The organism is Parasedimentitalea nitratireducens (assembly GCF_057444295.1).
Genome location: NZ_JBYAXC010000002.1, coordinates 461,373 through 516,065, shown reverse-complemented (window position 1 = coordinate 516,065; position 54,693 = coordinate 461,373). Strand labels below are relative to the sequence as shown.

Genomic DNA, 54,693 nt, shown 5'->3' with positions numbered 1-54,693 from the left:
GCAGTGACCGATCAGGAACCGGCGTTATTGCTGGTGTAGCGGTTGCTGACTCGGCTGGTGGCTATTCCTTCCGAACTTCGACCGGTGCGCTGAGTTCAGTTGAAATTGGTGATGTGTTCACCGACTACGACGGCAGCCGCCTGGGTCGTGTTCGCTATGACACTGTCAACATGAACGGTTTCACTTTGTCTGCGTCCTACGGTACAGATATTCTGAAAGACAATAACGACCGTGAAACTTATGACGTAGCGGTTCGTTACGGCAACGAAAACTTGGGCGCCTTTGCACTAGATGCAGCTCTGGGTGCGGCCTGGACCGAAGAAACCGGCAAAGCAGATCATCGCGATATCGCTGGGTCGGTTGCACTTGAGCACAAAGCGACCGGCATTTCGTTGGCCCTTGCTGCGGGTGAACGTGATATCTCCGGCAGTTATGGTTATGCCAAGCTGGGGTATACCGCAGATTTGACATCACTGGGTTCGACTTCGTTCTCGGTTGATTACTATGATGGATCCGACATGTCGTCGACTGGCGACTCTGCAAAATCTTGGGGCATCGCCGCGGTTCAGAAAATCGACAGTCACAATGTCGAAGTCTATGCCGCATACCGCGACTATTCCTACGATGACACAAGCTCCACACGCTATAACGATGCAAGCGTCATCATGGCCGGCGCCCGCTGGAAATTCTAATCGCTACTGCTTAGCGCCAAAACGAAATCAAACACGCCCTTCGCGGGGCGTGTTTTTTATTTCTTGGGGGAATTAGGGCCTTTCCCGCTCAACAATGCTTGTCAAAGGCCAATGCCTCTTGCGCGACGGGCCTAGTAGAAATACAAGGCGTCAAATTTATCTGGGGGGATGCCTATGTGCATGCCTCGAATCTCTATGGGGAATGACATGCAGGTCACCGAGACTCTGAACGAAGGTCTGAAACGCGGCTATGCGATTACCGTTACCGCTGCCGAACTGGACGCCAAGGTAAACGAAAAGCTGGTTGAAGCTCAGCCAACCATCGAAATGAAGGGCTTCCGCAAAGGTAAAGTCCCGATGGCGCTGCTGAAAAAGCAGTATGGCGAGCGTCTCATGGGCGAAGCGATGCAGGAAACCATCGATGGTGCCATGAACAAGCACTTCGAAGACAGCGGCGATCGTCCTGCGATGCAGCCAAAAGTCGAAATGAAAGACGGCGATAACTGGAAGCCAGGCAGCGACGTTGAAGTCGACATGTCCTACGAAGCACTTCCAGAAATTCCTGAAGTCGACCTGAAGTCGATCTCGCTGGAGAAGCTGGTTGTCAAAGCTGGCGAAGCCGACGTTGACGAAGCACTGGCAAACCTGGCCGAAACCGCTCAGGACTTTGCAGCACGTGAAGAAGGCGCTGCCTCAGAAGATGGTGATCAGGTTGTCATCGACTTCTTGGGTAAAGTCGACGATGTTGCCTTTGATGGCGGCGCAGGCGAAGACTACCCTCTGACTTTGGGTTCCAACTCTTTCATCCCTGGCTTCGAAGAGCAGCTGGTGGGTCTGAAAGCTGGCGAAGAAAAAGACGTCAAAGTCACTTTCCCTGCTGAGTACGGCGCTGAAAACCTGGCTGGTAAAGACGCTGTCTTTGCTTGCACAGTAAAAGAAGTCAAATCTCCAGTTGCAGCCGAGCTGAACGACGAGTTGGCCAAGAAATTCGGCGCCGAAGACCTGGCAGGTCTGAAGTCTCAGATTTCCGAGCGTCTGGAAGCTGAATACGCTGGTGCATCACGCGCTGTCATGAAGCGTGCAACTTTGGACGCTCTGGACAAACTGGTCTCATTTGACCTGCCTCCATCGCTGCTTGAAGCTGAAGCTGGTCAGATTGCTCATCAGCTGTGGCACGAAGAAAACCCAGAAGTTGAAGGCCACGATCACCCCGAGATCGAAACCACCGACGAGCACAATGCACTGGCAACACGCCGCGTGCGTTTGGGCCTGCTGCTGGCAGAGCTGGGACAAAAAGCAGAAGTTGAAGTAACCGACTCTGAAATGACTCAGGCGATCATGGCTCAGGCCCGTCAGTATCCTGGTCAAGAGCGTGAGTTCTTTGAATTCATTCAGAAAAATGCTCAGATGCAGCAGCAGCTGCGCGCGCCAATTTTTGAAGACAAAGTCATCGACTATGTGTTCGAGCTGGCCGAAGTTTCTGAAAAAGAAGTTTCCAAAGACGACCTGCAAAAGGCCGTTGAGGCACTGGAAGAAGAGTAAGTCCTCTTCCATTGAATTTGAAAAGGCCGCCCAGTGGGCGGCCTTTTTATTTGTCGCGCTGCCTCGGTCATTGAAACCGGTGACCAAACGGCAAAAAAGCCAGATCTGACGAGCAGACCTGGCTGTCTTATACTGTAAACCCAAGGCGCCTAAACGCCCTGAATTATACTGTTCTTAGCGGAACAACTGCATCATCGAAGATGGCGCGCTGTTGGCGATCGACAGCGACTGAACAGCCAGCTGCTGCTGTGTCTGCAGAGCTTTCAGGCGAGCCGATGCTTCTTCCATGTTGGTGTCAGTCATAGCGCTGATACCAGTTTTCATGGCGTCGGTCAGTTTCGAAACAAATTCACCCTGATCCGAAAGACGGGCCGAGTCAGCACCCAGCTGAGTAGCACCATCGATGGCTGTGGTCAGGAAGGCTTCGATTTCACCCAAAGCAGTCGCGGCAGTTGCACTGTCTGTGATGGCTGTCAGGTTGGACGCCAGGTCAACGTTGGCCTCAAAATCAACGGTTGCAACGCTGATTTCAGTCGCTGTTGGAGTACCTGTTGGGCCAACACGGTCAAGCGAGGCCAGAACACCTACGCTGGTTGCACCAGCACCATCAACGTCGGTTGCCAGCAGGTTCGCACCGTTGAACTGAGCAGCGCCGATGATGGCAGCAACCTGTTCACTTTTCTTAGTGATGTCGTCCTGGATCTTGGCGTGGTCAACGTTCTCGGACTGAGCGGAAACGATCAGTTCTTTGATTTCAGTCAGTTTTTCAACGATCTGCTCGGCACCGGCTGAGGCAACAGAAACAGTCGCTTCACCTACGGCCAGGCTTTCAGAGATGGCTTCAAAGCCTGCAACATCAGATTCCATAGTCTTGGAAATTGCCCATACGGCGGCGTTGTCGCTGGCCGAGCCAACTTTTTTACCGGTTGCGATCTGGTTTTGTGTATCACCCAGGTCGTTGTTTACCGACTGAAGAGTCTGCAGTGCAACCATTGCGCCGTTGTTTGTCAGAATGCTGGTCATGTCATAACTTCCTTGTTTGCGTAGGCTCCCCCACGCAGTTTCGGCCTTTAGTGGCCTTAAAAATGCCGTTCTGACTTATGCGAATAGTTGTTTTGCACTTACCCAACCTATTATCGGTTGGTTGCATTTCCACTCAACTTATTTGCGCCACCCCACCCAGAGTGCACATTCATATTTGGGCGTTAAGTGTTAACAGGACCCTAATTGCGGCTGTTCAGCTTCTTAAAGAACTGTGAAAAATTGATCTTCATCTTCTGGGAACCCGTATTTTCCCGGAAAAGCTGTTGAAATGTGGCGGATTAGTATCCCCAGACTTGTCAAATAGATTTTTAATTTCAATGGCTTGATATGATTTGGTGTGAGTTTGCCTGTGTCGGCATTGTGTCCGAAATAGGGCACTTGGGGTTTTCTGCATTGGTTTGAAACCCTAACAAAAGCTCCACTTTCAATTCGAAAACCTGGAGATGGCCTTGCAAATGGGGGTTTTTCGTAAGGAATCAGCAATTTTGACAAACGCATTGTTACTTCATGACGTGTTGCCGGGCGTTTCATCACACTCTCTAGTTGAAGTGTGGATCGAACTTTTAGGGAAAAGCAACGCCGTCGTCGCCCTCTACCCATTGAGGGTACTTTGACATGATCGCGGCAAAGCGGTCCGAAATTAGGAAGTTCTCGAGCCAAGCCTGCAGGTTCGGCCAGTGCTGCGCATCGAACCAAGCTTTGTCGATGAATGCAAACTGTCGAACAAAGGGCAGAATGGCATAATCGGCAATAGCCGGAGCCTCAAAAATCCAGGTATCAATCTGCTGATCCAGTTCGCTCAGAAACGCACTAGCCAGATTGCGCTGCTCCGATGCATCGATCTCTGGATACCGGCTAGCATACTTAGTGCGGTCTAATGCGCTTTTGAATGGGCCGTCTGCGCGTTCGATCCAATTCCAGCCTTCAGCGGGCATATCCAGCCAACCCTCGGGGTCGGATTGGCGCAGGGCCCATGTCATGACGTCCAGGCTTTCGTCGATTACACCATCCGTTGAAACCAAACATGGCACCGTCGCACTGGGTGAGACATCAAGAAACGCCGCAGGTTTGTCGCGCAGCACCACCTCGCGCAGTTCAACCTGATGACCAGACGAGGCCAGCGCCAGTCGTGCCCGCATGGCATAGGGACATCGGCGAAAGGAATAGAGTGTGGAGGTCATTGTCAGTGCCTTGTCGTACAGTCACCGGACAATATAACCCGCCACTGGATCCCGCAAGACTATGTAGAGCTGATCATCTCGGCCGGGGCAGAGAAGGGCGCCTTACGAGCAACAGACTGCACCATATAGTTGCCGACATCACTTCTGCTGATTTTTGAGGACAGTCGGTAGCGGTCAACAGTTTTGGTCTCGCCGGTCGGTTCACCGTCGACCAGAGTGACTGGGCGAAGGGCTAGGCTATCCAGCCCACTGTCTTTATATACCTGCTCCATCTTGGCCAGATCACGATAGGCAACGGAAATATTGCTGGATCGGATCATAAACCGCATCACCGGGCTAATATGGGGCCAACTGTCCGCAACGCCAGCCGCGCTGATTGACACTACCCGTTTGACGCCGTGCGCCTTCATCGCGGCGACGATGTTCTTGGCGCTTTGTTCGGCTAGATCGATAGGCGAAACCACAGGTGACCAGGGATTTGTGGCGGACTTTCGTTTTATACCCAAACAGGACAATACAGCGTCCTGCCCCTGCATCGCGCGTTCTACCGTGTCTGCATCCATCACCTCTCCGTGCATGATCTCTACGCCGTCAGGTAATTCTGCCTTGGAACCGGGCCGTATAAGGGCGCGTACATTATATCCCTGCGCAAGGGCAGATTTGGCAGCCCATTGGCCGCAGTTTCCAGAGGCTCCGAAAATAACCAGATTTTGTGTAGTCATTGTATTGGTCCTTGGTCAGTATCCATAAGACGCAAAGCTGCGTCTGTTTCATGACCCAAATAGGTTCGCTGTGTGCGTATGGGAATTGCCAAGGATTGCACTTCTGGCATACAAAAATGCATGGAATGGAAATCTGTCTCTTTCGACTGGAATCAAATACGTGCTTTCTTGGCTACCGTGGATGAAGGCTCATTCTCGGCCGCGGCCCGCGTACTTGGGCTGACGCAGCCAACTCTGGGCCGACAAATTGCGGCGCTTGAGACGGATTTGGGTGTGTTGCTGTTTGAGCGTGGCGCGCGACGGATGGATCTGACCCAAGCGGGGTTGGAGCTGGTAGACCAAGCCCGTGCTATGCTGCAGGCTGCGGGGCAGATCTCGCTGACCGCGTCTGGTCAATCGCAAGTGGTCGAAGGTGAAGTGTGCATCACCGCAACCGAAGTCATGATGGCCTATCTTCTTCCGCCCGTTATCGAGAAGCTAAGACAGCAGGTGCCAGACGTTGAAATAAGACTGGTGGCGGAAAATGATGTCAGCGATTTGATTGGACGCGAGGCGGATATTGCTATTCGTCACGTGCAGCCTGAACAGCCTGACCTGATTGCAAAGAAACTTGGGCAAACGCAGGCGCGGCTTTATGCGGCCTCTACCTATCTGGATCGGATCGGGCGACCCGATGTCGATCAGGATCTAACCGGCGTGGATTTCATCGGGCAGGATCATTACCTGCGATCTGTACGAGTCCTGACAGGGCGTGGCCTACATTTGACACGGGCGAACTACAAAATGATTTGCAGCAGCAGTGTTACATTATGGGAAATGGTCAAAGCTGGCTTGGGCCTTGCGGTCATGACCGACGATGTGGGGCAAAGCACTGAAGGTGTCGAACCGGTGTTCCCCGATATGGAGCCGTTTGATGTGCCGGTTTGGTTGGTGACCCATCGCGAGCTACACAGCAGTCGACGTATCAGAATGGTCTTTGACTTGCTGGTCGAGCATTTCTCAGAAAACAGGACTTACCGTTAAAAAGGCCGCGCTGATGCACGGCCTTTCTTGTCTCTGTCTGTTTAGATCACAGATCGATCTTGAACCGCGCAAAGCCCTCGGGGCCTTCGCCAGCAGGCGCGATCTTCATGCCCTCAACGCTGTCGACATAATCATTTGCCTTGGGCCCAGTATCAAACAACACCGAGGTGCCGGGCAGGGGGGCAAAGGACCAGTTGGAATCGGCGCGTGGGCTGATGGTACCGTTTTCAACAATATAGCGCACAATCACGTCGCGGTTGGTGTCGGGGCCTTCGAACACGATGGTATCACCCATGGCACCCGGGAACTTGCCACCGCCGCTGGCGCGATAGTTGTTGGTGGCGATGATGAACTGAGCGTCCAGATCCAGTGGTTCCCCATTATACATCAGGTTCACAATCCGGTTGGCGCTGTCATCACCAGGTTCACCCTTGGGGCCAAACTTCGACGGCTGCGATAGGTCGATCTGGTAGGTCACCCCGTCGATCACATCAAAGTTGTAGCTTGGGAAGGATGGGTTCAGCAGCACCTGATCGCCTTTGCCAACTTCAACCTGATTAAAGATCCCAGCCGAACGCTCCAGCCAGTCTTTGACCTGTTGGCCCGACACTAGAACCGCACGCGCTGTATTTGGGTAGAGGTACAGATCTGCGACGTTCTTGATCGCCACATCGCCCTTGGGCACGTCGGTGTAATACTCGGGTCCGCCTCGGCCACCTGCCTTGAACGGAGCCGCGGCCGATAGAATGGGCAGGCCTTCGTATTCGGTGCCCTTCAGCATCTCGCCTATGTACCATTGCTGGGCCTTGGACACGATCTGCACCGAAGGATCATCCGCCACCAGCGCAAAATAGCTGTGCAGCGGCGCGTCTGTTTTACCCACCGCGCGGCGCACATAAGCCAGCGTCTCTTCATGCTCGGTTGCCACAGCTGCAAGAACCGCAGCATCATCTTCAACCAAAGCTGTGTAGCTGCGGTCTTCGTTGCGCTTGGAAATCGGACGAGCCTCAGAGCCATGCCCAACCACACGCCAGCCATTGCCATCACGCTCTAGCATCAGGTCAATCAGGCCCAGATGACTGCCCCAGAACCCGCCCATGGTGGCAGGTTTGCCGTGGATAGTGCCCTTGTCGGCGTCCACACCGGCAAAGTCAGCATATTTGGAGGAGGGGAACACAAGGTGGCTGTGTCCGGTCATGATGGCATCAATGCCCTCAACAGCTGCCAATGGAACCGAGGCATTCTCCATACCTTCTGTTTCATCCGCCGAACCAATACCCGAGTGGGACAGAGCGATGATGATATCAGCACCTTTCTCCTTCATCTCGGGGACATAGGCGCGGGCACATTCCAGAATGTCACGCGCCTGTACCTTGCCTTCCAGATGGCGGCGGTCCCAGTTCATTACCTGTGGTGGCACAAAACCAATCAGCCCGATCTTGATCGGATGAGCATTGCCAGCCCCATCTGTCAGCTCACGCTCGATCATCACGTAGGGTGGCAACAAGGTCTTGTCGTCACGCGGACCAGCACCGGTCTCGGTTGAGATATTGGCGCAGACCACCGGGTAGTTTGCCCCGGCCAGCGACTTCATCAGGAAATCGAGCCCGTAATTGAACTCGTGATTGCCCAGGGTCGAGGCCTCAAAGCCCAGCGTGTTCATCGCGGCGATTACCGGGTGCATGTCACCCTCTTTCATGCCGCGCTCATAGGCGATGTAGTCTCCCATCGGGTTACCCTGCAGAAAGTCACCATTGTCCAGCAGCAGCGAGTTGGTGGCCTCGGCGCGGATTTCTTTCACAATCGACGCGGTGCGGGCCAGACCAACAGTGTCCCGCGGTTTGTCGGCATAATAATCATACGGGAACACATGCACGTGCAGATCGGTGGTTTCCATCAGTCGCAGATGAACTTGGTTGGCGGCAGCCTGAACTGAAAACGGATGTAGCGCGATCAAGCCGGCAGATCCGGCCAAAAAGGACCGGCGGTCAAGGGTGATAGGCATGGTAAACTCCCAAAAAACGTTATCGTTATCGGATCACGATATCAGAAGATTAGCTGTTGCCTATGACATTCTTATTGCAGTGGATTGGAGCATCGCTGCGTAAGCACAAATTGGTCGTTCTGATGTGTTCAAGCGAATCTGACACAGCCGTGGAAAGTACGGGAAACAGTTCTCTCTGGGTTTCCTAAAAAGTGTGCTATGTCCGTGTCACAGTTTTTTCAGGAGACACGTTATGTCAAAGAAGTTGTTGGCAGAATTTATTGGTACTTTCTGGCTTGTACTGGGCGGCTGTGGCAGCGCAGTGCTGGCGGCAGGTGTTGCGGATGTTGGTATCGGTTGGCTGGGTGTCAGCCTGGCGTTTGGCCTGACGGTGCTGACCATGGCCTATACCGTTGGTCATATATCCGGTGGCCACTTCAATCCTGCGGTTTCGCTTGGCCTGATGGTTGGGGGGCGTTTCGAGGCAAAGAATCTGTTGCCCTATTGGGGGGCACAGCTTGGTGGCGCCATCGCCGCCTCGGTTATACTCTACCTTATCGTCTCAGACGGAGCCGGATTTAGCGGCGTCGGGGGATTTGCGTCAAATGGCTATGGTGAAGCTTCACCGCAGGGCTATGGCATGACAGCCGCACTGGTGACCGAGGTTGTCATGACTGCGGCATTCCTGATCATTATCTTAGGCGCCACATCTGCCGGGGCACCGGCGGGGTTTGCCCCTATTGCCATAGGCTTGGGCCTGACACTGATCCATCTGATTTCGATCCCTGTCACCAATACCTCGGTGAACCCAGCACGCTCAACCGGTGTGGCCTTGTTTGCAGACGGGCCTGCCTTGGCGCAGCTTTGGTTGTTCTGGCTGGCGCCATTGGCAGGCGCAGTGCTGGGGGCGGTAATCTGGAAACTTCTCAGCCCGGAAGACTAAGAAAATTGGCGCAGCGAACAGGCTGCGCCAACTATCAATTTACCAATCCGGTTTCTTTCAGCATGCCGCGTTTTTTGGCCTCGTGCCAGTAGCCGCGCGAATAGTGTTTGACCGCCATGTCCTGGCTGCCATCAGAGATTAGCCAGGCTCCACGCAGGTATTTTACGGCAAATTCCAGGTTGGTATTGGCATCCAACAGGTCCTTGGGCTGACCTTTGAACCCCATGGAGCGGGCTGTTGCTGGCAGGATTTGCAACAATCCATAATAGGGCCGATTAATCGCCCATGGCCTGTGCGTGCTTTCGCGAATGGCCAAGCGATGGACCAGTGCACGTGGCACCTCGTAGTGGTCTGCCCAATGGTTGATCTGCGCACGCAGTTCCGGCGTTTCATTGGGGTGGAGCGGCGGATTGAACTCTTCTTCTGTCGGGCCAGCATGTCCACCACTGCAGGCGGCAATAAGAATGGGCAGGGCGGTTAGGCCCAATACTGTTCGGCGTCTCATCTCTGTCCCCCTAGGTCCAAATTTGATGCTAAATTAGCGGACCATTTGACGGGGGTAAAATGCATAGGACAAAAGCCGCCGACGAGGCCGTTGAGTCATCGTTGGCACCTGTGGCGTCAGCCAACCACCGGATGACCGGCATTTTGCATGCATTGCACCAGATACTCGCGCTGTGCCTGCTTGACCTGAGCATCCCCCACGGCCGCACCTGCAATTGTGCCCAGCACCGCGCCAATAGCGGCATCATCCCGGCTTTCGGTGGCGCCAATCACTGCACCGCCAACACCACCAACAACCGCGCTGGTCTGGACATGCCCCTGGCCAACCTGGGCCGCCCGCGCACGGCATTGGTTTTCGTCAGAGTCGTAGTTTGCACCGGGTGGACCGCTCAGCTGAAGCGGCGCCTCTACCGGAACCGTGTCACAGCCGACCAAGATAAACATCGCTGCGGTGAGTGTCAGAAACTTGCCTGCCATTGTCCGTATCCTTTGCCAAACTGTTCAATCAATAGCGCAAAGGTAGGGTGCAAGGTGCTGTTAGACCAGTAATTACACAGAAAAAGGCCGCCCAAACTGGACGGCCTTTCCCTAATTTGTAGCTCGAAAGAGAAGCGTTTAGACTTCTTCTTCGTCCGCAGCAGGGGCTGCTGGAGCGTCGTCGTCATCGTCCGAAGCAGCCGAACCGATGTCGTCAAACAGTTCGGAAATTTCGAACTCAGCAGCAGCTTCTTCTTCTGCAGCCAGTTCCTGGATCGACTTGCCCGATGCCTGCAGTTCGGCTTCTTCAACCGAACGCGCAACGTTCATTTCGATAGTAACCGAAACTTCTGGGTGCAGGTTCACAGCAACAGCATGCAGACCAAGGTCTTTGATCGGATGGATCAAAGCAATCTGCTTTTTGTCGACCGAGAAACCTTCGGCGGTGGCAGCGTCAGCGGCGTCACGTGGGGTGACAGAACCGTACAGAGCGCCGGCATCGGATGCCGAACGAATCACAACGAACTGCTGGCCAGCCAGCTTTTCGCCCAGTGCTTCTGCTTCTGCTTTGGTTTCCAGGTTGCGCGCTTCAAGCTGCGCTTTCTGGTTTTCAAAGCTGGCAATGTTGGCTGCCGAAGCAGTCAAGCCTTTGCCCTGAGGCAGCAGGAAGTTACGTGCGTAGCCTGGTTTGACGTCAACAACGTCGCCCATCTGGCCCAGTTTCGCAACGCGCTCAAGAAGGATAACTTTCATGTCAGTGTCTCCTTACTTAACAGCGTATGGCAGCAGGGCGAGAAAACGCGCGCGCTTGATAGCACGAGACAGTTCACGCTGCTTTTTTGCCGACACTGCGGTGATCCGCGAAGGAACAATTTTGCCGCGCTCAGAGATGTAGCGCTGCAGCAGACGGGTGTCTTTGTAGTCGATCGCCGGTGCATTGTCGCCCGAGAATGGGCAAACTTTACGACGACGGAAAAATGGTTTTGCGGCCATGGTTTAGCGTCCTTTTCCTAAGCAGCGATCAACGGCGCTCGCGACGAGTGTCGCGTTCGTCACGTTTCTGCATCTGGACCGAAGGGCCCTCTTTGTGCTCGTCCATCTTGATGGTCAGAACACGCATAACGTCGTCATGCAGACGCATCAGGCGCTCCATTTCCTGAACAGCTGGTGCAGGTGCATCAGTGCGCAGGAAGGCATAGTGGCCCTTGCGGTTTTTGTTGATCTTGTAGGCCATCGTTTTGACGCCCCAGTACTCACTGTCGACCAGCGTTCCGCCGTTGTCGGACAGTACAGCACCGAAATGTTCGATGAGACCTTCTGCTTGCGTGTTGGACAGGTCCTGACGCGCAATCATTACATGCTCATATAGTGGCATGTGAGCTCCTGTTATATTCAAGGCGCATTTCAAAGGTAGGGCGGTTGGCCTTCCGCTGCCCCACCACGAGAGTCTGCGCGGATCGAAATCGTTGCGGAAGGAAGCCCCCATATACAGCCTTTGACCAAAAGGGCAAGCCGCCTGATGGACCGGTAAGCACCTGTGTTTCCAGGATGGCAACATTACGCGCCTTTGCCCGGCATTTTCCACGGCGCTGCCCAATTGCGGTCGTATTGTTCCGGTTAACAGGGGTTAACAACACGTTAACACCGCCGACAAGGCGATGTCAGAGGAAGGGCAGATCCAATGACCATGACAGAGACTATTCCGACACAGGGCAAGCGCCTGGCACCAACACGCGGGCTTTATGCAATGGCAGAGGCGCTTCCGCTGGTTCTGAGCTTTCGGCCGAACTGGCAGCTGCGTTCAATAGTATTGCGAGTGATCGGGGCGGCGATGGTTCTCAGCTCCACCGGGATCTGGGTCTTGCCCGGCGCGACCTATGACCCTGAAATGGGTCTCATCAAAATCGGGATCTCGGTGTTCTTCCTGTTTGCCGGTATCGCATTGATGATGGTCAATGACCCCGACAGCCACCCAGACGCCTACTTTGACCCAATCCGCCGCGAACTTCGTGTTCTCCAGCGGTCGGGCAACGGGCGCCCACGTACGGTTCTGCGCCGTGGATATGACAGCCTTGGCAGTGTGCGGTTCAAAGACCGCGCGGTAGAACTGTTCGAAATTGACGGCTCGCTACTGATCCGCTTGCCACTCAGCAAGGGATCAACCCGCCAACTCTTGCGTGAACAACTCAGCGGCGTTGTACCAATCCTGAGCTAAGCCTCACAAAATTGCACATCAAAGACACCCAGTCCCCCCGTGACTGGGTGTTTTCGTTCGCAGACTCACAGAATATGTTAGAAATTGCTGACTTTCTTTTTTGACACACATAACCACATCTTTGGCACATAAAATGTTTATCGGAGCCCGCCTTATGAAAAAGACCCTGATCGCCGCCGCCCTGGCCACCACTGCCGCCACCGCTGCCTTTGCGACCCCTGAGAAATACGTGCTGGATGCCAGCCACAGCCAAATCCTGTTCAGCTACAACCACCTTGGGTTCTCGACCACTTGGGGTCTGTTTTCAGGGTTCGAAGGCGACGTGATGTTTGACCAGGCAAACCCAGCGGGGTCCAGCGTGTCGGTTTCGATGCCAGTGAAGTCCATGTTCACCGGTTGGGAAGAGCGCTTTGGACACTTCATGTCACAGGACTTTTTTGGTGCAACTGACAGTGACATGGTCAGCTTCACCTCCACCGGTATCGAAGTCACTGGCGAGGCAACGGCCAACATCACTGGTGATCTGACCATCAACGGCACCACCAAGCCTGTGATTCTTGCAGCTGTGCTTAATCAGACAGGTGACCACCCAATGGCGGGCAAGCCTTGGGCTGGTTTTGATGCCACCGCTACTGTTCTGCGGTCCGATTACAATCTGGGCAAATTCGCGCCCTTCGTCAGCGACGAGGTCGAAATCCAAATCTCAATCGAGGCGATGAAGGCCGACTAAGGCTTTTCTCTCAATCACATAACTGAGAGCGAGCACCTCCGGCCATATGTTGGTCGGAGGTTTTGCTTTATATGGTGCTCTACCTTGGCGCCTCGGCTTTCCTTTGGGCGAATTGGTGCCAGCTTGTACCTTGTAAATTGTTTAAACCGGAGCCTTTATCTCATGAAAACAACTTTGATTGCTGCCACGCTGGGTGCCCTTGCTGTAACCTCGGCCAATGCCGAACCGGTGAAATACGTGTTGGATTCTGGGCACAGCCAGATCCTCTTTAGCTACAATCACCTCGGATACTCGACTTCACATGGCATGTTTGCTGGGTTCGAAGGCGAGGTGATGTTTGACCAAGAGAACCCGGCCGGATCCAGTGTTTCGGTATCCATGCCTGCTCAATCCATGTTCACCGGCTGGCAAGAGCGGTTCGATCACTTCATGTCGCAGGACTTCTTTGGTGCTGATGAGAACGAGATGATCACTTTTACATCCACAGGTATCGAAATCACCGGCGAGACAACGGCATTGATTACGGGTGACCTGACACTGAATGGTGTGACCAGGCCGGTTGTGTTGGACGCCAAGCTTAATCAGGCCGGTGACCACCCTATGGCGGGTAAACCCTGGGCTGGTTTTGATGCTACGGCCTCGATCCTGCGCTCGCAGTTTGAATTGGGGAAATTCGCACCGTTTGTTGGCGATGAAGTCGCAATCCAGATTTCCATCGAGGCAATGAAGGCGGAGTGAACCAATTCGCAAGTGAAAGTGCGGCAGTTAGCAGTCAAGCGTAGCTGCCGCCCAGCGCTACATTGAGCTGAACAAAGTCCACCGCAAAATTGCGCCGGTCCAGCGCCAGCGCGTTTTCGTTAGAGAGCTGTGAACGTTCCGCGTCTGACACTTGCAAGAAACCGATATCTCCGGCGACATAACCTTGTCGCGCCAGCTGCAAAACTTCTCGTTTCGCCTCAAGCGATTCCAGGGTCGCCGCAACAGCTTCGCGGTGAAACTTCAAGCTCACCAAAGCGTTTTGTACTTCCTCTACGGCCTCAACGACTTTTTCTTTCCATTCTAACAGCAACTCAGACGCACGGGCCTGCTGGGCGGCGAGCTTGGCTTGACGCTCGGGTATATCAAACAGTGGAACATCTAGACCAACCCGGAAGAACCCTGCTGTGGGAAGCCATTCGCTGCCGGAATAATTGATGTTCAAATTGCCGGTCAACTGCAGGCGGGGGTACAGTTCTGCCTCGGCCACACCGGCCAATGCCACTGCCTCGGCCAACCGGTTTTCGGCAAACAGGATGTCCGGCCGATTGCGCAGCAGGTCAGCAGGAATACCAACCTTCAGCGCAGAGGTATTAGGCTCAGGTTGCGGTGCCTTTCTGTCGAGCCCGCTGCGCGGGCGCTCCCAGGCTTGCCCTAGCAATGCTCCAATCCGTGAAACGGATTTGAAAAACAGGATTGTGGATTCGGGTAGCTCAGCCTTGGCAGTGGCCACCAGTGATCGCGCCTGAGCGACATCCAGATCGGTGACAGCTTCCTGCGCCGAGCTGTCTTGGTTGTTTCTCGCTGTTAGTGTGGCGTTCAGCGTTTCTTCGCGCGACGTGACAACCCGTTGATTGACCCGGATCAATTCCTGGTAAAACCGAAGATCGATATAGGCCGTGACAAGCTCTCCCAGCAATGTTGTGCGGGCAACATTGGCATCGGCGTAAGAAGAGGCCAGTCGGTACGACGCCGCTTCTCGCTCTCGTTTCAATTGCCCGTACAAGTCTGCATGCCAGCTTGCCTCGGCGCGCACGAAACCACTGTCGCTGCGCCCGTCTGTTCCGCCCCCCGTGGCTTTGCCCTCACCAATACGAGACACACCAGACACTGGATAGCCGGCTCCACCAAGAATGGCGCGGGATTGTTCAATACGCGCGACGGCTTTTCTAATGTCCAGATTCTGCGCCAACCCCATAGTGACGAGCCGATCCAGCGCCGGATCATTGAATTTTTTCCACCATTCTGCCGCACCGCGTGATTGTGCTTCGGTCTCGCGCGTGTGGAAGAACAGGTCGGGAAGATCGGTGGTTGGGCGTTCGAAATCCTGCCCCACCGTGCAACCAGCCCCCAGTGCAACAGTTGCTCCAAGGCCAGACAGCAGTGTCCGGCGGCTTAGCGTCTCAGAGGTGTTACTTTTTAATACGCTCAACGGGTACTTGGCCTCGGTAAGGGTGTTTCCGAGTTACCTTAGGACTTTTGGAGTACTTTTGAAGCACCAAGCGGCTCTGCCCAAGACCCCGTAACTTACTGTGACCGTTGTGCCGCGAGGCTAATTGCAATCACCACATCAAAGCCCAGCGAGGTTTCATCTGGCAGGCTGCGGCCAATGTCAAAATCCTGTCGGTTCAACGTGACGGTCCCAGTCATCTTGGCGTGTTCGCCCAACAGCTCTAGCGAAAAAGGCAGAATGATTGGTACAACCTTGTCGCGGATCGTCAGCGTTCCCACCGCCTGATAGTCACTCTCCAACTTTTCCAGCGAGGCTTTGAAGACTGCCGTAGGGTAGGCGGCACTGTCAAAATAGTCGGCCCCCATAGCCTGTGCAGTCACTGTTCCAAGGCTAAGCGACGGGATGGCGATTGTGACCTCGACATCACCGGCCGGGCCGGGTGACGCAGGTTCTGCAAAGTTGATGGCAGCGGTCCACTCGGAAAATGAACCAGCAACCTGACCGCCCATCTGAGTGATCTCAAGGCCAAGGGTCCCCTCAGTGACCTCCCAGCCCGAGGCCACTTCGGCCAACTCTACCTCTGTAGTGGCTCCAACGTGTGGGCGGTAGGCGCCAATGGCCGCACCACCCGCCAACACTGCACCAAAGGCCACAATAGCAACAAGTGCAGGCATCAGGCTATGAGACTGAGCAGGAGGGCGCGCTGCCTCTGGGGTTCCTGGCAGCATGCGACGCAGAGTGGCATCGCGATCAATGATCTGGTGTTTCAGCGCCCCTGCAATATGCAAGGCCAGCGTGCCTGCCAGCGTCCAGACAAAGACCCAGTGAAGGCCCGCAAATATCGCGGCCACAGCATCAGACTTAGGCACCAAAGGCAAATTTTGACCAAACGGCCACCAGATTGGCGCATAGCCAACAGTCGCCGCATGGTGGATCCAGCCCGATAGCGGCACCAGTACCAAGGAACCATACAGCAGCCAATGCACGGTTTCAGCAGCCAACGCCTCGGGTTTGTTGTCTGGGTGCAAAAGCCCGGGTTTTTTCTGGCTTATGGTCCATAGAATACGCGCAAGGGCCACAAAGAACGTTGTTACCCCAACAGTCTTGTGCAGCGAAAACAGCTGTGTCGCCTGATCAATCGTGGCTTGCGCGCCGTCAAAATTCGGCCCGGCAATCTGATGCGCCAGGTCGTTGGCAAAATACCCCAGCGGAAAGGCCGAGAAGATCAGTAGGGCGGTCAGCCAGTGAAACGTCTTGGCAATGCTGCCGTAGCTGGAAAAGGTATTGCTGCGTGACACGGGGCCTGGTCCTTTGCTTGGGTCCTGTGCAGTCAACCTAACAATCCGCTCCTTGGTTGCAACGCTCCTCGCTGTCAGCCGACGCACAGGATTGGTGCGCAGATGTAGGCTTTGCTTGTACGTTACGTCACAGAAAGCTAAACCACCAGAAATGACAGATTATATGAGGTCCTGATGACTATCGCATTTGTTTTCCCTGGACAGGGCGCGCAGACCATCGGCATGGGCAAGGAACTGGCCGATGCCTATCCCGCCGCCAAAGCCGTGTTTGATGAAGTGGACGCAGCCCTGGGCGAAAGCCTCAGCTCCCTGATCTGGGAGGGCGACATCGAGACCCTGACCCTGACCCAAAACGCTCAGCCCGCACTGATGGCCACCTCGATGGCCGCCATGCGCGCTCTTGAGGCCGAAGGTGTTTCCATCGACAAAGCCGCGTTTGTGGCCGGTCACAGCCTGGGTGAATACTCGGCTTTGGCCGCATCCGGTGCGATTTCCGTGGCTGACACAGCCCGCCTGCTGCGCACCCGTGGCCAGGCCATGCAAAGCGCCGTGCCTGTTGGTGTTGGCGCAATGGCAGCCCTGCTGGGGTTGGACTTTGAAACTGTGAAAGAGGTTGCCGCTGAAGCTGCCGCCGAAGGCGAAGTTGTGCAGGCCGCCAACGACAACGACCCAACTCAGGTTGTGGTCTCGGGCCACAAAGCAGCAGTTGAGCGTGCCGCTGAAATCGCCAAAGGCCGTGGTGCCAAGCGGGCGGTGATGCTGCCGGTCAGCGCCCCGTTCCATTGTGCCTTGATGCAGCCCGCCGCTGATGTGATGGCCGAGGCGCTGGCCGCTGTAGAAGTTAAATCACCAGCGGTGCCTTTGATCGCAAACGTTCGTGCCGATGTTGTAACCGATCCCGCCGAAATCCGCGCCTTGCTGGTCGAGCAGGTCACCGGTTCGGTGCGCTGGCGCGAAAGCGTGCAGGTCATGGCCGCCAAAGGCGTGACCGAGTTCTGGGAAATTGGTGCAGGCAAGGCGCTGTCGGGTATGATCCGCAAGATCGACCGCAGCCTGACCAGCCGTCAGGTTGGCACGTCAGATAACGCCAAGGCTGCGGCTGAAGCCTGAGCCGGAATTTTCAAAAATTCCGGTCCGTTTTTTGCGCAGAAAACTGCGACTACGGACCGGTTCTGCCAAAAAGGAAAATATATGTTTGATTTGACTGGTAAAAACGCCCTGATCACCGGCGCATCTGGTGGCATCGGCGGCGACATTGCGCGGGCTATGCACGCCGCAGGCGCAACCGTTGTGCTGTCCGGCACCCGTGAAGAGCCGCTGCAAGCGCTGGCCGCTGAACTGGGTGAACGCGCCCATGTGCTGACCTGTAACCTGTCCGACAAGGATTCGGTTGAAGCGCTGCCCAAGGCCGCAGTCGAAGCCATGGGTTCAGTTGACATCCTGGTCAACAACGCCGGCATCACCCGTGATAACCTGTTCATGCGGATGAAGGATGACGAATGGGATAGCGTTCTGAACGTCAACCTGACCTCGACCATGCGCCTGTGCCGTGGCGTGTTGCGCGGCATGATGAAGGCGCGCTGGGGCCGCATCATCAACATCTCATCCATTGTTGGTGCCACCGGTAATCCGGGGCAGGGCAACTATGCCGCGTCCAAGGCTGGCATGGTCGGCATGTCCAAATCGCTTGCCTATGAAGTTGCCAATCGTGGCATCACCGTCAACGCTGTTGCGCCGGGTTTCATTGCCACTGCAATGACCGACAAGCTGAACGACACACAGAAAGACGCCATTCTCACCCAGATTCCGGCCGGTCGTATGGGGGATTCGAAAGAAATCGCCGCTGCGGTGCTGTATCTCGCCAGTGCCGAGGCTGCCTATGTCACCGGCACAACCCTGCATGTGAATGGCGGCATGGCGATGCTCTAAGCCTGTTGAACAGGCACTGCACAAAATAATATTGGATTGCCCAATAAATTCAGGGCACTCCTTGTAAGGGCGCCTTGATAAACCTATCTGGGTCGCCTGACGCCTGTAAATGGTAAGCAAAGCAAGCAAGTGACCAAGCGAAATCGTTTGCCTCTGCTGTTAGCTGTGCTATAGGCGGCGCATATTCGCTGCAGTGGCTTCCCTTGCGGAACCATTCGGCACCCCGCTAGTCGGGATCGAACCGCCCGGACAGGGCAAATTATGTCCACCCGAGCGGGCAAGGATAAAACCGGGCAAATAGAGCCCCGAATAGACGAGGAATTGACATGAGCGACGTCGCAGACCGCGTAAAAAAGATCGTTGTAGAGCACCTGGGTGTTGAAGAAGACAAAGTGACCGAAAACGCTTCGTTCATCGACGATCTGGGCGCAGACAGCCTGGACACTGTTGAGCTGGTTATGGCTTTCGAAGAAGAGTTCGGCATCGAGATCCCTGACGACGCTGCTGAGACCATTCAGTCCTTCGGCGACGCAGTGAAGTTCATCACTGAAGCTTCCTAAGTTTCCCAATCGCACTTTGCGATTGATCAAAACGGCGCTTTCCACATGGAAGGCGCCGTTTTTGTTTGCGGGTTATCGGTAAATTCAAAGCAGGCTCAGATTCTGGCGGCAGGGTGTGCTATCATTATCCTGTCAATGTAACTGGAGGCTGCCAATTATGATGATCTACCCAACTATGGAATTGCAGAACGGTCATTGTGTGACCCTGGACAAGGGGCGGTTGGACGAACCGATGCTGTGGCACGTAGACCCAGTGCAAACCGCCTGTGAGTTTGCATCGGCAGGTGCCGAGTGGATGCATGTCACCGACTTCAATGCGGTTGAGGGCAATGGTGACAATGCTGATTTGATCGAAGAGATTATCCGAACTGCTGGCGTTCCCGTGCAACTGGGCGGCGGTATGCGTAGTCGCGAACATATCGAACATTGGATTGAAAAAGGGGCAGGGCGCATCGTTGTCGGAACCCTGGCCGCCCGTGACCCGCAACTGGTTGAAGAGTTGGCCCGCCATCATCCAGATCAGATCGTTCTGGCCGTTGATATCTGGCAGGGGCAGGTGATGACCGATGGGTGGCGTCAGTCCGGAGCATTTACCCCCGAATCCTTCATTCAGGCCTTTGGCGATACGCCCTTTGCTGGCATCATCATCACCGATATCGACAGCGACATGTCTGATGTCGAGGCTCAGCTGGGCCTGATCGCAGGGTTGGCCGAAACCGCCAGTGCGCCAGTCATAGCCAGCGGTATTGTCCGCAAGGCAGATGATATCTCGCGATTGAAGTATATCGGCTCGATCTCTGGGGCATTGGTAGGGCGCGCGCTGTTCCGCAAAACCCTGACAGTGGAGCAAGCATTGGCCACAGCCTTGCCAGAACCCGAACCCGTTGCAGAACTGCTCTGATCAGGGCAAGCGTTGGGCCTAAATCAACAATGGCTCTGCTGGAGGCTGTTCAAGCGAATTATGAGAAGACGCCCTGGCGCGTTCCAGTAATGTCACCAGCAGGCTGTCGGGGAGTGCTTTTCTAAAGTTCACCCCGATGTAGGGCTCGCTAGACCATTGAACCTGTGTTGTTAGGTGCAGATTAGCGATCCTTATATTAATGGTATCACCTGGATGGCATGCGGTATCGGTTCTAATTTTTGCGCCATTGCAGCTGATGTCTTTGATGACAGCCGAATGGGTTCGGTTTGACAGCGTAATGGTGCAGGGCAAGGTGCAAAGATGCCTTTGCTCTCTGCGTTGCTGCGTTTGTTTCCATTCCTTCTGCAGCACAAATGCCAAACCGGCAAAGGCAACGACTGTAAAGAGGCCCCCAGCAGCAGAGCCATGGAAGGCATGGTTTTCTGCGTCCCCAGGATAATCAATTCCAGACAAGCTAGTGCTGGCACAAGACACCGCCTTGATGCGTCTTCGAAGCGAGCTAAGCGACTGAGGGATTTCTAGGGTGTCCGCACAGGTGCGAGCCCTTCGGCGTCCTGACTTCAGTTCAACCTTTAACACCGATCTCTGTTCAGCAATTAGATGTGCTGTCGGTCGTTCAAAAGTCGCCAGATTGTCTCGGCGGAGCGCTACGCGGAAAGAAACAACTGGATTCTGAGCAAGGAAATTTTGAAGCCTTGCAGGGGCGTCTGGACAGTTCCCGCTAGATAAATGCTCAAGATATTGTTCGCTGTAGAGCACGAATGTTACAAGTTTATCCTGTGCAGCGCATTCATTGGCCTCTGCCAATCTTGCTGCGCTGAAATCAAGGATGAAAAACACAATAAATAGGAAGGCAAACTTTGTTTTTATAAAAGGTATCAACTGATCAACTCACAACTGTATTTAATTTTTGGGTTCGCAGGTGCAAAATTGGCTTGGCGCCGGCTCTTTTATTCTATGTATGTGGAAACGGAGACTCCGGGTTCATAGTTACGCTTTGTTTGTAATGCAAAAACGCCCGGTTCTGATTTGGGGCAAAATTGATGCAGACCACAAAAGCGTGGCTTACGTTTGTGGTCTGCACCGCTCCAGCCCACGGGAACGCGTTGAGGGCTGGGAACCGATCACTCGTTACACTACACCATGAGTGTGGCGGGTAAGGGTTAACCAGGCGTACCGCGGGGCGTTAGTTCGCCGTGAAATCGACCGGCATCTGGGCCACTTGCACTTTTGGGGCAATCCAAGCTATTTGGGAACGAATTGCCGAGGCAAAGGAGAGCAAGGAATGCGTCGAGTTGTTGTTACCGGACTGGGATTGGTCACACCGCTGGCATGTGGTGTCGAAGAAAGCTGGTCTCGGCTGCTGGACGGACAGTCCGGTGCGGGGCCCATTACCCTGTTTGATGCTGTCGAAAGCGGTGTAACCACCACTTATGCCTGCGAAGTTCCACGCGGTGATGGCACCGATGGGACATTCAATGCTGATGATTGGCTGCCCAAGAAAGAGCAGCGCAAGATTGATGACTTCATCCTTTATGGTATTGCTGCTGCCGAAATGGCCGTTCGCGATGCTGGCTGGAAGGCTGAAACCGAGGATCAGCAGTTCCGCACTGGTGTGATGATCGGTTCCGGCATTGGTGGTCTAAGTTCAATCGCTGACACTGCCGTGATGATCAAGGAACGTGGCCCACGTCGTGTATCCCCCTTCTTTATTCCCGGCGCGCTGATCAACCTGATCTCGGGTCAGGTCTCAATCCAGCACGGCTTCAAAGGCCCGAACCACTCGGTTGTGACCGCCTGTTCCACCGGCGCGCACGCCATTGGCGATGCCAGTCGCCTGATCAAACACGGCGACGCCGATGTGATGATCGCTGGTGGCGCCGAGGCTGCCATCTGTGAAATCGGTATTGCCGGCTTTAACGCTTGCAAGGCGCTGTCGACCAAAATGGCCGATGACCCAACCAAGGCCAGCCGACCCTATGACGCCGACCGTGACGGTTTTGTCATGGGTGAGGGCGCAGGTGTTGTTGTTCTGGAAGAGTACGAACACGCCAAAGCACGCGGCGCCAAGATCTATGCCGAGGTTCTGGGCTATGGTCTGTCGGGCGATGCCTATCACATCACCGCTCCGTCCGAGACTGGCGAAGGCGGCGAACGCTCCATGCGGGCTGCTCTGGCTAACGCTGGGTTGAAACCTGCCGACATCGATTACATCAATGCGCACGGTACTTCGACCATGGCGGATACCATCGAACTGGGCGCGGTTGAGCGGATGCTGGGCGATGACGCCGCGTCGGTCACTATGACTTCGACCAAGTCGTCGACCGGTCACCTTTTGGGTGCTGCTGGTGCGATCGAGGCAATCTTCTCGATCCTGGCGATCCGCGATCAGGTGGCCCCTCCAACCATCAACCTGGACAACCCCGCTGTTGAATCCAAGGTCGACCTGGCCCCCAACGCCAAGCGCGAGCGTGAGATTAACGTGGCTCTGTCCAATTCCTTTGGCTTTGGCGGCACCAACGCATCCGTGATTTTCGGAAAGGCTGACTGATGTGGCGCGCCCTTGCTTCGAATATGCTGACGTTCCTCGTGGTGGGGCTTTTCCTGTTGGGGGGCGTCATCCTTTGGGGCAAAACTCAGTATACCACTAGCGGACCGCTGGAAACGGCGATCTGCCTGCGGGTCGAGCGGGGCTCGAACATGACAAAGGTAAGCCGCGACCTGGAAGCCCAGGGCGCGGTTGCCAATGCGGCAATGTTCCGTATCGGTGCCAAATACAGCGAAAAAACCGGCCAGCTCAAGGCCGGTAGCTTCCTGGTGGCACCGGGGTCGTCCATGGAAGAGATCGTCGCACAGGTGACAACATCGGGCGCCAGTTCTTGTGGCACAGAAATTGTCTATCGTGTGGGCATCACACGGGTGATCGCCGAAGTGCGTGAGCTGGACCCGGCCAGCAACAAATTTGTTGAACGGGCCGAATTCCAGGTTGGTGTTGATGAAACCCCAGCCGAATACACCGAAAAACGCGCACAGGGTGATACTCGCTATCGAATTGCTCTGGCCGAAGGTGTAACCAGCTGGCAGGTGGTCGATGCGCTCAAGGCGATGGATGTGCTGGACGGTGAGCCTGGTGAACGCCCAGCCGAAGGCATGTTGGCCCCCGACAGTTACGAAGTTGTGCCTGGCACCAAGCGGGCTGATGTTCTGGCTGAAATGCAAGAACGCCAGCAGTTGCGCATCAATGCCGCCTGGGAACAACGCACCGACGGCCTGCCATTGGCCAACGCCGAGGAAATGCTGATTCTGGCGTCGATCATCGAAAAGGAAACTGGTGTTCCCGAGGAACGCCGTCAGGTTTCCAGCGTGTTCATCAACCGTTTGAACCGTGGCATGCGTCTACAAACCGATCCCACCGTGATCTATGGCGTCACCAAGGGCGAGGGCATTCTGGGCCGGGGCCTGCGACAAAGCGAGCTGCGCAAAGCGACCCCTTGGAACACCTATGTGATCGAAGGGCTGCCTCCGACGCCCATCGCCAATCCCGGCATGGCCAGTCTGTTGGCCGCAGTGGATCCGGATCAGACAAACTACGTGTTCTTTGTTGCCGATGGCACTGGCGGACACGCCTTTGCCGAAACGCTGGATCAGCACAATCGTAACGTCAAGAAATGGCGTGAGATCGAAGCTCAGCGGCAAAACAACTAGGGTTTGACCCACAGCAATAAGAAAAGGGCGCTTCGGCGCCCTTTTTTGTGTTCTAGCAGACTGACATCGGATCAGTTGTGCTGGTTGCGCCAGTCCCAAGGGGTTTGGGTTGGGGCTTGCCAGATGCCCAGACCATCGCTTTGAGCGTTGCTGGCCTCAGACAGATAATAACCGCTTTCCTCAACAGGCCAGGCCAATCCCTCTTCGACCAGCATTGCCCCCACATCACGCCCATCTGCGTCACACGAAGCAATATAGTGGCCGTAGTTGTTCTGCTCGCTGCTATAGCAATCAACCCGCGCGGCCAGACCAATGATGCTGCGGGCGCGGTCACCCGACTGTGCGGCACAGTCCCAATGATCACCACCAGCACTGTTACATTGCTGCGCGGCTTCGGGAGCATCAATGCCCACCAGGCGAATTTTCAGATTGCCCAAGGTCAGGAAATCACCGTCGACAATGCGAAAGGCTTCGCCCGGGGCCGAGACCAGTGGGCGAATGTCGCCAGCAAGCTGCTGAATGCTGTGAAGCTCCAGAAAAATGCGTGCCGAAACCGGGTCAACGTTTAAGAGATCTTCCGAGGAAGCTGCGGTGGCCCCAAACGCAACGGCAACGACAGCTATTGAGCGTTTTATCATCATCATGGTGGCTTCTTTAGATAATTGTCAGGTTCTATTCTGACTTAAGTATGCTGGCGAATTGGCCAAAATTTCGTTAACATTGGATAGTATTTTTTTATCGCTATTCGCCGAGCCTTGATGAAATTCAGATAATTAGCTCTCATCCCTTTTGGTTTTTAAGAAACTCATAGGCCAATATTAGGACCCAAGAAATGATCATTCGATTGGCCACTGCGGAAGATGCCGCACAGGGAGTGATAACGTTGCGGGCTTCGATTTCCGAACTTTGTAGTCTGGATCACCAAAATGACCCGCGTCAAATTTCCGACTGGCTGGACAACAAGACAGCACAGTCCTGGGTGCAATGGGTCATTAATCCCGATGCCAAGCTGTATGTGGCAGAGGCGGGGCGGTAAATTTTTGGCGTTTCCATGCTGCACAACACCGGTCGGATCTTGCTGAACTATGTAAACCACAATGCGCGGTTTTCCGGGGTGAGCAAAGGGTTGCTTGGTCAGATGGAACAGGATGCACGCGCCATTGGGCTTGCAGAATGCACTTTGGACAGCACCAAAACCGCGCGTCTTTTCTATCTAAGGCAGGGCTATAGCCCTTTGGATGGTAACGAAAATTCTGTCTTGTCCAAGAAGCTTAACAGGTAGTTCAAAGTCGGCGCAGGGGCCTGGAACATCACCACTGTTGCGTAACCAGCGCACGCAGTATTCCAGAGAATCCTTGACTTTTGTGGAATATTCGCGTATAGGTTGCGCTTGCAGTTGGGTGATATTTTGATTGGCGCCTAACAAAACACGGGCCAATCAAATGTCTCTTGTGCGGTTTCATCGCATAAGGATCAACCACATGGTCACCACCACATTAGATCCACAAATTGACAAAACCGCCGATCTGCTCAGGTCACTGCAGGAGTCCATCCTGCGTTTGCGCAACGAGGCAGAGGCGCTGCGCGAGCAGCTGGAAGCCGAGGGAGAGGTCGACGGCACCGTGTCGAAACCTCAGATCACCAAGCTAGAGGGGCTTATCCGGGACTGTCAGAAAGTGGAGAAAACCCTTGTCGCCCAATCCAGCACCCTCACAACCCTCACCACACCCAGCTTTGACTTCGACGCCATCCGGGCTGACATTTGCTGCCGACTGGCTAGCCTGCGTGCCTGCTGTGATGAGCAGGATGTTCCTGGATGAACTGCCCGAGGATCAATTAGCTGCCTTTCCATATCTGTTCGAAGTCTGGGCCCTGCCGCATCAGCTGCCACCAATAGGCGACTGGCACACTTGGATCATATTGGGCGGTCGAGGTGCCGGAAAAACCCGTGCCGGGGCAGAATGGGTGCGCAACCAGGTCGAAGGCAACCTGCCGCACACCCCGGGAGCAGCCCACCGAGTGGCCCTGCTGGGGGAAACCTATGATCAGGTCCGCGATGTCATGGTGCATGGCGACAGCGGCATTCTGGCCTGTTCTCCGCCCGATCGTCGCCCCACATGGAAGGCCAACGAACGTAAGCTGATCTGGCCCAACGGGGCCACGGCACAGGCGTTCTCTGCCCACGACCCCGAAGCCCTGCGCGGCCCCCAGTTTGACGCTGCCTGGGCTGATGAGCTGGCCAAGTGGAAAAAGGTTCAATCGAGTTGGGACATGCTGCAATTTGCCCTGCGGCTGGGGCAGGACCCCCGGCTTTGTGTCACCACCACCCCGCGCAATGTGCCAACCCTGCGTGAAATCATGGCCCAACCCAGCACTGTGCAATGCCACGCCCCAACCGAGGCCAACCGCGCCAATCTTGCGCCCTCGTTCCTGACCGAGGTCCGCAGGCGCTATGCGGGCACCCGATTGGGGCGGCAGGAACTGGATGGAGAGCTGCTGTCCGACATCAAGGGCGCATTGTGGACAGGCGAGATGCTGCAAGCCGCACTGGTCGAGGATGCGCCACCCTTGGACCGGATCGTAGTGGCGGTAGATCCAGCTGTGAGTGCGGGCAAGGGTTCGGATGCCTGCGGTATTGTGGTGGTTGGCGCAACTCTGCAAGGGCCGCCGCAGGACTGGCGCGGCTATGTGCTGGGGGATTGCACCGTGCAGGGCGTGGGGCCGCTGGCCTGGGCCAAAGCTGCCATTGCAGCGATGCAGGACTTTGGCGGTGATCGTCTGGTGGCCGAAGTGAACCAGGGCGGTGCGCTGGTGGAAAGCGTGCTGCGGCAGGTCGATCCCTTGGTGCCGTTCAAATCTCTGCACGCCAGTCGCTCTAAGTCCGCCAGGGCTGAGCCGGTGGCGGCGCTGTACGAACAGGGCAGGGTGTTTCACCTGCCGGGGCTGGGCGAGCTAGAGCAACAGATGAGCCAGATGACCCCGCTGAGTTATCACGGGGGCGGCTCGCCGGATCGGCTGGATGCACTGGTCTGGGCGCTGCATGACCTGATCATCCAACCCGCCGCGCAACACCTCAGGCCGCGACTGCGCAGCCTGTAAGCAACGGCCGTTTGCCCCTGTGGTAAACGGCTTTTCTTTGAGTATTTGCAGCAAAAAGAAATCCCTGCGGGTAGGGATGTTGCGCACCCACCGTACGCCCTGCTTCGGAAATCTTCAGCTCTGTTTGGGATAAGTGTTCTCAGCAAAAGGGCACACCAGCCCGGCACCTAAGAATGAGGAATGGTCATGGTCTTTGACGTCCTGCGGCGCAAAAACAAACCAATCGAGCAAAAGGCAAGCGCCACCGCGCGGGTTGTGTCCTGGCAAGGCTCTGGGCGGATTGCCTGGAGCCCTCGCGATAGCCAGTCCATGATCCGCAGCGGATTTGCAGGCAACCCGGTTGGGTTTCGCTGTGTCAAACTGATTGCGGAATCCGCCGCTGCTCTGCCGCTGGTCCTTCAGGACGTGTCGCAGCGGTTCGAACAGCACCCCATTCTGGCTCTGCTGGCGCGCCCCAATGCAGCACAGGGGCAGGCCGAACTGCTCGAGGCCCTGTTTGGCCAACTCCTGCTCAGCGGCAACGCCTATGTCGAGGCTGTTGCCGCTGACGCGGGCCTTCCGGTTGAATTACATGTGCTGCGGTCAGACCGGATGTCGGTTGTGCCCGGTTCCGATGGTTGGCCTGCGGGTTATGACTACAAGGTCGGCGGGCGTAAACATCACTTTGCAGGCACCGGACCCGGTGTCGCCATCTGCCACATTCGCAGCTTTCATCCGCAGGACGATCACTATGGATTGTCCCCCCTTCAGGCGGCGGCCATGGCGGTAGATGTCCACAACAGCGCCTCGCGCTGGTCCAAGGCGCTGCTGGACAACGCCGCGCGTCCCTCTGGTGCGTTGGTGTGGAAAGGCAGCGATGGCGGCGGCAGCATGGCGGATGACCAGTTCCGCCGCCTAAGCGACGAGATCGAGGCCAATTTCCAAGGCGCGCGCAACGCCGGGCGACCGATGGTGCTCGAGGGCGGTTTGGATTGGAAGCCCATGGGGTTCTCGCCCAGCGACATGGAGTTCCAGAAAACCAAAGAGGCCGCCACCCGCGAAATCGCGCTCGCCTTTGGGGTGCCGCCGATGCTCTTGGGCATTCAGGGCGATGCCACTTACGCCAATTACCAAGAGGCCAACCGCGCCTTTTACCGGCTGACGGTGCTGCCCCTGGTCACCCGTGTTGCCGCCACGCTGGTCGACTGGTTGGCAGGCTTTGGCGGCGAGAGCCTGACCCTGAAACCCGATCTGGACCAAGTGGCAGCTCTATCTGCCGAACGCGATGCCCAATGGACGCGGGTGGCGGGGGCTGAGTTCCTTAGCCGCGCCGAAAAGCGCAGCCTGTTGGGGCTTCCCCCCGAGGATGGAGGGCAAGAAGATGCGTGACACCCTGTCTCCACCCTTTGACTGCGCGCCAGGGCTGCGTTTGGCAGCACATGAACGGCTGATGCAGATACAGCAAGAGCATCTGAACCGACGGCTTGACCGATTGGAAGAGATGATGGAGCGGCTGGACCGGCGGCTGTGGCTCACCGTCTACGGAGTTGCTGCGGTGATCCTGGGGCAGGCGTTCCGATCAATAATGTTGCTGCAATAAGCTCTGAGATTCAAATTGTTACGGGAGTTTCCTATGCATTGTGAACCCCAGCTTGAACACAAGTTCATGTCTGCAAAAACTGCCCTGAGCCTAACCGATGGTCAAGTGATCCAAGGCTATGCTAGCCGCTTTGGCGAGGTGGACCAATGCGGCGATGTGGTCCTGCTGGGTGCCTATGCGGCCTCCTTGGCGGCGATCCAAGCACGCGGAGGCAAGGTCAAAATGCTGTGGCAGCATGACCCGGCCCAACCCATCGGTGTCTGGGACGAGGTGCGCGAGGACAAACAGGGGCTTTGGGTCAAGGGCCGTATTCTGTCTGAAACCCAGCGCGGGGCCGAGGCCCTGGCCCTGATCGAGGCGGGCGCCATTGACGGGCTGTCGATTGGCTATCGCACCAAATGCGCCAGCAAGGGCCCCAAGGGCGAGCGACAACTCTCCGAGGTTGACCTGTGGGAGGTGTCACTGGTGACCTTTCCCATGCTGCCCTCGGCCCGGGTGGCTGCCAAAGGGGCAGAGGACCCGACCACTAAGGCCTTACAGGACCTGTCGCAGGTTCTGACACAGGCACGGCGGCAATTTGCGGGCGGCTAAGCAGGCACATTTCTAAACTAACAGGACAGTCAGATGAGCAAGAACACTCCCCAGATGGGGGCAACAGAGGCAGCCCCTTTGATCCAGGACGTGACCACTGCAATGGCGGGTTTCGTTGAGGATTTCAAAGGGTTCCGGGATGACATCAAGGCGAAACTGAAACAGACCGAAGAGCGAGTAACCATGTTAGATCGTAAAACGCAAATCACAACCCGCCCGCAATTGGCTGCCAGAACCGATACCGGCGCACCGCATCAAAAGGCGTTCCAGGCCTATCTGCGCTCGGGCGAAGATGACGGTCTGCGCGGGTTGCATCTGGATAGCAAATCGATGTCGACCGCCGTGAACAGCGATGGCGGCTATCTGGTGGATCCGGTGACCTCAGAAACTGTCGCCTCGGTTCTGCAATCGACCGCCTCCATCCGCTCCATCGCCTCGGTTGTTACGGTTGAGGCCACGTCTTATGACGTGCTGATCGACCACACCGATGTTGGCGCGGGCTGGGCAACCGAGACCGACCCGACCGCTGAAACCGGCACCCCGCTGATTGACCGCATCGCCATCCCGCTGCATGAACTCAGCGCCTTGCCCAAGGCCTCGCAGCGGCTGTTGGATGACAGCGCGTTCGACATTGAAACATGGCTGGCGGGTCGCATTGCCGACAAATTCTCCCGGGCCGAGGCCTCGGCCTTTTTGACTGGCGACGGCGTGGACAAACCTACTGGCATCCTGACCCATGGCAAAGTCGACAATGACAGCTGGACCTGGGGCAATATCGGTTATGTCATCACCGACACAAGTGGTGGTATTGGCGATGGCGATGCTATTGTTGACCTGGTCTATGCGCTGGGGGCGGAATACCGGGCCAACGCAACTTTTGTAATGAATTCAAAGACTGCCGGGCTGATCCGCAAGTTGAAAGACGCCGATGGCCGCTTCTTGTGGTCCGATGGTCTGGCTGCGGGTGAACCCGCCCGCCTGATGGGCTATCCGGTGCTGATTGCCGAGGATATGCCAGACGCCGCGGCGGACAGCTACTCGGTGGCCTTTGGTGATTTCGCCGCCGGTTACACTATCGCTGAACGCCCCGACCTACGGGTGCTACGCGATCCGTTCAGCGCTAAACCACATGTGCTTTTCTATGCAACCAAACGTGTCGGTGGTGATGTCAGCGACTTTGCCGCCATCAAACTGCTGAAATTCGGCCTGGCCTAAACCGCCAGTCTGAATGCGTGACCGGCAGCCCGGTCACGTGGCAGGCGCGCCTCAACATTCCCTTTGCCGTCCAGCTGCTCCCCTCCGTCCGAGCGGCATCGGGAGAGGCGCGCCCGCCCAATCCAATTTAGTCCCAAGCGGGACGCAAGTTTCCGGAGTAATGTGATGATGTTGACCGAACAGACGCCGGTGCCCGAGACCGCGCTGCCGCTGGAGCCGTTCAAGGCACATCTGCGGCTGGGAACCGGCTTTGGCGAGGACAGCCTCCAGGACGAGGTGCTGATTAGCTTTCTGCGCGCCGCCATCGCCGCCATTGAGGCAAGAACCGGCAAGGCCCTGATTTCACGCCAGTTTGATCTGAACCTGCATAACTGGCGCGACCAGACGGGGCAGGATCTGTCGCTGGCCCCGGTTACATCAATCGACAGCGTGGTACTGATTGATGCGTATGGCGCTGAGGCGACGGTTGATACTACCCTGTATCGCTTGATGCAGGACAGCCAGAACCCACAGCTTTGTCCCACCAAAACCCTGCTGCCCAGCGTTGCAACCGGCGGCGCAGTGCGGATCAGCCTGACCGCTGGTATGGCCAATGCTTGGGGCGGTTTGCCGGCTGATCTGGGGCAGGCGGTGCTGATGCTGGCGGCGCATTACTACCAATATCGTGATGATACCGCCCTGTCTGGCGGCTGCATGCCCTTTGGCGTGACCAGCCTGATCGAACGCTATCGCATCGTGCGGCTTGGCCTGGGGCGGGTGCAATGACTGTTCCTGTTCTCAGCCGCCGCCTAACGCTAGAAGACCCACAGCGCGTCAGCGATGGCAGCGGCGGGCATACCGAGGTCTGGGAGGCCATGGGGCAGCTTTGGGCAGAGGTGAAACCGCTCACCGGGCGCCTTAGACTTCAGGGCGGGGTGGATCTGTCACTGCAACGCTACCGCATCACCGTGCGGGCCACACCGGTTGGGTCCACCAGCCGTCCACGCTCGGATCAAAGGTTTCGAGACGGTACACGACTGTTTCTGATCCACGCGGTGACTGAGTCTGATGACAGCGGGCGCTACCTGACCTGTTTCGCGCAAGAGGAGGTCTCGGCATGAGCTACGCAGTGTCCGAGGCCCTGCAAGCGGCGGTGTATCATCACCTGACCAGCGATCCAGAGCTGGCGGGTGTGGCGATCCACGACGCCTTGCCCGCAGGGGCCATTCCGGCAACCTATGTGCTATTGGGCGAAGAAGAGGTGCGAGACCGCTCGGACTCTGATGGAGCAGGGGCCGAGCACCGGTTTACCCTTTCTGTTCACTCAGACAGCGCGGGGTTTGCAGGCGCAAAACTGATCGCATCACAGCTCTGCGACAGCTTGATTGATGCGCCGATAACCTTGTCACGCGGGCAATTGATCGGCCTGTGGTTTGACCGCGCTCGCGCCCAGCGGATGCGCGATGGAAGCCGTCAAATCACCCTGCGGTTCCGCGCCCGGGTGGCAGATGGCTAGCCTTGGCTCATCCACAAGTTGCCCACAGCTTATCCACAGAAAATCAGCGCTGTAAGCGGCTGACAAAATGGAGAAAAAGACATGACTGCACAAAATGGCAAAGATCTCTTGGTCAAGGTGGATATGAACGGCGCAGGTCAGTTCGAAACCCTGGCTGGCCTGCGCGCCACCCGCATCAGCTTTAATGCTGAAACGGTGGATGTCACCAGCCTCGAAAGCCAGGGCGGCTGGCGCGAATTGCTGTCGGGTGCCGGTGTGCGCTCGGCCTCAATCTCAGGCTCAGGCGTGTTTCGAGATGCCGGATCGGATGAACGCGCACGGCAGCTGTTCTTTGACGGCATCACCCCGGATTTTCAGGTGATCATCCCTGACTTTGGCATCGTGCAGGGCGCTTTTCAGGTCACCGCGCTGGAATATGCCGGCAGCCACAATGGTGAGGCCATTTATGAGCTGACCCTCGCCAGCGCTGGCGCGCTTACCTTTACGGCGGTGTGATCCATGGCCAATCCCTGGACAGGCGAGGTGACTTTGGTGATCGACGGTAACCCACGGGTTACCAAACTCACGTTGGGGGCCTTGGCCGAGTTAGAGCAGGAGCTGGCAACGGGTTCCCTTATCGACCTGGTGCAACGCTTTGAAAATGGAGAGTTTTCCGCCAGGGATGTGTTGGCTCTGATCGCCGCCGGGCTGCGCGGGGCTGGGCAGCCCATGTCCGCCGAAGAACTGGGCAAAGCCGAGATCGGAGGCGGCCCAATAGAGGCTGCACGGGTGGCGGCGCAGCTCTTAGCGCGGGCCTTTATGATCCCGGACATGCCATGAGCAGCTTGGATTGGTCAGCGATGCTACGCGCCGGTGTCATGGGGCTGCGGTTAACGCCAGCGGTGTTCTGGCAGCTGACCCCGGCTGAGTTGCGGTTGATGCTGGGGCAGGTGGGGGCGCAAAACCCTATGGCCCGCAGCGGGTTAGAGGCCTTGATGAAGACATTTCCTGACTATGCAGGAGGCAACAATGAGTGATCATGAATCGATTGGCGATCTGGAGTTGCAGGCCTATGGCCTGGGCGATGCCCTGGGCGATGCGGCCGGGATGGCCGCCACTTTTGACGCTGAATTGCGCCGCGTGCGCGAGGCTTTTGCCGCCACAGGCCGCGATGCGGCGACACTGGAGCGCGGCATGTCCAAGGGGCTGCGCAAAGCCTTTGACGGGGTGGTGTTTGACGGCATGAAACTGTCAGACGCGCTGGAAACTGTCGCGCGGTCGATGATCAACACCACCTATAACGCCGCGATCAAACCGGTGACCAATCATATTGGCGGGCTGTTATCCGATGGTGTGACGGGCCTGATTGGTGGCTTGCTGCCCTTTGCCGATGGCGCTGCCTTTTCCCAAGGCCGGGTGATGCCCTTTGCACGTGGCGGCGTGATCTCTGGTGCCACCACATTCCCGATGCGCGGCGGCACCGGCCTGATGGGCGAGGCTGGCCCCGAGGCGATCTTGCCGCTGGCCCGTGGCCCCGATGGCTCACTTGGTGTGCGTAGTGGCGGCAGCGGTGCGGTCAATGTGGTGATGAATGTCACAACCCCCGATGTGCAGGGCTTTGCCCGCAGTCAGGGCCAAATCGCCGCCCAGATGAGTCGGGCCCTTGGGCGCGGCAACCGCAATCGCTAACATCAGTTGGAGACAGCAGTCATGAACTTCCACGAGGTCAGATTTCCCGCCAGTCTCAGCTTTGGCTCCATCGGCGGGCCCGAGCGGCGCACCGATGTGGTGACGTTGGCCAATGGGTTCGAGGAGCGCAACACCCCCTGGGCCCATTCCCGTCGTCGCTATGACGCTGGGCTTGGGCTGCGCTCACTGGACGATATCGAGGCGCTGATCGCCTTTTTTGAGGCCCGCCGTGGACAGATGCACGGCTTTCGCTGGAAGGATTGGTCAGACTATAAATCCGGCCGAGCAAACGCTGAAATTTCCTCTGATGATCAGGTGATTGGAGAAGGAGATGGATCCACGATTACATTCCAATTGTGCAAAACCTATCGGTCGGGCAGCTTTACCTATGAGCGGCCCATTCACAAGCCGGTGGCAGGCTCGGTACGCATTGGCGTTGAACAGGATGAGTTGCAAGAACTGGTAGATTTCACCCTTGATGTCACCACCGGCGTGGTGACCTTTGCGTATCCTCCGCCCGAGGGGCTGTCGGTTGTGGCAGGGTTCGAATTTGACGTGCCGGTGCGGTTTGATACCGACCGTATTTTGACCAGCGTTGCCAGCTTTCAGGCCGGGGATGTGCCCAATGTGCCAGTGGTCGAGGTGCGGGTCTGATGGGGGGCATGCCAGCAGCATTCAAAGACCACCTGCAATCCGGGCTAACAACCCTTTGCCGGGCCTGGGCGATCCGCCGCACTGATGGCGTGGAACATGGATTTACCGATCATGATCAGGATCTTAGCTTTGAAGGTTACAGCTTCAAGGCTGGCGCCGGGCTTAGTGCGCTGGCACTACAGCAGGCCACGGGGCTATCCGTGGACAATACCGAGGCCATTGGTGGGCTCAGCGACGCCTCGGTCTCGGAGGCTGATATCGAAGCCGGGCGCTATGACAAGGCCGAGGTGCGCTGTTGGTTGGTGAACTGGGCCGATGTCAAGATGCGGTGGCTGATATTTCGCGGCACTATCGGGCAGTTGCGGCGGTCCGGCGGCACCTTTCATGCCGAGTTGCGCGGGTTGACCGAGGCCTTGAACCGGCCTCTGGGTCGGGTCTTTCAGAAACCCTGTACGGCCGTGTTGGGCGATCAATCCTGTGGCTTTGCTCTGGATACCCCGGGATACGTCGAAGACCTGCCGATTGAGCATACCAGCCGTGGGCAAGACTTTCGCTGGACTGATCTGGCTGGTTTTGAACCGGGTTGGTTCTCTCGTGGCAGGTTTGAGGTTTTATCCGGTTCTGCCAATGGGTTGAGTGAGGTGATTAAACAAGATCACATAGTGGGCACGGCCCGCGTGATCGAACTGTGGCAACCTTTGCGCGCCCCCCTCCAGCCGGGCGATATGGTGCGCCTGCAGGCGGGCTGCGATAAGCGAATGCAGAGCTGTCGGCTGAAATTCAACAATCTGGTCAACTTCCAGGGCTTTCCCGATATTCCGGGCGAAGATTGGGTGATGGCAGTGCCCAAGCAAAATGGCACCAACACCGGTGGGAGCCGCCGATGACCTCTTGTGGATCCAAAGTGGTGACACTTGCCCGCGACTGGATTGGCACGCCCTATGTGCATCAGGCCGCCTGCAAGGGCGCGGGGTGTGACTGTTTGGGGCTGGTGCGGGGCATCTGGCGCGAGCTGTGCGGGTATGAGCCCGAGCAGATGCCTGCCTATTCCATGGACTGGTCTGAACCGCAGGGAGAGGAACGCCTGTGGCAGGCCGCACAGCGGCATTTGCGGCCAAAGGCATTGAAACAGATGGATATAGGGGATGTGGTCCTGTTTCGCATGCGAAGCGGATCTGTAGCCAAACATCTGGGCGTTCAAAGCAATGTCCAGAACAGCGCCGGGACGGGCGGCGCGTTTATCCATGCTTACAGCGGCCACGGGGTTGTTGAAAGCCCGCTAAGCCAGCCCTGGCAGCGCCGAATTGTTGCGCGATTTCAATTCCCTGAGGAGAGTTTCTGATGGCAACCATACTTTTGTCCGCCGCGGGTGCGGCCCTTGGGGGAACTGTTGGTGGAACGGTGGCGGGCCTGTCATCGGTGGTGATCGGCCGCGCTGTTGGGGCCACAATCGGCCGCGCCATTGATTCACGCCTTTTGGGTGCCGGGTCGGATGCTGTGGAAACCGGCAAGGTCGACCGGTTCCGTCTGACCAATGCCAGCGAAGGCGTTGCAATTGCCCAGAGTTTTGGCCGTATGCGATTGGGAGGTCAGGTGATCTGGGCCTCGCAGTTTGTTGAAAATAAAGAAACTTCCGGTGGCGGCAAAGGCGCACCAAGCCAGTCGCGCACAACCCAATACAGCTATTCTGTGTCGCTGGCGATTGCCCTGTGCACGGGCGAGGTCGCCAGTGTGACCCGTGTTTGGGCCGATGGAGAAGAGGTCGCGTTGAGCGAGCTGAATATGTCTGTGTATCCCGGGACCTCGGATCAACAGCCCGATCCGGTGATAGCGGCCGTTGAGGGCGCAGATCAGGTGCCAGCCTATCGCGGCACGGCCTATGTGGTGATGGAAAACCTGGCGCTAGAGGCATTTGGCAACAGGGTGCCGCAGTTTTCGTTTGAGGTGGTTCGGGCAGATCAACCTGAGAGCGCCGAGTATGCTGAGGATCTGGGCCAGCTGGTGCGCGGTGTCGCACTGATGCCTGGTAGTGGAGAATATGCGCTGGCCACCACACCCGTTCACTATGATCACGGAGCAGGGCAGGCCAAAGCTGCCAATAGTCATGCGCCTTCGGGCCAGAGTGACTTTGTCACCTCGCTTGACGCGCTTGAGAGTGAACTGCCCACCTGTGATGCGGCCTCGTTGATTGTCAGCTGGTTTGGCGGCGATCTGCGCTGCGGTGAATGTCGCCTGAAGCCCAAGGTCGAGCAAACGGCGGCAGATGGGGGTAATATGCCCTGGAGTGTCTCGGGCGTAACACGCTCCGCCGCACAGGTCATCGCGCAAGAGGAGGGCCGTCCCATCTATGGCGGTACCCCGGCCGATGCCTCGGTGGTCGAGGCGATCCGGCATATGCGAGATCAGGGGCGGCGGGTGATGTTCTATCCGTTTATCCTGATGGACCAGCAGCTTGGCAATGGCTTGCCCGATCCATGGAGCGAGGCCGAGCATCAGGCCCATCTGCCTTGGCGCGGGCGGATTACCCTGTCCACAGCCCCCGGGCGGCCCGGGTCGCCCAATGGCACAACGGCTGGGGATGTCGAGGTAGCTGCCTTTGTGGGCAATGTGACAGCAGCGGATTTTATCGTTGGTGACGGCATCGTCACCTACACCGGCCCCGATGAATGGACCCTGTCGCGGTTTATCCTTCATTATGCGGCGCTCTGTGCCTCTGCAGGAGGGGTAGACGCCTTTTGCGTAGGGTCCGAGCTGCGCGGGCTCACCCAGATCCGTGGCGCAGGCGGGTTCCCGGTGGTGCAGGTTTTACGCAACCTAGCAGCCGAGGCCCGCAGCCTGTTGGGTTCAGACACCAAGATCAGTTATGCCGCTGATTGGTCAGAGTATTTTGGCTATGATACGCCCGAGGGCGACCACTTGTTTCACCTCGATCCACTGTGGGCTGACGACAATATCGATTTTATCGGTATCGACAATTACATGCCCTTGTCCGATTGGCGTGATGGCGAGGACCACGTGGATGCCAAAGCCGGGGTGCCCAGCATTTATGACCCGGCCTATCTGGACAGCAACGTCGAAGGCGGCGAGGGGTACGACTGGTACTACCACTCCCCCGAGGCCCGCGCGGCGCAGATCCGCACCCCAATCGACGACGCCGCACACGGTGAGCACTGGATCTGGCGCTACAAGGATATTCGCGGTTGGTGGGAGAATGATCACCACAATCGAATTGGCGGCGTGCGGCAAGCTAGCGCCACTGAATGGGAGCCGAAAAGCAAGCCGATCTGGTTCACCGAACTCGGCTGTGCTGCCATCGACAAGGGCACCAACCAGCCCAATAAATTTCTAGACCCTAAAAGTTCGGAATCCAAACTTCCTAAATATTCCAATGGTCTGCGCGATGATCTTATCCAAGTCAAATACCTGCGCGCGGTTCTTGGGCATTGGAAAATCTCGGAAAACAACCCGCAGTCAAACCTTTATGATGGCCCAATGGTGGACATGGCAAATGCCTATGTCTGGGCTTGGGACACACGACCCTTCCCGGTGTTTCCAAATGATTTGGACAGCTGGAGCGACCGGAGTAACTACCCGCGCGGTCACTGGCTGAATGGCCGGGTTGGTCAACGTACGCTGGCCTCGGTGGTGGCAGAGATTTGCCGCCATGCCGGGCTGCCTCCTGATAGTTATGATGTGTCGCAACTGCATGGCGTGGTGCGTGGCTATGTGGTGAGTGATGTGGCTGATGCCCGGGCGGCCCTGCAGCCTTTGATGCTGCGTTATGGATTTGACGCCATCGAACGCGATGGCCAGTTGCTCTTTAAACTGCGAAGCGGCACCAGCGCCATTGATCTGGATCCCGACCGCTTGGCGCTCAGTGATGATCTCGACAGCGACTGCGACCACAGTCGTGAAAGCGAAGCAGAACTGGCCGGCCGGGTGCGTCTGCGCTTTGTCGAGGCGGGGGGCAACCACGATGTGGTTGGTGAAGAGGCGGTACTGGCTGATCAGTCCACTCATGCGGTGAGCCAGAACGATCTGCCCATGGCCCTCACACGGGGCGAAGCACGGCAGGTTGTCGAGCGCTGGCTAACCGAGGCCCGGGTGGCCCGCGATACGGTCAAATTTGCCCTGCCACCTTCGGCGATGGGGCTTGGCGCTGGCGATGTGGTGCGGATGACCGATCGGGCCGGAACCGGCACTTTGCTTCGCATTGATCAGATCGAGCAGACCAAGCTGCAACTGGCCGAAGCTGTGCGCATCGAGCCCGAAGTCTATACGCCCTCACAGGTCGGCGAAGACCTGCCAAGTGTAACAGCCTTTGCCGCGCCCGTCCCGGTGTTGCCGCTGTTCCTTGATCTTCCCTTGATCAAAGGCGATGAGGTTGCCCATGCGCCGCATCTTGCGGTTGCGGCAAACCCATGGCCTGGTACGGTAGCGCTCTATGCCTCAGCCAGCGATGACAATTACGCGTTGGACAAGATCATCGCTGCCGGATCAACCATTGGGATGACCCAGACCCCCTTGCTGGAGTCGCCTCCCGGACTCTGGGATCAGGGAGAGGCCCTGTTGGTTTCCCTGATCTCAGGCGATTTGCAAAGCCGCGATGCCGGTGCTGTTTTGAATGGCGCCAATCTACTGGCAATTGGTGATGGCAGTGCGGGCAACTGGGAGCTGTTGCAGTTTCAACAGGCCGAACTGATTGCCCCAGGCCGCTATCTGCTGCGCAAACGCTTACGCGGCCAACTTGGCAGTGATGCCCTGATGCCACCGGTCTGGCCTGCTGGCTCCTGGGTGGTGATGCTTGATGGCAGCGCTGTGCAGCCCGCCCTGTCGCCGGTACAACGCCGAATTGCGCGCCATTATCGCATCGGCTCGGCCCGGCGCAGCTATGATGATCCATCTTACGTGCACCGGATTGAAGCCTTTGATGGCAACGGCTTGCGCCCCTACAGCCCGGTTCATCTGCGTCAAAGCGGCGTCATAGGCGAGGATCTGATGCTAAACTGGATCCGCCGTACCCGGTCCGAGGGCGACAGCTGGGACCTGCCCGAAGTGCCTCTGAACGAAGAACAGGAAACTTATCAGATCCGAGTATTCCGGGGCGCCAGTTTAGTTGTGGACTATACCGCCAACACACCCCAGTGGTCTTATCCGGTCAGCGCCCAGATCAGTGACGGCGCACTGTCTGGTGACCGGGTCGAGGTGGCGCAGATTTCGGCCTCTTATGGCGAGGGGCTGGCGGCGCATCTGGTGCTTGCATGATCCGGCCCGTGCTGCACGAAGATGTCACCTCAACCGCGCGGGCCTTGCTGGCAGCACAGCAACCTGCGCGGCGTGACTTTTGTGCTGCTATCTTTGAACAGGCAGCCAAAGCCAAACGGTATGTGGATCATAACAAACGCCTGCATCCACAGTTCGGCAACGGCTCGCTGACGGGTGCCGCGCGAAAATACCAGCTGGTCGATGAGCCAAGCTTTGATAACCCGGATTACTGCACGTGTGTCATGATGGTCCTGGAACACTTGCACCAGAAACTGCTCAACCGTGAGTCGGGGCAGGGTCAATGAAGGCCGCAGGCCACCGCGCATCCGCGCGGGCTTGCTCATTGACGCAGACGCGACTCGCCCCAAGACTTGATATGGCTGCTTGAGGGCAGACCTGCCCCTCAAGGCCTCTCAGCAGGTCTTTTTCCGCCGTGCCGCAGGCACGGCGCTGGTCGTTTTGGGCAAAGCCCAAAGCGAAACCGGAGTTCCAAAGTGATCCATTCCATTCAATAATGTGATCAATCAAAACTTTGCATTTGGCAAAAACACACATAGATGCCAGACTCAAAGGTGCAAAACAGGACACAATTCCATGGTTGAAACACAGCACTCCATTTCCACACTGGATCCGGTCTGGGATCAGATCACCACCGAAGCCCAAGACGCAGTGGCCACCCAGCCGCTGATGGGCGGGTTGATCCATGCCTGTATTCTGCATCACAAATCCATCGAGAAGGCGCTGTCGTATCGCATCGCGGCCAAGCTGAGTTCGAACGAGATGTCGATGATGGTGTTGCGCGAAATTGTCGATGACGCCTTTGCCCGGTCGCCCGCTATTGTCGAAGCCGCCCGCGCTGATTTGATGGCGATTTATGATCGCGATCCCGCCTGCCACCGGTTGCTGCAACCGATCTTGTACTTCAAGGGCTATCAGGCAGTGCAGGCCTATCGCGTCGCCCATTGGCTGTGGACCGAGGGGCAGCAGGATCTGGCCTATTTCATCCAGATGCGCACGTCTGAGATCTTTGGCATCGATATTCACCCCGGTGCCAAACTGGGGCAGGGCATCATGATCGACCATGCCCATTCCATCGTGATTGGTGAAACCGCTGTGGTCGGCAACAACGTCTCGATGCTGCACTCGGTCACGCTGGGCGGCACTGGCAAAGAAGAAGAAGACCGCCACCCCAAGATCGCCGATGGCGTGCTCATCGGTGCCGGGGCCAAGGTGCTGGGCAATATCAAGGTTGGCCGTTGCAGCCGCATCGCCGCCGGGTCGGTGGTGCTGCAAGAGGTACCTGAATGCACAACCGTGGCTGGGGTGCCGGCCAAGATTGTGGGCGAGGCAGGATGTGATCAACCGGCGGTCAATATGGACCAAGTGGTGCCCTGCGGAAGTAAAAGTAGGGACAACTGACTGCTGGGATCTGACTAGCTAGGTTTGAAGAGGGGCGGTATCGCCCCTTTTTTTATTGTGGGGTGCTGATAGTTTACTGTCGTAATAGCGACTATCAGGGGCTTATGGTTTTGAACAAAACGATTTTATCCCCCATTTCATTTGTTTGCATTGCTGCTGCAGCTGCTGTTCAGGCCAAAGATCAACCCTATGGTCGCATTCCGGTGTTAAATGCTTTGGGTAATGTTCCAGCGGGGTTTGAGCAGTTTGCGGATGTGTTCGGTGACATGCTGGCAAGCAAAGATGCTGCAGGTCTGCAGACTTTGGTGTCATCCAACTATCGCTGTGTGAACTGGGACGGTGAAGATTGCACGAGTAGTTCTGTCAGCCAGGACCGGTTTGGCGAATTTGGCGATTGGCAGAGCGTTGAGATCACGTGGGGGAACCTTCTACTCACCAAAGAGGATGCTTCTGGAGAATATTGCGCGCCCGGTCATTACGCCTATGACACTGGTTTGCTGTACGAGGCGCATGACAAGTTTGGAGAAATAGGCAGTGAACCCGTGCAGGAGTGGCTGGTCGCTGTTGGTGAGGTGACGGTTTACGGCTCCCCGTGGGCGATGGGGGAAATTGCGACCCTAAAGGATGAGTTGGTTTTCCCGACTTTCTATCTCTATCTCGGCACTCCAGAGGATGAGAACTTCGCCGATCTAGAGAGCTTTTTGGAGGTTTGGGCCCGTCAGCAGGTTCTGATGCCTGACGGGCGCCGAGGATTTGTATTTTTAGACGATCTTTCTCCTTTGCAGACAGATCGGATCTGTTTTTCCCACGCGTCTGGGCAATGGGAGATCATCAGTGTGCATCGGGCGTATTTTCCGTAATATCAGTACCCTTGGCATGCTGGGTTGAGCGTGCAAATGTGTGATCACGGACTTGCAACCGGGCTGCAGCAGATTGATATAGATAGGGAAATTAGCAGTGCCGTTCGGGCACAATCTGTTGAGGACCCGAAATGATTTATCAAACCAATGGCCGTGGCCGTCTCTATGACAATGTGTTGCAAACCATCGGCGACACGCCCACCATCCGCCTCAACCGCATCGCGCCCAAGGGCGTGGATATCTATGTGAAATTCGAAGCCTTCAACCCCGGTGGCTCGGTCAAAGACCGCTTGGCGCTGAACATCATCGAGGCCGCCGAGCGTGAGGGCCGTCTGCAACCGGGCCAAACCGTGGTTGAGGCGACAAGCGGCAACACTGGCATTGGCCTGGCCATGGTCTGCGCCGCCAAGGGCTATCCGCTGGTGATCACCATGCACGATGGCTTCTCGGTTGAGCGTCGCCAGCTGATGCGGATGCTGGGGGCCAAGGTGGTGCTGACCCGCAAGGAAGACAAGGGCATGGGCATGGTGGTGAAGGCTCAGGAATTGGCAAAGGCCAATGGCTGGTTCCTGGCGCATCAGTTTGAAACCAAAGACAACGCTGACATTCATGAGAGCACCACAGCCCGTGAAATCCTCGGCGATTTTGACGGTTCGAAACTGGACCAAGTGGTGCTGGGATACGGCACCGGCGGCACCGCCACCGGTCTGGGCCGGGTGCTGAAACAGGCGCGTCCCGATCTGAAAATCGTGCTGAGCGAACCCGAGAATGCCGCGTTGGTGGGATCCGGCACTGCTCAGCTCCGCAACGAAGAGGGCGAGCCCGCCGAGAGCCATCCGTCCTTTGCCCCACACCCGGTGCAAGGCTGGACCCCAGACTTCATTCCACTGGTGCTGCAAGAGGCGCTGGACAAGGGCTATTTCGACGGGCTGGAGCCTGTGACTGGCGCTGAGAGCATCGCCATGTCCCGGCGTCTGGCGGCCGAGGAAGGTATTCTGGCCGGGATTTCAGGTGGGGCATCCGTTGCCGCCGCGCTGAAAGTGGCCGAAAAGGCACCCGAGGGTTCGGTCATTCTGGCCATGCTGCCAGACACCGGCGAACGCTACCTGTCGACCCCACTGTTCGAAGGTATCGGGGCCGAGATGGACGACGAGGAACTGACCCTGTCGCATTCGACACCTGGGTTTAAGTACTGATCCGCGTGCTGCCGCCAGCGTTGCGCTGGTGGTTGGTTTTTACGGGTGAAACTTTTGCAAAAAGAAGCTGGTGGTTGGTTTTTACGGGTGAAACTTTTGCAAAAAGAATAGGGGCGGGTGCGCCCCTATTCCAATTTGGATTTGGTGCTGGGCGCATTCATGCATTGTAGACCTTTCAGGTTTTGTGAGCGTTATGTGAGGCAAAGCTACTGTTTGAATGGCTTCCTGACTGGACATCTCAGCCTTCGGTGGCCGCCCTTTTCAGTGCTGAAGCCCAATCCTCTAGATGGCTGTCATAATACGGGCCTTGTTCGGATTTGAAGACTACGACACCATGGGAGTTGAGAACGTACAATCGTTCTGGCACCCCAGCGTAATCGTCGTTAATCCGGTTATCTGGCCAATCTAGGACTACTTTACTGTCGAATCTGTAGGCTCTTCGCCAGTCGTGGGCCACCTTTGCCCTCTCTTTCATACTCACTGGCTGAGAATACATGATGTGGTCTGCACGGTTTGAGTTTGTGTTCCATCCGTCCGTCGGGTGTGCCTCCAAAGTATAAACAAAGAGAAACTGAACCTTGTTTTCATAATCAGCTATCAACTGTTTCATACGCTCAGATTGACGGCGAAAAATAGGACATGTGTAGCTTCCGAAAATTATTGAGGCAGGGGCACCACGAAGATCAGATATGCTCAAAAGGTCTGATGAGACACTACCATCCGAATGCAAAACATACGCCGAGAAATCAGGCGCGGATTGGCCGACATGCGCTTCGCATTTCTTCTCGCCAGCCTCGGCTTGATCCAGATAGTCACGAAATGCAGCTTTACTAAGGCTCATCGCGTTTTCGAATTCTGCGTCGGACATGTCGTCCATTTGATCACGCATTTCGAATGCAATTTTGCTCATCTTCCGTTCCTCCGCCATTTCATAGCTAACATGTATGGGCAAAAAACGCGAAGGCGAGACGAGTCCAGTCTTTCCTTTGGCAAAAACTGCTTTTGTAGTGATGCACCAGAGGTCGAAGCCGCAAATCTAAATCAGAGACTGCTACTAAAAATTAAAGCCCCGGTCGTGAACCGGGGCTATCTTGTCATTTTAACTCTGCGTCGTCTTAGGCCAGCATGGCAATCGGGTTTTCCAGATTGTCGACGATAGCGTTCAGCAGGTTGGCGCCAAGGGCTCCGTCGATGACGCGGTGGTCAACCGACATGGTCACCGACATCACGGTGGCCACCATCAACTCGCCATCTTCGCCAACCACGGGCTGCTTCTTGCCCGCGCCCACGGCCAGGATACCAGCGTGGGGTGGGTTCACGATGGCGTCGAAATTGTCGATGCCAAACATGCCCAGGTTGGAGATCGCAAAAGAACCGCCCTGATATTCATGCGGCGCCAGTTTGCGGTCACGCGCACGCGAGGCCATGTCCTTCATCTGGGTCGACAAGGACGACAGCGATTTGCTGTCGGCGTCTTCCAGAACCGGGGTGAACAACCCGCCTTCGATGGCGACAGCAACTGCCACGTCGGATGCCTTCATCTGCAACACCCGATCACCGGCCCAGACCGCATTGGCCTCGGGCACCTGCTGCAGAGCGATGGCGACGGCCTTGATGATGAAGTCATTGACCGAAAGCTTCACACCACGTGTTTCCAGTTGCCCATTCAGCTGAGCGCGGAACTTGAGCAGAGCATCCAGCTGGATGTCGCGGCGCAGATAGAAATGCGGGATAGTCTGCTTGGCCTCGGACAGGCGCGCGGCGATGGTCTTGCGCATACCGTCGAGCGAGACTTCCTCGTAGTCGCGGCCTTCGTACATCTTGGCGACCATATCGGCCGATGGGCCGGTCGGTGCAGCAGTAGCGGCAGGGGCCGCAGCCGGGGCAGCGGCTGGTTTTGGTGCTGCAACGGCGTTTTCAACATCTGCCTTGACGATACGCCCACGCGGGCCTGAACCGGTCAGGGTTGCCAGATCCAGACCTTTATCTGCTGCGATACGGCGGGCAAGGGGCGATGCAAAGATGCGGGTGCCATCTGCCGCTGCCGGTGCCGCCGGGGCAGGAACTGCGGGAGCAGGAGAGGGCGCCGCTGCGGGCCCCGGCTCTGCTGGTGCAGAGGCTGCGGCTGGGGCCGCGGGGGCCGCGATATCATCGGCGCTTTCGCCGTCTTCCAGCAACACGGCAATCGCGACGTTGACTTTGACGCCTTCGGTGCCTTCGGCAACCAATATCTTGCCAACAACACCTTCGTCCACGGCTTCAAATTCCATGGTGGCTTTATCGGTTTCAATCTCGGCGATCAGGTCACCTGAGTTTACGGTGTCGCCTTCTTTGACCAGCCATTTGGCCAGGGTGCCTTCCTCCATGGTGGGGGACAGGGCGGGCATCAGAATTTCTGTAGGCATAGCTCTGTCTCCTTACCGGTAGGTCACTTGTTTCACGGCAGCAATCACCTCTTCGGTGGTGATCAGCGCGTGTTTTTCAAGGTTGGCGGCGTATGGCATGGGCACGTCTTTGCCGGTGCAGGTGATCACTGGGGCGTCGAGATAGTCAAACGCCTGCTGCATCACTTCGGAGGCGATGTAGGAGCCCACAGAGCCCTGTGGCCAGCCTTCTTCTACAGTCACCAGACGGTTAGTTTTCATCACCGATTTGATCACGGTTGGCAGATCCATCGGGCGCAGGGTGCGCAGGTCGATGACCTCGGCGGAAATACCGTCCTCGGCCAGCTTGTCAGCCGCCTCAAGTGCGTATTGCATGCCGATGCCGAAGGAGACGATGGTCACGTCTGTGCCTTCACGCCAGATGCGGGCCTTGCCGAAGGGAACGGTGTAGTCATCCAGTTTGGGCACGTCGAAGGCGCGACCATAGAGGATTTCGTTTTCCAGGAAGATCACTGGGTTGGGATCGCGGATCGCTGATTTCAGCAGGCCCTTGGCATCGGACGCCGAGTAGGGCATCGCCACTTTCAGGCCGGGAATCTGCATGTACCAGGCGGCAAAATCCTGCGAGTGCTGTGCGCCTACACGCGCCGCTGCACCGTTGGCACCGCGGAACACCATGGGTGCGCCCATCTGACCGCCGGACATGTACAATGTCTTGGCCGCTGAGTTGATGATCTGGTCAATCGCCTGCATGGCGAAGTTGAAGGTCATGAACTCGACAATTGGCTTTAGCCCACCAAAGGCTGCACCCACGGCGATGCCGGTGAAACCGTGCTCGGTGATCGGTGTGTCGATAACGCGCTTGGCGCCGAATTCGTCCAGCAGGCCCTGAGAGATTTTGTAGGCGCCCTGATATTCGGCGACTTCTTCGCCCATCAGGTAGACGTCTTCGTCACCGCGCATCTCTTCGGCCATGGCATCGCGCAGGGCTTCGCGTACGGTGGTTTGAACCAGCTCGGTGCCTTCAGGCCAGTCTGGGCTGACGTCAGCGGCAGGGGCTGCTGGTGCGGCGGCCACGGCGGCGGGTGCTGCGGCTGGGGCTGGGGCCTCAACCTCGGCTGGGGCTGCAGAAGCGGCGGCTGGAGTAGCGTCCAGCGCTTCACCTTCTTCGACCAGAATGGCGATGGCGGTGTTGACCTTAACGGCTTCGGTGCCCTCGGCGATCAAGATTTTGCCGATGATACCTTCGTCAACCGCTTCGAACTCCATCGTCGCCTTGTCGGTTTCAATCTCGGCCATTACGTCGCCCGAGTTTACAGTGTCGCCTTCCTTGACCAACCATTTGGCCAGGGTGCCTTCTTCCATGGTGGGAGACAGAGCGGGCATAAGAATTTCAGTTGCCATGTTTCAATCCCCTCAGGCGTAAATGTCGGTCCAGAGCTCTTCGAGCGCTGGTTCCGGGCTGGTGCGAGCAAAATCAGCGGCGTCGTTGACCGTTGCCTTGATTTCTTTGTCGATCGCCTTGAGGTCGTCCTCGGTGGCGTATTTATTGTCGAGCAGCATGGCGCGGATCTGTTCGATCGGGTCACGCTCTTCGCGCATTTTCTGCACTTCTTCGCGGGTACGATACTTGGCCGGATCCGACATCGAGTGACCGCGGTAGCGGTAGGTCTTGACCTCAAGAATGTAGGGGCCTTTGCCCGAGCGGCAGTGGGCGACAGCGCGTTCGCCGGCTTCTTTGACGGCCAGAACGCTCATCCCGTCGACGGCTTCTCCGGGGATGCCAAAGGCCTCGCCACGGGTGTAGATGTCTGGTGTTTTGGAGGATCGCTGTTGCGATGTGCCCATGGCGTATTGGTTGTTTTCAATGACAAAAATCACCGGCAGGTCCCAAAGCGCGGCCATGTTGAAGGTCTCATAGACCTGACCCTGGTTCGATGCACCGTCACCGAAGTAGGTAAAGGTCACGCGACCGTTGTCTTTGTATTTGTCGGCAAAGGCCAGACCGGCGCCGATTGGCACTTGGGCACCAACGATGCCGTGGCCGCCGTAGAAATGCTTCTCTTTCGAGAACATGTGCATTGAGCCGCCTTTACCCTTGGACAAGCCGCCTTCGCGTCCGGTGAGTTCAGCCATAACGCCGCCAGCGTCCATGCCGCAGGCCAACATGTGGCCGTGGTCGCGGTAAGAGGTCAGGCGCTTGTCGCCTTCCTCGGCTGCGGCCTCAAGACCCACAACAACCGCTTCTTGGCCGATGTACAGGTGGCAGAACCCGCCGATCAGGCCCATGCCGTAAAGCTGACCGGCTTTTTCTTCGAATCGACGGATCAGAAGCATCGAGCGGTAATGCTCTGTCAGCTCCTCGGCGGAAACATTTGTTTTCTTAACGCTTTTCTTCGCAGCCATGGTGGCGAACTCCCCCTGCAGGCTAGATAGTTTAGTGTTAAACTATCTCTTAAAGGATTTTTTGTCGAGACGCGAGTATTATTGTTGCGCGCCCGCGAAACGGGCCGTGTTTTGCTGTTTTCCATCGCAAATGCTAGGACGGGAGCGTAGATTTGAAAACAGTGATTTGCTTATTTGTAAGGGAAAAGTGACTTGGAAGACTCGGCTTCGCCTATGGTGCTGATAACAGCTGGCAAGACGTCACTGTGGCGACAGTTATGTAAAGACAGCTTGGTTGAAAACGAAATGGGGCTTCGCGCCGACCTGAGGTTTGTTGAGGAGCCTCGTTTTATCGGTGCCGATGAAGACGCCTTGAGAGGGGTGTTTCCATATCCGGAGGCGGTGGTCATTTTTGTGGTAGATGATCTAACGCTGGCACGGGATGGACGACCAGTTCTATGCATTGATCCTGAAGGTCAGGCGCCGTCATTTCGGGCGGAGCTGAGCGAGATCTGGCAGGTTGATAACAACCTGTCGACCGGCAACCTGTTGTTTGATGAGATCGTGGAAAACTGCGTGGAGCAGGGGTATCTGAAACCAATCGCGGAAGATTAGCGGATGACGATTTCGTCAGCGCGCAACACACCCAAAACCGAGCGGGTCTGTTCATCCAGTAGATCAAGATCGAGATAGTCGTCGGAGAGGCGACGCGTTAGGTTTTCCATCTGGGCGATTTCAAGTTCCAGCTGGGTGAGATCACGGCTCAAGGTCTCTGCCTCTGCCGCGATCTCGACCCTGCGAAACAACCCGTAGTCCCCTTGCACAGCCGCAAAGGTAAAGTAGGCGCTGAGCGCAAATGCGGCGGCAAAGAACGACAAAGAACCAATGCCTGGTCGGTGAGTACGGGTCACGTGGATAGCCTGTATGTACTGCTCAAGTTTTTGTAGCGCCGGTTGATCCGACGTCTGCAATTGTTATGGCACAGGTGATTCGTCTTGTGAATCCCCTTTGAGTCCAATGTCCTAAGTTTTTTCCCGTTAAGGGTTTGGAAAGGGTTTTAGGGGGTGGCCCGGTGGGCCACTGCCTCTGGCTGGGATATTAGCGGCCAGATGAAAACGGACCCCGGAATTATGTAGGATTTGCCTTGTGTTAACCATGTTCGCCGCCGCAGCGCTGGCAATTCCGAGCAAGGGGCTTGCTGGGAAATGATAGCGGTAGCGGCGGAATGAGTGGGACCTGAAAGGCGGCGTTAGCGAGTCAATGCTGCAACACCTGGCAGGGTTTTTCCTTCCATCCACTCGAGGAACGCGCCGCCGGCGGTGGAGATATAGGTGAAATCATTGGCCACATTGGCCTGATTCAGCGCGGCAACAGTATCGCCGCCACCGGCAACGGACGTCAGGCTGCCTGCTTTGGTCAGTTCCGCTGCTTTTTGCGCGGCCGCATTGGTGGCAGCATCAAAGGGGGCAATTTCAAAGGCCCCCATTGGGCCGTTCCAGATTAGCGTCTTGGAGGTTGCCAGAACATCAGCCACAGCAGCCACAGTGGCGGGGCCAGCATCCAGGATCATAGCATCCGCAGGGCAGGCAGAGGCGGCGACGGTTTCATTGTCGGCACCGGCCTTGAATTCACGCGCCACAACAACGTCGCTGGGCAGAACGATCTTGCAGCCGGTGCTGTTGGCCTTGGCCATGATCTGCAGCGCGGTTTCAGTCATGTCATGTTCGCAGAGCGATTTGCCGACGTCGATGCCCTGAGCCGCGAGGAAGGTGTTAGCCATGCCGCCGCCGATGACCAGATTGTCGACCTTTTCGACCAAATTGCCGAGCAGTTCTAGCTTGGAGGAAACCTTGGCACCGCCAACTACGGCTGTCACCGGGCGGATGGGTTGACCCAGTGCGCCCTCTAGCGCGGAAAGCTCGGCCTGCATCAGGCGGCCAGCGCAGGCTGGCAGCAGTTGTGCCAGACCTTCGGTTGAGGCATGGGCACGGTGGGCGGCTGAAAACGCATCATTGCAATAGATGTCGCCCAGTTTGCCCATCTCGGCTGCCAGGTCTGCATCGTTCTTTTCTTCGCCAGGTTGGAAACGGGTGTTTTCCAGCAGCAGGATCTCACCCTTGTTCAGGGCGCCAACTGCGGCCTCGGCGGCGGGGCCGCGGCAATCGGCGCAGAACACCACAGGGGCGCCAAAGGTGGCTTCAAGTGCACCAACAAGGGGGCGCAGCGACATCTCGGGGACGACTTTGCCCTTGGGTCGGCCAAAATGTGCCAACAGGATCGGGGTACCACCCTGGGCCAGAATATCAGCAACGCTGGGGGCGACGCGGCGGATGCGGGTGTCGTCGCTAACCTGACCGTTTTCCATAGGCACGTTGATATCCACGCGCAGCAAAACCTTTTTGCCAGCCAGTTCCATGTCGTCCAGCGTGTTCCAACCCATGTCGGTCTCCTTGCAAAATCTCATGTCAATTTGGGCTGTGTTTCGGGGCTTTTTCCTTCAAGGTCAATGCTCCCTTGGCAATTGGCGGCGTGCAGCTTAGGTATCTGCCTAAATATACAAGACAGGAGAGCCACATGGCCGAGATCAAAGATCCCGAAAACACAGTTATCATCGAGCTGAAGGATGGCAATGTTGTCATCGAACTGCTGCCCGATGTTGCCCCTCAGCATTCCGAGCGCATGAAAGAGCTGGCCCGTGGTGGTGAGTATGACAATGTCTGCTTTCACCGCGTGATCGACGGCTTCATGGCGCAGACCGGCGATGTGGCTAATGGCGACATGGAAGACGGCTTTAACCTGCGAAGCGCCGGTACTGGCGGTTCGGACAAGCCAGACCTGCCTGCTGAGTTCTCTAAGCTGCCACACGACCGTGGTACCTTGGGTGCGGCACGTTCGGCCAACCCAAACAGCGCCAACTCGCAGTTTTTCATCAACTTTGGTGACAACCATTTCCTGAACGGCCAGTACACCGTTTATGGCCGCGTGATTGAAGGCATGGAGCATGTCGACGCCATCACCCGTGGTGAGCCACCTGCGGAGCCAGATCGGATGATTTCGGTCAAGGTTGCAGCAGATGCTTAAATACGCAGCAGCCTTTGCCCTGATGGCAAGCCCTGCGCTGTCATCGGGTATTGAGATCATGATCGAAGGCGAAGGTGCCAACGGTAAGGTTGTGATCGACCTGTTCGAAGACGTAGCCCCCAAGCATGTGGAGCAGATCACCGCCCTGGCGGCTGATGGCAAATATGATGGGGTGGTGTTCCACCGTGTTATCGAAGGATTCATGGCACAAACTGGCGACGTCCAATATGGCCGGATTGGTGAAGACATGAGCCGCGCTGGAACTGGTGGTTCGGAGCTGGGCTATGTCGACGCTGAGTTTTCGAACCTGCCGTTTGACGCTGGTGTTGTTGGTATGGCGCGTGCGCAGGACCCAAACAGTGCAAACTCGCAGTTCTTTATCATGTTTGATGCCGGCTACTTCCTGAACGGTCAGTACACCGTTGTGGGTAAGGTGACCGAAGGCATGGATGTGGTTCAGATGATCAAGCGTGGCCAGCCTGGGTCGGGCGCTGTTATTGGGCAGCCTGATGTTATGAAATCGGTAACCGTTACCGAGTAAATTGCAGCTACTTCCTGGGGAAGTACTGCAGCTTAGAATCGTGAGCAGCCGGGGCGTCGGCTGCTCACGATTTTTTTTGGTGTAAGTGAACCTGTAACAGCGCATTCTGAGGCCAGACCCGGAGGTGCATTATGCTACTGAGATCCATTGTTGTGGGGCTGCTGGTTGTGCTGGTTGGCCAAGCAAGTGCCGATCCGGAACAGTGGAAGCGCGAGTGGCCGAAGACGGATTTTAACAAATCAAATGTTGGCGGGTGGAATGAGATCCTGTCGGGAGGGCCGCCCAAAGATGGTATTCCGGCGCTAAGCGATCCGCAATTTCTGCGCGCCAGTCAGGAAACCCGTATTGGCGAGCGGGAACCTGTGATTACCGTTGAGCTGGCCGGGCAGGTGCCGCGCGCCTATCCGTTGCGCTATCTGACCTGGCATGAAATTGTAAATGACCGCATTGGCAACGTACCGATTGCAGTGACCTTTTGTCCGCTGTGCAACTCGGGGATGACGTTTGACAGGCGCACCCGTGCTGGTGTGCTGAGTTTTGGGGTGTCGGGCAAGCTGCGCAATTCGGACATGGTGATGTATGACCGCGAAACCGAGAGCTGGTGGCAACAGGCAATCGGGCAAGGGATTGTTGGGGAACTGACCGGGGTCCAATTGACGGCACTGCCAAGCTGGATGGAAAGCTGGCAAGAGTTTCAAAGTCGCAATCCAGATGGCTTGGTGATGGCCGAACCGTCGTACAATCGGTCTTATGGTCGTAACCCGTATCGCGGTTATGACAGTTCTGCGCGCCCGTTCCTGTACAATGGCGAAATGCCGCCGCATGGCATTCGCCCCCTGGCGCGGGTTGTACGTGTGGGAGAACGAGCCTGGCCGCTAAACAGACTAGCTGAAGAGGGCGAAGTGAAAGAATCGGGTGTGGTGATCAGCTGGCAATCCGGGCAGGCCTCGGCGTTGGATACGGCAAAGATTTCAAAGGGGCGCGATGTTGGGTCCATTCGGGTGAGCAACCCTCAGGGGCAGGATTTAGCCCACGACGTGATGTTTGCCTTTGCGTTTCATGCGTTCTGGCCAGATGGAAAATGGATGTTGGGGCAGCAATAGTGCGGCGTGTCTGCTGTGAAGCTGAGACTGGGAATGCCGTTTGCACAGCCTCTGACACGAATGTTAGGATTGGCTTTGCCGCTGATTAAAACTAAGTATTACAACAGGTGTTCGGACGAGTTAAAACTGTTTAGACACCTTAACGAAATAGCGCGGCACCCAGGGGCACCGCGCGGAGTATAATGAACTTTCGACTGCTGCCACTCACGAACATTGCAGTCGGACTAGAGAAATGATTAGCTATTTTTACGTTAGTGTCAATGTGAGACTTTCAATTTTATAGCGTGTAGGGGTTTTGCGATCATGTATTGGTTGAATTTTGTTAGTGTTATGAGGGTGGGGTGAATGTCAGAAATATCTAAATTGGCGGAACTCCGAAAGCTGATGTTGGAAATGGAGCGTTCGATGGGGCTTCAGGATCTGTCATCGGTGGAGCGAGATGTCTATTATGCCGCTACTGATCTTGCCGATCCTCCCGGTGGTGTGAATACCAACACCCTGATCCAGCATAGTTTGGTCGCGGATGTGTCGCGTCCAACTTTCTTCCGCGCATTGAAAGCACTCGTGGGTAAGGGGTACCTTGATCAAGACCCGGTAACACGACGCGGCCAATATGTCGTGAAAACACCCAAGTAAGCGTTAAGTCATTCAAATGACTGATAGATCAGCGATAACAGGTCTAGCCCAAGAGATTTTTCTGGTTTCCATGGCCTATGTTGTGGCCTTTGGCGTGACCTACAAGGTGCTGATGCCGGTTCAGGGCCTGTGGTTTCCAGAGTTTTCCAGCCGGGCCAGCCTGCTGTTTCTTCCTCATGGTGTGCGGGTTTTGTCGGCTTGGCTGTTGGGGTGGCGATCGGTGGTTGCGCTGTTGCCCGGCGTGATAGCAGTGTTTGTCTACGTGGCCGGGGCAGGCGCATTGGAGCCGAGCCGCTTGATTGCGATACTTGTTGCTGTGACTGTTCCAGCGACGACATTTCATATTTTTGGTGTGTTGAGGTGGAACTTGTCGCCCGGAGCCGGGAAGTCGCCCTGTTGGTCCTGTGTGATGACGGCGGGGCTGGTGATTTCAGTGCTCACTTCGTTGGCCACAAACTGGGCCTTTGGTAGTGCGTCTGAGGACTATTTCGCCTATTTGATCGGGGATATCTTTGGGCTGTTTTTCCTGATGTTATTCCTGATGTTTGTGTTCCGTATGCTACGTCGCCGCAGCTAGGGGATCTGCTGGATCGCAAACCCCCTGTCTTTGTTTCAGGACTAGAGGGGGGCCTTGGCCCTGAGGGACCAAGGCTGGGCTGGCCATTTGGCAAACATGACCAGATTGCCCAGCATGGTAAGCGTGACGCCTGCAATGGCGGTGAGCTCCCATTGGTAGCCCTCGAACAGTGTCGACATCAGCAGGGCCACTACTGGAAATAGTACTGTGGCATAGGCGGCGCGATCTGAGCCGATGCGGGCGACCATCATCAGGTAGGTGGTGAAGCCAATGACCGAGCCAACCACCGACAGATAGACCAAAGCACCAAGATAGGTTGGGCTGGTGGGCAGTGTTATCGCAGTGTCGCTTAGCCAGATTATGGTCAAGAGGATGAGCGATCCGACCCCCATGCCCCAGGCATTGGCGGTGATTGGGGTTACGCCCACGGCACTGTTTTTGCGCGACATCATATTACCAAGCGAAAACATCAGCGTCCCGGCTGTGGCCCAGGCGATGCCCTGAAGGATATCTGGATCGATGTCGACCGCCAGATCGTTCCAGAACAGCAAGATCAAACCAGCTACTCCGATGGCGGCTGCCAAGACTGCGCGTGGCTTTACGGTGTCGCCAAAGATGAGGCGGGCATTGATGGCGTTGAACAGGGTGGCCAGTGAGAAGATCACTGAAACAAGCCCCGAGGGCATCAGCTGCGTCGCCTTGTAGAAACATAGAAAGTTGAAGCTGAACAGGCACATGGCTTGCAAGACAACAAACCGCCATTGGCGCGGCAGGTGCAGGCGGCCCAACAGGGCCAGAACCGTTAAAAAGATCACCGCAGCCAGGGCAAAGCGGTAGAACACCGAAACGACGACATCGATTGGCCCAAGCTGCCAGGCTATGGCGATCCAGGTGGTGCCCCAGATCAGAACGGTTGCGGTGAAGAGTGTGATATTAAGCATGGAGCGTCCCTTTCCCAGCCGAGATAGGTGGGGGGGGGGCGCAGGTCTTGCACGATCTTGCGGTAAAGTTTAGCGGCCATGGTGACAAAGGGAGGTCTGTTTCATAGGTAGGGGCCAAGAGGACCTGACTATGAAACAGCGCGTAGATGAGTTTTTGTCTGCATCCAGAAATGCCCAACAGGTTGCTGGATTGGATCTGGGTGGCGGGCGTCGCATTGCGATCTGGCAAAACAGCCAGGACGAAGTGCGCTATGACTCGACCCAGGGGCATGCTTTTAGTTTCTATCTAAAGGGAGGCCAGGGGTCGCGTCGGGTGGACGGCAA

Annotated in this window: 64 protein-coding genes (2 of these 64 running past the window's edge); 43 read left to right on the top strand and 21 right to left on the bottom strand. The window is 56.6% G+C overall.

Going from position 1 to position 54,693, the window contains the following annotated elements; genetic code table 11:
- On the top strand, nt 1-692 hold the 3' portion of the coding sequence (locus tag AC2T28_RS08190) for a porin (RefSeq protein ID WP_486748483.1). Its footprint begins 427 nt before the window's first position; only the last 692 of its 1,119 coding nucleotides appear in the window; its start codon lies off the left edge, out of view; it ends in the stop codon at nt 690-692.
- A gap of 207 nt (nt 693-899) precedes the next feature.
- Nucleotides 900-2,234, top strand: a complete 1,335-nt coding sequence (tig, locus tag AC2T28_RS08185) for a trigger factor (protein ID WP_486748956.1) — start codon at nt 900-902, stop codon at nt 2,232-2,234.
- 174 nt (nt 2,235-2,408) lie between these two features.
- Here tig and AC2T28_RS08180 read toward each other — a convergent pair whose 3' ends face one another.
- From AC2T28_RS08180 to AC2T28_RS08165, 4 genes are all read right to left on the bottom strand, one after another.
- Nucleotides 2,409-3,257, bottom strand: a complete 849-nt coding sequence (locus tag AC2T28_RS08180; RefSeq protein ID WP_486748482.1) for a flagellin N-terminal helical domain-containing protein — start codon at nt 3,255-3,257, stop codon at nt 2,409-2,411.
- Nucleotides 3,258-3,479: 222 nt separating this feature from the next.
- Nucleotides 3,480-3,809 carry a hypothetical protein gene (locus AC2T28_RS08175; protein ID WP_486748481.1) on the bottom strand — a complete coding sequence of 110 codons (330 nt, stop codon included), beginning with the start codon at nt 3,807-3,809 and terminating at the stop codon, nt 3,480-3,482.
- A gap of 32 nt (nt 3,810-3,841) precedes the next feature.
- Nucleotides 3,842-4,459, bottom strand: coding sequence for a glutathione S-transferase (locus AC2T28_RS08170; protein WP_486748480.1), 618 nt, complete (start codon nt 4,457-4,459; stop codon nt 3,842-3,844).
- Nucleotides 4,460-4,518: 59 nt separating this feature from the next.
- Complete coding sequence (locus tag AC2T28_RS08165) at nt 4,519-5,181, bottom strand: NAD(P)-dependent oxidoreductase (RefSeq protein WP_486748479.1); 663 nt, start codon at nt 5,179-5,181, stop codon at nt 4,519-4,521.
- Nucleotides 5,182-5,301: 120 nt separating this feature from the next.
- Here AC2T28_RS08165 and AC2T28_RS08160 point away from each other — a divergent pair, with 120 nt between their 5' ends.
- Nucleotides 5,302-6,204 carry a LysR family transcriptional regulator gene (locus AC2T28_RS08160; protein WP_486748478.1) on the top strand — a complete coding sequence of 301 codons (903 nt, stop codon included), beginning with the start codon at nt 5,302-5,304 and terminating at the stop codon, nt 6,202-6,204.
- A gap of 46 nt (nt 6,205-6,250) precedes the next feature.
- Here the strand turns inward: AC2T28_RS08160 and AC2T28_RS08155 are convergent, their stop codons facing one another.
- Complete coding sequence (locus tag AC2T28_RS08155) at nt 6,251-8,209, bottom strand: bifunctional 2',3'-cyclic-nucleotide 2'-phosphodiesterase/3'-nucleotidase (protein WP_486748477.1); 1,959 nt, start codon at nt 8,207-8,209, stop codon at nt 6,251-6,253.
- Between the two features lie 232 nt (nt 8,210-8,441).
- Here AC2T28_RS08155 and aqpZ point away from each other — a divergent pair, with 232 nt between their 5' ends.
- Nucleotides 8,442-9,131: an aquaporin Z gene (aqpZ, locus tag AC2T28_RS08150; protein WP_486748476.1), complete on the top strand. Its 690-nt coding sequence runs from the start codon at nt 8,442-8,444 to the stop codon at nt 9,129-9,131.
- A 34-nt stretch (nt 9,132-9,165) separates the two neighbouring features.
- Here the strand turns inward: aqpZ and AC2T28_RS08145 are convergent, their stop codons facing one another.
- The 5 genes from AC2T28_RS08145 to rpsF all read right to left on the bottom strand — a co-directional run bounded on the left by AC2T28_RS08145 (nt 9,166) and on the right by rpsF (nt 11,487).
- On the bottom strand, nt 9,166-9,636 hold the full coding sequence (locus AC2T28_RS08145; protein ID WP_486748475.1) for a transglycosylase SLT domain-containing protein: 471 nt from the start codon (nt 9,634-9,636) through the stop codon (nt 9,166-9,168).
- Between the two features lie 116 nt (nt 9,637-9,752).
- A complete protein-coding gene (locus AC2T28_RS08140; protein ID WP_486748474.1) occupies nt 9,753-10,112 on the bottom strand; it encodes a hypothetical protein in 360 nt (119 codons plus the stop codon).
- 138 nt (nt 10,113-10,250) lie between these two features.
- Complete coding sequence (gene rplI, locus AC2T28_RS08135; RefSeq protein WP_486748473.1) at nt 10,251-10,865, bottom strand: 50S ribosomal protein L9; 615 nt, start codon at nt 10,863-10,865, stop codon at nt 10,251-10,253.
- 12 nt (nt 10,866-10,877) lie between these two features.
- A complete protein-coding gene (rpsR, locus tag AC2T28_RS08130; RefSeq protein ID WP_138165171.1) occupies nt 10,878-11,105 on the bottom strand; it encodes a 30S ribosomal protein S18 in 228 nt (75 codons plus the stop codon).
- A gap of 28 nt (nt 11,106-11,133) precedes the next feature.
- A complete protein-coding gene (gene rpsF / locus AC2T28_RS08125; RefSeq protein WP_486748472.1) occupies nt 11,134-11,487 on the bottom strand; it encodes a 30S ribosomal protein S6 in 354 nt (117 codons plus the stop codon).
- 306 nt (nt 11,488-11,793) lie between these two features.
- Here rpsF and AC2T28_RS08120 point away from each other — a divergent pair, with 306 nt between their 5' ends.
- The 3 genes from AC2T28_RS08120 (at nt 11,794) to AC2T28_RS08110 (ending at nt 13,795) form a co-directional block, all read left to right on the top strand.
- Entirely contained in the window at nt 11,794-12,327 is a 534-nt protein-coding gene (locus tag AC2T28_RS08120) for a hypothetical protein (RefSeq protein ID WP_486748471.1), read from the top strand.
- A gap of 154 nt (nt 12,328-12,481) precedes the next feature.
- On the top strand, nt 12,482-13,057 hold the full coding sequence (locus AC2T28_RS08115; protein ID WP_486748470.1) for a YceI family protein: 576 nt from the start codon (nt 12,482-12,484) through the stop codon (nt 13,055-13,057).
- A gap of 162 nt (nt 13,058-13,219) precedes the next feature.
- A complete protein-coding gene (locus AC2T28_RS08110) occupies nt 13,220-13,795 on the top strand; it encodes a YceI family protein (protein ID WP_486748469.1) in 576 nt (191 codons plus the stop codon).
- Nucleotides 13,796-13,829: 34 nt separating this feature from the next.
- On the opposite strand, the gene AC2T28_RS08105 is transcribed toward AC2T28_RS08110, so the two are convergent.
- Both AC2T28_RS08105 and AC2T28_RS08100 read right to left on the bottom strand, forming a co-directional pair.
- Nucleotides 13,830-15,245, bottom strand: a complete 1,416-nt coding sequence (locus AC2T28_RS08105; protein WP_486748468.1) for an efflux transporter outer membrane subunit — start codon at nt 15,243-15,245, stop codon at nt 13,830-13,832.
- Nucleotides 15,246-15,340: 95 nt separating this feature from the next.
- Complete coding sequence (locus AC2T28_RS08100) at nt 15,341-16,564, bottom strand: cytochrome b/b6 domain-containing protein (protein WP_486748467.1); 1,224 nt, start codon at nt 16,562-16,564, stop codon at nt 15,341-15,343.
- A 174-nt stretch (nt 16,565-16,738) separates the two neighbouring features.
- On the opposite strand from AC2T28_RS08100, the gene fabD reads away from it, so the two are divergent.
- The 4 genes from fabD to AC2T28_RS08080 all read left to right on the top strand — a co-directional run bounded on the left by fabD (nt 16,739) and on the right by AC2T28_RS08080 (nt 19,954).
- Nucleotides 16,739-17,674: an ACP S-malonyltransferase gene (fabD, locus tag AC2T28_RS08095; RefSeq protein ID WP_486748466.1), complete on the top strand. Its 936-nt coding sequence runs from the start codon at nt 16,739-16,741 to the stop codon at nt 17,672-17,674.
- A gap of 81 nt (nt 17,675-17,755) precedes the next feature.
- Nucleotides 17,756-18,493, top strand: a complete 738-nt coding sequence (gene fabG, locus AC2T28_RS08090; RefSeq protein WP_486748465.1) for a 3-oxoacyl-[acyl-carrier-protein] reductase — start codon at nt 17,756-17,758, stop codon at nt 18,491-18,493.
- Nucleotides 18,494-18,819: 326 nt separating this feature from the next.
- Nucleotides 18,820-19,053 (top strand): acyl carrier protein, encoded by a 234-nt coding sequence (locus tag AC2T28_RS08085; RefSeq protein ID WP_108800206.1) that lies wholly within the window; start codon nt 18,820-18,822, stop codon nt 19,051-19,053.
- 157 nt (nt 19,054-19,210) lie between these two features.
- Complete coding sequence (locus AC2T28_RS08080; protein WP_486748464.1) at nt 19,211-19,954, top strand: 1-(5-phosphoribosyl)-5-[(5-phosphoribosylamino)methylideneamino]imidazole-4-carboxamide isomerase; 744 nt, start codon at nt 19,211-19,213, stop codon at nt 19,952-19,954.
- Nucleotides 19,955-19,972: 18 nt separating this feature from the next.
- Here AC2T28_RS08080 and AC2T28_RS08075 read toward each other — a convergent pair whose 3' ends face one another.
- Entirely contained in the window at nt 19,973-20,857 is an 885-nt protein-coding gene (locus AC2T28_RS08075; RefSeq protein WP_486748463.1) for a PilZ domain-containing protein, read from the bottom strand.
- A gap of 403 nt (nt 20,858-21,260) precedes the next feature.
- Between AC2T28_RS08075 and fabF the strand changes: the two genes are divergently transcribed.
- Both fabF and mltG read left to right on the top strand, forming a co-directional pair.
- Nucleotides 21,261-22,526 (top strand): beta-ketoacyl-ACP synthase II, encoded by a 1,266-nt coding sequence (gene fabF, locus AC2T28_RS08070; protein ID WP_486748462.1) that lies wholly within the window; start codon nt 21,261-21,263, stop codon nt 22,524-22,526.
- Nucleotides 22,526-23,680: an endolytic transglycosylase MltG gene (gene mltG, locus AC2T28_RS08065; RefSeq protein WP_486748461.1), complete on the top strand. Its 1,155-nt coding sequence runs from the start codon at nt 22,526-22,528 to the stop codon at nt 23,678-23,680. Before fabF ends, mltG begins: the two co-directional genes overlap by 1 nt.
- Nucleotides 23,681-23,751: 71 nt before the next feature.
- On the opposite strand, the gene AC2T28_RS08060 is transcribed toward mltG, so the two are convergent.
- Nucleotides 23,752-24,324: a thermonuclease family protein gene (locus AC2T28_RS08060; protein WP_486748460.1), complete on the bottom strand. Its 573-nt coding sequence runs from the start codon at nt 24,322-24,324 to the stop codon at nt 23,752-23,754.
- Between the two features lie 188 nt (nt 24,325-24,512).
- Between AC2T28_RS08060 and AC2T28_RS08055 the strand changes: the two genes are divergently transcribed.
- From AC2T28_RS08055 to cysK, 23 genes are all read left to right on the top strand, one after another.
- Nucleotides 24,513-24,716 (top strand): hypothetical protein, encoded by a 204-nt coding sequence (locus AC2T28_RS08055; protein ID WP_486748459.1) that lies wholly within the window; start codon nt 24,513-24,515, stop codon nt 24,714-24,716.
- Nucleotides 24,717-24,962 (top strand): GNAT family N-acetyltransferase, encoded by a 246-nt coding sequence (locus AC2T28_RS08050; RefSeq protein WP_486748955.1) that lies wholly within the window; start codon nt 24,717-24,719, stop codon nt 24,960-24,962.
- A gap of 199 nt (nt 24,963-25,161) precedes the next feature.
- On the top strand, nt 25,162-25,500 hold the full coding sequence (locus AC2T28_RS08045; protein ID WP_486748458.1) for a hypothetical protein: 339 nt from the start codon (nt 25,162-25,164) through the stop codon (nt 25,498-25,500).
- A complete protein-coding gene (locus AC2T28_RS08040; RefSeq protein ID WP_486748954.1) occupies nt 25,487-26,779 on the top strand; it encodes a DNA-packaging protein in 1,293 nt (430 codons plus the stop codon). The genes AC2T28_RS08045 and AC2T28_RS08040 overlap by 14 nt, the downstream gene beginning before the upstream one ends.
- A 186-nt stretch (nt 26,780-26,965) precedes the next feature.
- On the top strand, nt 26,966-28,147 hold the full coding sequence (locus AC2T28_RS08035) for a phage portal protein (RefSeq protein WP_486748457.1): 1,182 nt from the start codon (nt 26,966-26,968) through the stop codon (nt 28,145-28,147).
- On the top strand, nt 28,140-28,358 hold the full coding sequence (locus tag AC2T28_RS08030; RefSeq protein ID WP_486748456.1) for a GTA head formation protein, RCAP_rcc01685 family: 219 nt from the start codon (nt 28,140-28,142) through the stop codon (nt 28,356-28,358). Before AC2T28_RS08035 ends, AC2T28_RS08030 begins: the two co-directional genes overlap by 8 nt.
- A 33-nt stretch (nt 28,359-28,391) precedes the next feature.
- Nucleotides 28,392-28,949 carry an HK97 family phage prohead protease gene (locus AC2T28_RS08025; RefSeq protein ID WP_486748455.1) on the top strand — a complete coding sequence of 186 codons (558 nt, stop codon included), beginning with the start codon at nt 28,392-28,394 and terminating at the stop codon, nt 28,947-28,949.
- A gap of 33 nt (nt 28,950-28,982) precedes the next feature.
- Nucleotides 28,983-30,164, top strand: coding sequence for a phage major capsid protein (locus AC2T28_RS08020; protein ID WP_486748454.1), 1,182 nt, complete (start codon nt 28,983-28,985; stop codon nt 30,162-30,164).
- Nucleotides 30,165-30,329: 165 nt separating this feature from the next.
- Nucleotides 30,330-30,929: a head-tail connector protein gene (locus AC2T28_RS08015; RefSeq protein ID WP_486748453.1), complete on the top strand. Its 600-nt coding sequence runs from the start codon at nt 30,330-30,332 to the stop codon at nt 30,927-30,929.
- Complete coding sequence (locus AC2T28_RS08010; protein WP_486748452.1) at nt 30,926-31,264, top strand: phage head closure protein; 339 nt, start codon at nt 30,926-30,928, stop codon at nt 31,262-31,264. Before AC2T28_RS08015 ends, AC2T28_RS08010 begins: the two co-directional genes overlap by 4 nt.
- Nucleotides 31,261-31,659 carry a DUF3168 domain-containing protein gene (locus AC2T28_RS08005; RefSeq protein ID WP_486748451.1) on the top strand — a complete coding sequence of 133 codons (399 nt, stop codon included), beginning with the start codon at nt 31,261-31,263 and terminating at the stop codon, nt 31,657-31,659. Before AC2T28_RS08010 ends, AC2T28_RS08005 begins: the two co-directional genes overlap by 4 nt.
- A gap of 81 nt (nt 31,660-31,740) precedes the next feature.
- On the top strand, nt 31,741-32,154 hold the full coding sequence (locus tag AC2T28_RS08000; RefSeq protein WP_486748450.1) for a phage major tail protein, TP901-1 family: 414 nt from the start codon (nt 31,741-31,743) through the stop codon (nt 32,152-32,154).
- Nucleotides 32,155-32,157: 3 nt separating this feature from the next.
- A complete protein-coding gene (locus tag AC2T28_RS07995) occupies nt 32,158-32,478 on the top strand; it encodes a gene transfer agent family protein (RefSeq protein ID WP_486748449.1) in 321 nt (106 codons plus the stop codon).
- Nucleotides 32,475-32,675: a rcc01693 family protein gene (locus AC2T28_RS07990; protein WP_486748448.1), complete on the top strand. Its 201-nt coding sequence runs from the start codon at nt 32,475-32,477 to the stop codon at nt 32,673-32,675. Before AC2T28_RS07995 ends, AC2T28_RS07990 begins: the two co-directional genes overlap by 4 nt.
- Nucleotides 32,668-33,327, top strand: a complete 660-nt coding sequence (locus AC2T28_RS07985; RefSeq protein ID WP_486748447.1) for a phage tail tape measure protein — start codon at nt 32,668-32,670, stop codon at nt 33,325-33,327. The genes AC2T28_RS07990 and AC2T28_RS07985 overlap by 8 nt, the downstream gene beginning before the upstream one ends.
- Before the next feature lie 21 nt (nt 33,328-33,348).
- Complete coding sequence (locus tag AC2T28_RS07980; RefSeq protein ID WP_486748446.1) at nt 33,349-33,981, top strand: phage distal tail protein, Rcc01695 family; 633 nt, start codon at nt 33,349-33,351, stop codon at nt 33,979-33,981.
- The gene (locus tag AC2T28_RS07975) at nt 33,981-34,868 is read left to right on the top strand and encodes a DUF2163 domain-containing protein (RefSeq protein WP_486748445.1); all 888 of its coding nucleotides are present in this window, start codon (nt 33,981-33,983) and stop codon (nt 34,866-34,868) included. Before AC2T28_RS07980 ends, AC2T28_RS07975 begins: the two co-directional genes overlap by 1 nt.
- Nucleotides 34,865-35,323 carry an NlpC/P60 family protein gene (locus AC2T28_RS07970; protein WP_486748444.1) on the top strand — a complete coding sequence of 153 codons (459 nt, stop codon included), beginning with the start codon at nt 34,865-34,867 and terminating at the stop codon, nt 35,321-35,323. The genes AC2T28_RS07975 and AC2T28_RS07970 overlap by 4 nt, the downstream gene beginning before the upstream one ends.
- Nucleotides 35,323-39,246 (top strand): baseplate multidomain protein megatron, encoded by a 3,924-nt coding sequence (locus tag AC2T28_RS07965; protein ID WP_486748443.1) that lies wholly within the window; start codon nt 35,323-35,325, stop codon nt 39,244-39,246. The genes AC2T28_RS07970 and AC2T28_RS07965 overlap by 1 nt, the downstream gene beginning before the upstream one ends.
- Nucleotides 39,243-39,551, top strand: a complete 309-nt coding sequence (locus AC2T28_RS07960) for a DUF7742 family protein (RefSeq protein WP_486748442.1) — start codon at nt 39,243-39,245, stop codon at nt 39,549-39,551. Before AC2T28_RS07965 ends, AC2T28_RS07960 begins: the two co-directional genes overlap by 4 nt.
- A gap of 289 nt (nt 39,552-39,840) precedes the next feature.
- On the top strand, nt 39,841-40,665 hold the full coding sequence (gene cysE / locus AC2T28_RS07955; RefSeq protein WP_486748441.1) for a serine O-acetyltransferase: 825 nt from the start codon (nt 39,841-39,843) through the stop codon (nt 40,663-40,665).
- Nucleotides 40,666-40,775: 110 nt separating this feature from the next.
- On the top strand, nt 40,776-41,525 hold the full coding sequence (locus tag AC2T28_RS07950) for a hypothetical protein (protein WP_486748440.1): 750 nt from the start codon (nt 40,776-40,778) through the stop codon (nt 41,523-41,525).
- Between the two features lie 131 nt (nt 41,526-41,656).
- On the top strand, nt 41,657-42,721 hold the full coding sequence (gene cysK, locus AC2T28_RS07945; RefSeq protein ID WP_486748439.1) for a cysteine synthase A: 1,065 nt from the start codon (nt 41,657-41,659) through the stop codon (nt 42,719-42,721).
- Nucleotides 42,722-42,959: 238 nt separating this feature from the next.
- Here cysK and AC2T28_RS07940 read toward each other — a convergent pair whose 3' ends face one another.
- The 4 genes from AC2T28_RS07940 to pdhA all read right to left on the bottom strand — a co-directional run bounded on the left by AC2T28_RS07940 (nt 42,960) and on the right by pdhA (nt 47,511).
- A complete protein-coding gene (locus AC2T28_RS07940; RefSeq protein WP_486748438.1) occupies nt 42,960-43,631 on the bottom strand; it encodes a deiodinase-like protein in 672 nt (223 codons plus the stop codon).
- A gap of 205 nt (nt 43,632-43,836) precedes the next feature.
- Entirely contained in the window at nt 43,837-45,126 is a 1,290-nt protein-coding gene (locus AC2T28_RS07935; RefSeq protein WP_486748437.1) for a pyruvate dehydrogenase complex dihydrolipoamide acetyltransferase, read from the bottom strand.
- Nucleotides 45,127-45,138: 12 nt separating this feature from the next.
- Nucleotides 45,139-46,509: a pyruvate dehydrogenase complex E1 component subunit beta gene (locus AC2T28_RS07930; protein WP_486748436.1), complete on the bottom strand. Its 1,371-nt coding sequence runs from the start codon at nt 46,507-46,509 to the stop codon at nt 45,139-45,141.
- A 12-nt stretch (nt 46,510-46,521) separates the two neighbouring features.
- A complete protein-coding gene (gene pdhA / locus AC2T28_RS07925) occupies nt 46,522-47,511 on the bottom strand; it encodes a pyruvate dehydrogenase (acetyl-transferring) E1 component subunit alpha (protein WP_486748435.1) in 990 nt (329 codons plus the stop codon).
- Nucleotides 47,512-47,703: 192 nt separating this feature from the next.
- On the opposite strand from pdhA, the gene AC2T28_RS07920 reads away from it, so the two are divergent.
- Complete coding sequence (locus AC2T28_RS07920; protein ID WP_486748434.1) at nt 47,704-48,105, top strand: DUF6924 domain-containing protein; 402 nt, start codon at nt 47,704-47,706, stop codon at nt 48,103-48,105.
- Here the strand turns inward: AC2T28_RS07920 and AC2T28_RS07915 are convergent.
- Both AC2T28_RS07915 and AC2T28_RS07910 read right to left on the bottom strand, forming a co-directional pair.
- On the bottom strand, nt 48,102-48,401 hold the full coding sequence (locus tag AC2T28_RS07915; RefSeq protein WP_486748433.1) for a septum formation initiator family protein: 300 nt from the start codon (nt 48,399-48,401) through the stop codon (nt 48,102-48,104). The genes AC2T28_RS07920 and AC2T28_RS07915 overlap by 4 nt on opposite strands.
- Nucleotides 48,402-48,739: 338 nt before the next feature.
- The gene (locus AC2T28_RS07910) at nt 48,740-49,930 is read right to left on the bottom strand and encodes a phosphoglycerate kinase (protein ID WP_486748432.1); all 1,191 of its coding nucleotides are present in this window, start codon (nt 49,928-49,930) and stop codon (nt 48,740-48,742) included.
- Between the two features lie 134 nt (nt 49,931-50,064).
- Between AC2T28_RS07910 and AC2T28_RS07905 the strand changes: the two genes are divergently transcribed.
- The 5 genes from AC2T28_RS07905 to AC2T28_RS07885 all read left to right on the top strand — a co-directional run bounded on the left by AC2T28_RS07905 (nt 50,065) and on the right by AC2T28_RS07885 (nt 53,428).
- The gene (locus AC2T28_RS07905) at nt 50,065-50,571 is read left to right on the top strand and encodes a peptidylprolyl isomerase (RefSeq protein ID WP_486748431.1); all 507 of its coding nucleotides are present in this window, start codon (nt 50,065-50,067) and stop codon (nt 50,569-50,571) included.
- Nucleotides 50,564-51,112, top strand: coding sequence for a peptidylprolyl isomerase (locus AC2T28_RS07900; protein WP_486748430.1), 549 nt, complete (start codon nt 50,564-50,566; stop codon nt 51,110-51,112). Before AC2T28_RS07905 ends, AC2T28_RS07900 begins: the two co-directional genes overlap by 8 nt.
- Nucleotides 51,113-51,243: 131 nt before the next feature.
- A complete protein-coding gene (locus AC2T28_RS07895) occupies nt 51,244-52,215 on the top strand; it encodes a DUF3179 domain-containing protein (protein ID WP_486748429.1) in 972 nt (323 codons plus the stop codon).
- Nucleotides 52,216-52,560: 345 nt separating this feature from the next.
- Entirely contained in the window at nt 52,561-52,851 is a 291-nt protein-coding gene (locus AC2T28_RS07890; protein ID WP_486748428.1) for a hypothetical protein, read from the top strand.
- A gap of 16 nt (nt 52,852-52,867) precedes the next feature.
- Nucleotides 52,868-53,428, top strand: a complete 561-nt coding sequence (locus AC2T28_RS07885; protein ID WP_486748427.1) for a hypothetical protein — start codon at nt 52,868-52,870, stop codon at nt 53,426-53,428.
- A gap of 41 nt (nt 53,429-53,469) precedes the next feature.
- Here the strand turns inward: AC2T28_RS07885 and AC2T28_RS07880 are convergent, their stop codons facing one another.
- Nucleotides 53,470-54,369: a DMT family transporter gene (locus AC2T28_RS07880; RefSeq protein WP_486748426.1), complete on the bottom strand. Its 900-nt coding sequence runs from the start codon at nt 54,367-54,369 to the stop codon at nt 53,470-53,472.
- Nucleotides 54,370-54,499: 130 nt separating this feature from the next.
- On the opposite strand from AC2T28_RS07880, the gene AC2T28_RS07875 reads away from it, so the two are divergent.
- Nucleotides 54,500-54,693: the 5' end (the start) of a helix-turn-helix domain-containing protein gene (locus tag AC2T28_RS07875; RefSeq protein ID WP_486748425.1), read on the top strand. 637 nt of this gene lie beyond the right edge of the window; only the first 194 of its 831 coding nucleotides appear in the window; it begins with the start codon at nt 54,500-54,502; its stop codon lies beyond the right edge, outside the window.

Bases quoted from the DNA above. Each gene is read 5' to 3' on its own strand.
- tig (WP_486748956.1), top strand. From the start codon at position 900: ATGCAGGTCACCGAGACTCTGAACGAAGGTCTGAAACGCGGCTATGCG.
- AC2T28_RS08180 (WP_486748482.1), bottom strand. From the start codon at position 3,257: ATGACCAGCATTCTGACAAACAACGGCGCAATGGTTGCACTGCAGACT.
- AC2T28_RS08175 (WP_486748481.1), bottom strand. From the start codon at position 3,809: ATGAAACGCCCGGCAACACGTCATGAAGTAACAATGCGTTTGTCAAAA.
- AC2T28_RS08170 (WP_486748480.1), bottom strand. From the start codon at position 4,459: ATGACCTCCACACTCTATTCCTTTCGCCGATGTCCCTATGCCATGCGG.
- AC2T28_RS08165 (WP_486748479.1), bottom strand. From the start codon at position 5,181: ATGACTACACAAAATCTGGTTATTTTCGGAGCCTCTGGAAACTGCGGC.
- AC2T28_RS08160 (WP_486748478.1), top strand. From the start codon at position 5,302: ATGGAATGGAAATCTGTCTCTTTCGACTGGAATCAAATACGTGCTTTC.
- AC2T28_RS08155 (WP_486748477.1), bottom strand. From the start codon at position 8,209: ATGCCTATCACCCTTGACCGCCGGTCCTTTTTGGCCGGATCTGCCGGC.
- aqpZ (WP_486748476.1), top strand. From the start codon at position 8,442: ATGTCAAAGAAGTTGTTGGCAGAATTTATTGGTACTTTCTGGCTTGTA.
- AC2T28_RS08145 (WP_486748475.1), bottom strand. From the start codon at position 9,636: ATGAGACGCCGAACAGTATTGGGCCTAACCGCCCTGCCCATTCTTATT.
- AC2T28_RS08140 (WP_486748474.1), bottom strand. From the start codon at position 10,112: ATGGCAGGCAAGTTTCTGACACTCACCGCAGCGATGTTTATCTTGGTC.
- rplI (WP_486748473.1), bottom strand. From the start codon at position 10,865: ATGAAAGTTATCCTTCTTGAGCGCGTTGCGAAACTGGGCCAGATGGGC.
- rpsR (WP_138165171.1), bottom strand. From the start codon at position 11,105: ATGGCCGCAAAACCATTTTTCCGTCGTCGTAAAGTTTGCCCATTCTCG.
- rpsF (WP_486748472.1), bottom strand. From the start codon at position 11,487: ATGCCACTATATGAGCATGTAATGATTGCGCGTCAGGACCTGTCCAAC.
- AC2T28_RS08120 (WP_486748471.1), top strand. From the start codon at position 11,794: ATGACCATGACAGAGACTATTCCGACACAGGGCAAGCGCCTGGCACCA.
- AC2T28_RS08115 (WP_486748470.1), top strand. From the start codon at position 12,482: ATGAAAAAGACCCTGATCGCCGCCGCCCTGGCCACCACTGCCGCCACC.
- AC2T28_RS08110 (WP_486748469.1), top strand. From the start codon at position 13,220: ATGAAAACAACTTTGATTGCTGCCACGCTGGGTGCCCTTGCTGTAACC.
- fabD (WP_486748466.1), top strand. From the start codon at position 16,739: ATGACTATCGCATTTGTTTTCCCTGGACAGGGCGCGCAGACCATCGGC.
- fabG (WP_486748465.1), top strand. From the start codon at position 17,756: ATGTTTGATTTGACTGGTAAAAACGCCCTGATCACCGGCGCATCTGGT.
- AC2T28_RS08085 (WP_108800206.1), top strand. From the start codon at position 18,820: ATGAGCGACGTCGCAGACCGCGTAAAAAAGATCGTTGTAGAGCACCTG.
- AC2T28_RS08080 (WP_486748464.1), top strand. From the start codon at position 19,211: ATGATGATCTACCCAACTATGGAATTGCAGAACGGTCATTGTGTGACC.
- fabF (WP_486748462.1), top strand. From the start codon at position 21,261: ATGCGTCGAGTTGTTGTTACCGGACTGGGATTGGTCACACCGCTGGCA.
- mltG (WP_486748461.1), top strand. From the start codon at position 22,526: ATGTGGCGCGCCCTTGCTTCGAATATGCTGACGTTCCTCGTGGTGGGG.
- AC2T28_RS08060 (WP_486748460.1), bottom strand. From the start codon at position 24,324: ATGATGATGATAAAACGCTCAATAGCTGTCGTTGCCGTTGCGTTTGGG.
- AC2T28_RS08055 (WP_486748459.1), top strand. From the start codon at position 24,513: ATGATCATTCGATTGGCCACTGCGGAAGATGCCGCACAGGGAGTGATA.
- AC2T28_RS08045 (WP_486748458.1), top strand. From the start codon at position 25,162: ATGGTCACCACCACATTAGATCCACAAATTGACAAAACCGCCGATCTG.
- AC2T28_RS08040 (WP_486748954.1), top strand. From the start codon at position 25,487: ATGTTCCTGGATGAACTGCCCGAGGATCAATTAGCTGCCTTTCCATAT.
- AC2T28_RS08035 (WP_486748457.1), top strand. From the start codon at position 26,966: ATGGTCTTTGACGTCCTGCGGCGCAAAAACAAACCAATCGAGCAAAAG.
- AC2T28_RS08030 (WP_486748456.1), top strand. From the start codon at position 28,140: ATGCGTGACACCCTGTCTCCACCCTTTGACTGCGCGCCAGGGCTGCGT.
- AC2T28_RS08025 (WP_486748455.1), top strand. From the start codon at position 28,392: ATGCATTGTGAACCCCAGCTTGAACACAAGTTCATGTCTGCAAAAACT.
- AC2T28_RS08020 (WP_486748454.1), top strand. From the start codon at position 28,983: ATGAGCAAGAACACTCCCCAGATGGGGGCAACAGAGGCAGCCCCTTTG.
- AC2T28_RS08015 (WP_486748453.1), top strand. From the start codon at position 30,330: ATGATGTTGACCGAACAGACGCCGGTGCCCGAGACCGCGCTGCCGCTG.
- AC2T28_RS08010 (WP_486748452.1), top strand. From the start codon at position 30,926: ATGACTGTTCCTGTTCTCAGCCGCCGCCTAACGCTAGAAGACCCACAG.
- AC2T28_RS08005 (WP_486748451.1), top strand. From the start codon at position 31,261: ATGAGCTACGCAGTGTCCGAGGCCCTGCAAGCGGCGGTGTATCATCAC.
- AC2T28_RS08000 (WP_486748450.1), top strand. From the start codon at position 31,741: ATGACTGCACAAAATGGCAAAGATCTCTTGGTCAAGGTGGATATGAAC.
- AC2T28_RS07995 (WP_486748449.1), top strand. From the start codon at position 32,158: ATGGCCAATCCCTGGACAGGCGAGGTGACTTTGGTGATCGACGGTAAC.
- AC2T28_RS07990 (WP_486748448.1), top strand. From the start codon at position 32,475: ATGAGCAGCTTGGATTGGTCAGCGATGCTACGCGCCGGTGTCATGGGG.
- AC2T28_RS07985 (WP_486748447.1), top strand. From the start codon at position 32,668: ATGAGTGATCATGAATCGATTGGCGATCTGGAGTTGCAGGCCTATGGC.
- AC2T28_RS07980 (WP_486748446.1), top strand. From the start codon at position 33,349: ATGAACTTCCACGAGGTCAGATTTCCCGCCAGTCTCAGCTTTGGCTCC.
- AC2T28_RS07975 (WP_486748445.1), top strand. From the start codon at position 33,981: ATGGGGGGCATGCCAGCAGCATTCAAAGACCACCTGCAATCCGGGCTA.
- AC2T28_RS07970 (WP_486748444.1), top strand. From the start codon at position 34,865: ATGACCTCTTGTGGATCCAAAGTGGTGACACTTGCCCGCGACTGGATT.
- AC2T28_RS07965 (WP_486748443.1), top strand. From the start codon at position 35,323: ATGGCAACCATACTTTTGTCCGCCGCGGGTGCGGCCCTTGGGGGAACT.
- AC2T28_RS07960 (WP_486748442.1), top strand. From the start codon at position 39,243: ATGATCCGGCCCGTGCTGCACGAAGATGTCACCTCAACCGCGCGGGCC.
- cysE (WP_486748441.1), top strand. From the start codon at position 39,841: ATGGTTGAAACACAGCACTCCATTTCCACACTGGATCCGGTCTGGGAT.
- cysK (WP_486748439.1), top strand. From the start codon at position 41,657: ATGATTTATCAAACCAATGGCCGTGGCCGTCTCTATGACAATGTGTTG.
- AC2T28_RS07940 (WP_486748438.1), bottom strand. From the start codon at position 43,631: ATGAGCAAAATTGCATTCGAAATGCGTGATCAAATGGACGACATGTCC.
- AC2T28_RS07935 (WP_486748437.1), bottom strand. From the start codon at position 45,126: ATGCCTACAGAAATTCTGATGCCCGCCCTGTCCCCCACCATGGAGGAA.
- AC2T28_RS07930 (WP_486748436.1), bottom strand. From the start codon at position 46,509: ATGGCAACTGAAATTCTTATGCCCGCTCTGTCTCCCACCATGGAAGAA.
- pdhA (WP_486748435.1), bottom strand. From the start codon at position 47,511: ATGGCTGCGAAGAAAAGCGTTAAGAAAACAAATGTTTCCGCCGAGGAG.
- AC2T28_RS07910 (WP_486748432.1), bottom strand. From the start codon at position 49,930: ATGGGTTGGAACACGCTGGACGACATGGAACTGGCTGGCAAAAAGGTT.
- AC2T28_RS07905 (WP_486748431.1), top strand. From the start codon at position 50,065: ATGGCCGAGATCAAAGATCCCGAAAACACAGTTATCATCGAGCTGAAG.
- AC2T28_RS07900 (WP_486748430.1), top strand. From the start codon at position 50,564: ATGCTTAAATACGCAGCAGCCTTTGCCCTGATGGCAAGCCCTGCGCTG.
- AC2T28_RS07895 (WP_486748429.1), top strand. From the start codon at position 51,244: ATGCTACTGAGATCCATTGTTGTGGGGCTGCTGGTTGTGCTGGTTGGC.
- AC2T28_RS07890 (WP_486748428.1), top strand. From the start codon at position 52,561: ATGTCAGAAATATCTAAATTGGCGGAACTCCGAAAGCTGATGTTGGAA.
- AC2T28_RS07885 (WP_486748427.1), top strand. From the start codon at position 52,868: ATGACTGATAGATCAGCGATAACAGGTCTAGCCCAAGAGATTTTTCTG.
- AC2T28_RS07880 (WP_486748426.1), bottom strand. From the start codon at position 54,369: ATGCTTAATATCACACTCTTCACCGCAACCGTTCTGATCTGGGGCACC.